We start from the raw sequence: 55,872 nt of genomic DNA on the forward strand, positions 1-55,872 counted from the left end.
GTCGTCGCCGGCTACGGCCTGTGGGTCTACCGCCGCAAGAAGAGCGCGAACACGTCCGCCTCGCACGACTACTTCCTGGCCGAAGGCTCGCTCACCTGGTGGGCCATCGGCGCGTCGCTGATCGCGTCCAACATCTCCGCCGAGCAGTTCATCGGCATGAGCGGTTCGGGCTTCCGCATCGGCATGGCCATCGCCGTGTACGAACTGATGGCCGCCGCCACGCTGGTCATCGTCGCCGTGTTCTTCATGCCGGTCTACCTCAAGAACCGCATCTACACGATGCCCCAGTTCCTCGAACAGCGCTACGGCAAGGCCGTCGCCACGACGATGGCGCTGTTCTGGCTCGGCCTGTACGTCGTCGTCAACCTGACCTCGATCCTGTACCTGGGCGCGCTCGCGATCGGCAGCGTCACCGGCGTCGGCGTGCTGCCCTGCATGCTGTTCCTCGCCGTCTTCGCCGCCATCATCACGCTGGGCGGCATGAAGGTCATCGGCTACACGGACGTGATCCAGGTGACCTGCCTCGTCATCGGCGGCCTCGTGACCACGTGGCTGGCGCTGGACCTCGTCGCCAAGCTGGGCCAGGGCCACGGCGCGCTGCAGGGCTTCTCGACCTTGTACAACACGACCCGCGACCACTTCGAAATGGTGCTGGGCCGCGACAACAAGAACTACATGGACCTGCCGGGCCTGTCGACGCTGATCGGCGGCATGTGGATCGTCAACCTGAACTACTGGGGCTGCAACCAGTACATCACGCAGCGCGCCCTCGGCGCCGACCTGCCGACCGCGCGCAAGGGCCTGCTGTTCGCGGCATTCCTGAAACTGGTGATGCCGATGATCGTCGTCATGCCGGGCATCGCCGCGTTCGCGCTGGACCGTGCCGGCGTGCTGGGCGACGCCATGCGCGTCGGCGGCGAGCTGAATCCGGACCGCGCCTACCCGACCCTGCTGGCGATGCTCCCGTCGGGCATCAAGGGCATCGCGTTCGCCGCGCTGACGGCCGCCGTCGTCGCATCGCTGGCCGGCAAGGCCAACTCGATCGCCACCATCTTCACGCTCGACATCTACCAGAAGCGCCTGCACCCGAACGTCAGCGAACAGAAGATGGTGTGGATCGGCCGCATGACCGTCATCGTGTCGATGCTGCTGGCCATCGTGATCGCGCCGCTGATGGGCATCGACAAGAAGGGTGGCTTCCAGTACATCCAGGAATACACGGGCTTCGTCTCGCCGGGCATCCTGGCCATGTTCCTGCTGGGCTTCTTCTGGAAAAAGACAACGGCGGACGCGGCGATGTTCGCGACCGTCGGCGGCCTGGTGTTCTCGATCATCCTGAAGTTCCTGCCGACGATGATGGACCTGCACTTCCTCGCGCCGATCGGCTTCGCCCACGACAACGGCAGCGGTGTCTACGAGATCCCGTTCCTGGACCGCATGTTCATCGTGTTCTGGCTCGTCGTGGCCGGCATGGTGCTGCTCAGCACCGTATTCGCCCGCGGCAAAGTGAAAGCGCTGATCGTCGACACCAAGCTGTTCAAGGTCGACGGCGCATTCGCCCTCGGCTCGGCCGTCATCTGCGTGGTGCTGGCCACGATCTACGGCATGTGGTGGTAAGGATCCGCCGATCGTCGTAGGGCGGGCTCCCCGAGCCCGCGCGGACGTCCGCGTCATACGGACGTTATGCGTGGGCAGACGGTGACCACCCTGCGCACTGCCAGTAACGCGTCGTCCCCGCGCAGGCGGGGGTCCAATTTTGCAAGCGTTTCGATACGCGGAAATCTTGGGTCCCCGCCTCCGCGGGGACGACGTTTTCCACATATATGAAGTTTGTATATACGCTGTTGAAAAACATAATGGTTGTACTCCTTGCAAGACGACAGAATGCCGGTCAGTCGCCTGATTGGTTCGCTGCGCGCACCAACGACGACATACACCAATAAGTCAAAACGACACAGCAAGGAGATTACATGCAGCCGAAGACCCTGAGCGTACTCGTACGCTCGCTTTTCCCATTGTTCGTCCTCCCCGCCATGCCTGCCGCTTTCGCCCAGCAGGCACCGCAATCCACGTCCTCCGACCCCGCCGCGGGCGCCGACACCGCCGTGCAGCAGGTCGTCGTCTCGGGTATCCGCGCATCCGTGCGCAGCGCCCTGGCGGTGAAGGAGAATTCCAACAGCATAGTCGAAGTCGTCGCCTCCGAAGACATCGGCAAGCTGCCCGACACCACCATCGCCGAATCGCTCGCGCGCCTGCCCGGCCTCGCCGCCGGCCTCGATCGCGGCAATGCGAGCCAGATCGTCGCGCGCGGCATGGGCGAGCGCTTCATCGGCGCCACGCTGAACGGCCGCGAGCTCGCCTCGTCGGAGCCGAACCGCGCGGTGCGCTTCGAGCAGTTCCCGTCGGAGTCGCTGTCCGGCGCCATCGTCTACAAGACGCAGAACGCCGACCTCGTCGAAGGCGGCGTCGCGACGACGATCGACCTGCAGACCGTGCAGCCGCTGAAGTACAACGGCCGCCAGGCCTCGATCAAGGCCGATGCGCTATACTACCCGCTGGCGAAGGACGTCGACGCGCAATCCGTGCGTCCGCGCCTCGGCGGCATCTGGATCGACCAGTTCGCAGACAAGACGATCGGCGCGGCAGTGGCGTTCAGCTACCAGAAGCAGCCGTCGATCGAGGAACGCAAGAACCACTGGGGCTTCAACGAGACGAACTCGGTCGACCTGAACCACGACGGCAAGGTCGACAAGACGCCGTGGGGCTTCGAGGATGAACTCAAGCACGGCACCAATGAACGCAGCAGCGTGCTGGGCAAGCTGGAATGGAAGGCGAACCCGGACGCGCTGATCACGGCCGACCTGTACTTCGCCCGCGACAAGATCCGCGAGCCGAGCGTGCAGCACTGGACCGGCGACATCGGCAACTGGGACGGCTACCAGAGCGCCAACTACGCGAACCTCGACATCCGCGACGGCTACGTCGTCGGCGCCACCGTCAAGGATGTCGGCGTGTCGACGCACAGCACGCGCTGGCTCCAGAACATGGACAACGTGGCCGGTGGCCTGAACGGCAAGTTCAACGTGGGCGACTGGAAGGTCGAGGCGGACGTCGCCACGTCGCGCGCGAGCCGCGCCAGCCAGTGGGCCGACGTGCGCAACACCACCGCGAACAACGGCACGCTGTCGTGGGCATTCACCGGCAACGAGCAGCAGTCGTATTCGTTCAGCGAAGACACCGGCAACCTGGCCAACTTCGGCGCGCCGCAGCTCTACATCGACAACGACGGCCATGTGCACGACCGCCTCGACTCGGCCCAGCTGAGCGGCGCGCTGCCGCTGGATCTCGGCCCGGTCAGCCGCATCAAGATCGGCGCGCGCTTCGCCGACCGCGAAAAATCGTACCACCAGACCACGTGGAACGTAACGCCGTCGACCGCGTCGATTCCGGCGTCGGCGTACGAGACCATCAACGTGCCCGGCTACTTCCCGGCACTGAGCCTGCGCGATTTCGAAGGCACCGTGTCGTCCGTGTTCGGCGCCGGCGCCCTCGACCCGAGCGGCCGCACGCAGACGGCGAACGACCTGCTGGCCGGCTGGAAGGTCAAGGAGCGCACGAGCGCCCTGTACGCCCAGGCCGACCTGGACGGCGAACTGTTCGGCCACAAATACCGCGGCAACGCGGGCGTGCGCCTCGTGCACACGCACCAGACGGGCGAAGGCATGGAGTCCGTCAACGGCGCGGCGCCGACGCCGACCGAAGGCGGCGCGTCGTACACGAAAGCCCTGCCGAGCACGAACCTGATCTTCAGCCTCGATGGCGAGGACAAGCACCAGCTGCGCTTCTCGCTGGCCCGCGCGATGTCGCGCGCGCCGATGGACGAGATGCGCGCATCGCGCCAGCTGTCGGTCGACACGACGCCGGGTTCGCAGCAGCCGCTCACCGGCAGCGCCGGCAACCCGGCCCTGCTGCCGATGATGGCCAACCAGGCCGACCTCGCCTACCAGTGGTACTTCGACAAAGGCTCGCTGTTCTCGGCCGCGCTGTTCTATAAGCAGATCGGCAGCTACATCGGCATCACGTCCGACACGACCACCATCAACGGCCGCCAGGCCGTGATCACGCGCTCGATCAACGGCGAAGGCGGCTACGTGCGCGGCCTGGAACTGGTGTACCAGCACGCGTTCACGCGCCTGCCGGCACCGTTCGACGGTCTCGGCGTCGCCGCCAACTGGTCGTACAACGAGAGCGACATCCACGAGTACACGAATAACTACCCGATGGAAGGCCTGATGCGCAACAACGGCGGCGTCACGCTGTGGTACGAGAAGAACGGCTTCGAGGCGCGCCTCTCGGCCAACTACCACAGCCCGTTCGTGCGCATGCCCAAGTGGACCGCCGGCTACATGGCGGAAAACGGCGAGGAGACGTACGTCACCGCGAACGTCTCGTACTACCTGACGCGGCAGCTGCAGCTGCGCGTGGGCCTGGACAACATCACGAACCAGAAGGTGGTCTACACGCAGAACGCCAATGCGTACATGCAGAACGTGATGGAATACGGCCGCCGCTATAATGTCGGCCTGAGCTACAAGTTCTGACGATGACATTCACGCGTCCCACGCTGTTGCGCACCGCCCTGCTGCTGGCCTTCGCCGGCCCCGGCATGGCGGGCGCGGAACAACTCCTCAACGTCGACGCGAGCGCGCCCGCGCCCGAACCGCGCACCGGCTACATCAAGCTGGGCACGGCCACGAGCAAGGGCGGGCACACGCTCGGCATCAACAACCAATACCTCACGCGCGACGGCAAACCGTGGCTGCCGGTGATGGGCGAATTCCATTATTCGCGCAGCCCGGCCGCCGGCTGGGATGCCGAACTCGCGAAGATGAAATCGGCCGGCATCGACATCGTCGCCAGCTACGTCATCTGGAGCCACCACGAGGCCAGCGAAGGGCATTTCGACTGGTCCGGCAACCGCGACCTGCGCCGCTTCGTCCAGCTGGCCCAAAAGCACGGCCTCGAGGTCGTCGTGCGCGTGGGTCCGTGGTCGCATGCGGAAGTCCGCTACGGCGGCTTCCCGGACTGGGTCGTCGACGCGATGCCGACCCGCGGCAACGACCCCACCTACCTGCATTACGTGGCGCGCTTCTACCGCGAGATCGGACGCCAGCTCGACGGCCTCCTGTACAAGCAGGGCGGCCCCGTGATCGGCGCGCAGATCGAGAACGAGTACAACCTGGCCGGCCCCGGCCGCGGCGCGGAGCACATCCGCACGCTGAAGGGCCTGGCCGTGAAGGCGGGCATCGACGTGCCCTACTACACGGTCACGGGCTGGGACCAGACCCTGTACCCGTCCGGCGAAGTGACGCCGGTGTTCGGCGGCTATCCGGACGAGCCGTGGGCGACCAGCACCAAGGAACTGCCGCCCAAGGAAACGTACGCGTTCCGCTTCGACACCCGCGTGAGCGGCGACCTCGGTGCGCAGACCCGCGCGAGTCACCAGGGCACGGCGGAGACGGACATGGACAAGACCCCGTTCCTCGGCGCGGAATACGGCGCGGGCCTGCCCGCGATGTACCGCCGCCGCACGCTGGTGTCCAGCGACGACATCGCGGCCATGCTGCCCGTGCAGCTGGGCTCCGGCGTCAACCTGATGGGCTACTACATGTTCCACGGCGGGAGAAATCCCGTGGGCGGCACGACGCTGGAAGAAAGTACGAAGAGCGGCGGCTACAACGACGTCCCCGCGATCAACTACGACTTCAACGCGCCGCTCGGACCTGACGGCCAGCAGCGTCCCGTGCTGGCGGCGCTGCGGCCGTTCCACTGGTTCCTGCACGACTTCGGCGCGCGCCTGGCGCCGATGACCGTGCGCCGGCCCGACGTCGTGCCGAAGGATCCGGCCGACCTGGGCCCGCCGCGCTGGTCCGTCCGCAGCCGCGGCGATGCGGCGTTCCTGTTCTACGACGGCCACATCCGCCAGTACCCGACGCCGGCGCGTACACAGGTCCGCTTCGGCATCAAGCTGCCCGGCGGGACGGTAACGCTGCCGCGCCATCCGGTCGACCTGCCGGCCGGCGCGTACTTCGCCTGGCCCGTCAACTTCGACATGGACGGCCAGCGCCTGACCTATGCGACGGCGCAGCCGCTGGCAAAGCTGGACAACGGCACGTGGGTGTTCGCCGCGCAGGACGGCGTGCCCGTCGAATTCGCGTTCGGCGCACGGGCCCGCGGCTGCGTGCGGGCCGGCCATGCCCACGTCGACGAAGCGGACGGCGTGCTCGTCGACGGCATCGAACCGGGTCTGGATGCGGCGTTCACGCTGCGCTGCCCGGGCCAGGCGCCGCTCACGGTGCTCGTGCTGTCGCAGGCGCAGGCACGCCAAGCGGCGTTGGGAACGTTCCAGGGCCGACGCCGCCTCGTGCTCAGCGACGCGCAGGCGTACTTCGACAGTGGGCGCCTGGTACTGCGCAGCGCGGGGCAGCCGCACGTGCGCGCGGCCGTCTATCCGCCGCTGCCGGTGTCGCCCGCGGCCAGCACCGCGCTCAAGACCGATGGGCGCGACGGCCTGTTCCAGGTCCTGGAAGCGACGCTGCCGGCGCGCGACGTGGCGGTGGCTGTCAAACCGCTGCGCCCGGCCGGGACGGCATGGCCGGTGCGCATCGGCGGCAACGCCAGGGCGGCGGTGGCGCCGTATCCGGAAGCGTTCGGCGCGTCGGCCGCATGGCAGCTGGACGTGGCCGCGGCGGGCCGGTCGAAGGACGTGGACAGCCTGCTGCTCGACATCGACTTCACGGGCGACGTGGCCCGCCTGTTCGACGGCACGCGCATGGTCGACGACTGGTATTACAACGGCCAGCGCTGGCAATTCGATCTCGCCAACCTGCCGGCACAGCGCCAGGGTCCGCTCACGCTGACCGTGCTGCCGCTGCGCGCGGACGCGCCCATCTACCTGCCGCGCGAGCACCGGCCCGACTTCGGCGGCAAGCCGCAGCTGGCCGAGGTGCACGCGGTGAAGGTGGTGCCGGTGTACCGGGTCGAGATCGGAAAGTAAGGCGACGCCCCCGCCGGCGGGGCATGACGATCGATGGCGCGCCTGGCGACAGGCGCGCCATCGACACGTCAACGACCTCGATCGTCCATCCCCTCCACATCCTGGAGCGCAAGGCCGCGCACCCCGGCCTGCCGCAGCGACGGCACGCCGGCCGCCCGGCCCAGGCGCACGTGATCGAAACGCGCGCCCGCCACGTCGTCCAGCACGATGGCCGGCCGCGCATCCGGCGCCGCCGTCCGCAGGTCGGCGTGATGCACCTCGACGTTGCGCGCATGGCGGCAATACAGGCCGTACGCGGGCGTCACGCCGAACATGCTGGGCTCGGGATAGTGGTCCGGCTGCTCGGGCGGCACCCGCGTCGCATCGGCGGCCGTACCGCCGCCGCCGTACACGATGGTGATGTTCGACAGGCGCACGTCCTCGACCGGCGCCTCCGGCAGGCCCGCGACGATGGACGCGTACGGCGCGTTCGCCTGCGACACGACGACGTTGCTGATGTTGACGCGGCGGATCGCGCCGACGGGCGTGCCCGCGGGCGCGCGCATGCGGCGGCCCAGGCGGATGAACAGCGGGGCCGTCGTCAGGTCGCGCATGGCGAGGTTGTCGACGGTGACGTCCTCGATGACGGCGCCGTCCACGCTTTCGATGGCCAGGCCGCGGCAATGCTCGAACACGCAATTCGAGATCGCGATGTTGCGGAAGCCCCCGTTCGACTCGGTGCCCAGCTTGATGCGGCCGCACACGCCCTCTTCGTCCGGCGCCTTGGCCTGCGTGGTCTTGAACGTGCCGTCGAGGTAGCTCCCCAGGTCGAAGCCGGATACCTGGCATCCGGTGATCGTCACGTGTTCCGTGAAGCGCGCGCGGCCCAGCGCGTAGGAGCTCTTCAGGCAGATGGCGTCGTCGTTCGGCGTGTTCACGGCGCAGTCGCTGATGCGGACGTTGCGGCAGCAATCGATGTCGAAGCCGTCGCGCTCCGTGTCGACGGCGAGGTTCGCGATCGTCAGGTTGTCGACGCCGGTCGCCAGCACGGCGAAGTGGCCGCACTTGAGCATCGAAAAATCGCGCAGCAGCACGTTGCGGCAGTTCTTCAGCGCGATCGCCTTGTTGCCCTTGCCATCCATCTCGGCGCCGAACACGGTGCCCGCGCGTGCGCGCTCGCCCATCGGGTCCTTGCCGCCGAGCGAGGACGGCATGTCGCCCGCCTTCATCGGCCGGTTGGCGCCCGGCCCGGAGCGGGTCAGGCCGCGGCCCCAGATCCGGCCCGGCCCGAGGATCGCGACATCTTCCAGGCCGTCGCCCCAGATCAGCGAATTGTGCCAGTGGCTGTGGCCGAAGTCCTGGTAGGCGTCGTACGCGTTGGGCTCGGCCGGGTCGTAGCGGCCCGGGGCCCGCGCCGGATCGGCGGCGACGATCACGCTGCCCGCGTCGAGATACAGCGCGACGCGGCTTTGCAGCCGGATCGAAAAACTCAGGTAGCGGCCGGCCGGGAAGCGCACCGTGCCGCCGCCCGCCGCGCTGGCGGCCGCGATGGCGGCGTTGATCGCGTCCGTGTCGAGGGTGGCGCCGTCGCCGCGCGCGCCGAACGCGCGCACGTCGAACCCCGGGGACGACGTGGCGGCAAAGGCGGGACCGAATGTGGAGGCGCAGGCGCCCGCGCCGAGGGCGAGCAGGACGCGGCGCCGGGCGGCGGCCGTGGGTGTCATCGGATATTCATTTTTCATGATACGCACAAACATAACACCGCCGCGCCGCACCGAACGCGCAAGTTGCTGATCTATCGTATGACGTGGAAAGTGAAAGCTGCGCCAAGTCGCCGACAAACTCGTGACACGCTTAATGACAAGCCTGAATGAAAAAAGCCACGGAACCGTGACTTTTTCAAGCGCTCAAAGTGCGAATTTGGCTGCGGGACTATAACGGAAGGCTGTGCTTCTTGCGATAGACATCAGCTTTGAAAGCAACGGCACCGTATGCAGGAGCCTTCGACTTCTTACGCTGTGCACGCACCTGACTTGGCGACGACGGCTTCAACTTTGCCAACGCCTGCAAAAAACATCCGCGTCGCCGCGCAGGCGCGCCTGGACGCGGCCCAGCCAGGCCGGATCGAGATAAAACATCACGTACGACCACGGCACGTCGCCCACCGGATTGCAGCCGTGGACGGCGCCCGGATTGACGACGACGACGGCGCCCTGCTCCACCACTTCGGCGTGCGTCCCGTTGACGTACGTGCTGCGGCCGCCCGTGATGACGCCGATGGAATGCGTTTCGTGCCAGTGCCGCCCGTAGCGCAGGTCGCGCCCGTCCGTCACGCGGCGCGCTTCGATGAACGGCAAGGCGTGGTCGCGCCAGAAGGTCTGCTGCGCGCGCGGTCGGTCGGGTCGGCTCATGGTGGTCCATTCTAACCAAAAAAAAGCGCCCCGCAGGGCGCCAAGGTGCCGAAACCCATAAACCCGGTCAGGCGCGCCAGGCCTGTACGAAAGCAGCGGCACGTGCCGCCAGCGCGTCCAGGCCGACGCCCGGCGCAAACAACTGGCCGCCGATCCCCGCCCCGGTCGCACCGGCCGCCTTCCACGCGGGGATCTGCTCGGGCGCCACGCCGCCCACGGGCCACAGCGGCGTCCCGGCAGGCAGCACGGATGTCATCGCCTTCAGGCCCGCGGGTCCGATGGACTCGGCCGGGAACAGCTTCAATGCATGCGCCCCCGCGTCCAGCGCGGTGAAGGCTTCGGTCGGCGTGGCGACGCCCGGCGCGCACAGCATGCCGGCGGCGCGCGCATGCGCGATCGCGGCCGGGTTGCAGTTCGGGGCGACGAACAGCCGGCCGCCGGCCCGCGCGACCGCGTCGACGTCGGCCACGCTCAGCATCGTGCCGCCGCCGACGATGGCATCCGGCGGCGCCATGTCGACGAGGATGCGGATCGCGTCCAGCGCGCCCGGCCGGTTCAGCGGCACTTCGAGCAGGCGCCAGCCGGCGTCGAACAGCACGCGGCCGACGGCGGCGGCGTCCTTGGGGTCGAGGCCGCGCAGGATGGCGACGAGGGGCAGGTCAGGGAGAGTCATGAAGGTATCCGGTCCAGGAAACGCGCCAGCGCGGCGCAATACGCGCGGTCCGGATCGAGCCCGGCGAGCGCCACGCCGAAGTGGCCGGCCGCGCGTGCGTAACGGGCCTGCAGCGCGGGCGACCCGATGCAGGTCAGCGGGGCGGCGCGCCCGGCCGCGACGAATTCCGCGCCGACGAGCAGGCCGCTCACGAACGACCGCGCCTGCGCGGCCGGCATGGCGCCCGTGACGACGCGGGCGCGCACGCCGAACAGCGCGTTCGACAGCGGCGCGCCAACGCGGGCTTCCTCAAGGCCGGCGATGAAGGCCGCGTCGTCGTCCTCGCCCGCCATCAGCGGCGCCAGCGTGCCGTGCGCGGACAGCGTCGCGAACAACTCGCCCGTCATGAACGTGGCGATGCGGCGCATGATGCCGTCTTCGACGAGCACCCATTTGCTGTGCGTGCCGGGCAGGACGAACCAGCCGTCGCGCCGGCCCAGCGCCACGGCGCCCAGCAACTGGGTCTCCTCGCCGCGCATCACGTCGACGTGGGCGCCGCGCTGGGCGTAGCCGGGCACGATCAGGCAGGGCCGCCCGGCGCGCGGGTCGTCGATGCAAACGAGGTGGTCCGGCAGCGCTTCCAGCGGCGTGCCGATGTCGAGGTAGGGAATCTCGCGCCAGCCCTGGGCGCTGCCCACCATGCCGGAGGCGACGACGGGGACGTCGGCACCGACATCCATGGCGGCCAGCAGCCGGGCGAACGAGCCGGCGAAATCGGGCCGCGCGGCCAGCATGCCCTGGTCGTCGGCGCGGTCGGCCAGGCACGTGCCGGCGCCATCGACGAGATAGGCGCGGCGGTTGCTCGTGCCCCAGTCGATGCCGAGCAGGCGGCGGGTTGGCGATGGCGCGGACTTATCCATGCCGCCATGCTACCCGCTGCGCGCCGTGCCGACCCATCGCGTGTGCGCGCCCTGCTATCCCGATTTGATATACGTGACCCGCGCCGTCGGCTTGGGGCGCGTGGCCGTCTCGCGCAGCGCGCCCAGCATCGCTTCGGCCGCCGGCGACAGCTGGTGGTGGCGCCGGGTGATGATGCCGTAGACGTCCATGCGCAGGTTCAGTTCGTACGGCAGCACGGCCAGCAGGCCGTTGTCCAGGTACGGCTTGACGAGTTCGACGGACATCGGCGCCACCATGTCGCTGGCCAGCAGCAGGGTCGTGACGACCGGGAGTTCGGCCGTCGACACCGTCTCGGCCGGCTGCTCCAGGCCCTGCGTGAGGAACAGCGCCGAGATCCGGTCGCGCACCATGCTGCCGGCCGGCGGCACGATCCACGCCTGGCGCGCCAGGTCGGCCAGGTCGAGGCCGCGCGCGCCCAGCAGCGGGTGGCCGGCGCGCACGATCAGGCAGTGCGGCTCGTCGGTGATGGGCTCGAAATGGAATTCGTCGGCGATGGCGCCGTCGACGATGCGGCCGATGACGATGTCCAGGTCGCCCGCGCGCAGGTGCTCGACCAGCTGCTTGCTGCTGTTGACTTCGATCGATACGTTCAGGCGCGCATGCCGCGTCTTGAGCAGGGTGACGGCCGCCGGCAGCAGCGTCGTCGACGGCGTCAGGATGGCGCCGACCGCGACGCGCCCGCGCAGGCCGGACATCAGTTCCATCACTTCCTGGTAGGCGGCGTCCATCTCGGCCAGCGAGGCGCCGGCGCGGCGAATCAGCACCTTGCCGTACCACGTGGGCTCGACGCCGCGCGGCAGGCGCTCGAACAGGGTGACGCCCAGCGCGTGTTCCAGCTCGCCGAGCAGTTTCGACGCGGCCGGCTGCGTCAGGTTCGCGGCCTGGGCGGCCTGCATGATCGACCCGTGCCGGCCCAGTTCGACGAGCAGGACGAGGTGGCGCGTCTTGAGGTAGGCGCGGACGAAGCGGTCGGAGCGGGGATCGGACATGGCGGTGCGGCGTGGGCCTCGTAAGTTTCCATAATGATAGTTGCCCATCCGTTCAGGGTCAAACCCCGGGTTGGCCTTGCCGCATCCGGAATACTACCTAGTCGTGATAGACCTGGCTCCTGCCGCCGTCGACCAGCAGGTCGGTCGCGTTTACGAACCGCGCCTCGTCGCTGGCGAGGAACAGTGCGGCGTTGGCGACGTCCTCCGGTTCGCCGATCCAGCCGCACGGCAGCAGCGCGGCCTGGCGCCGGCGTTCCGCTTCCGGATCGGGGAAGGCGGCCAGCCACGCCTCGATGCGCTCGGTCAGGATCAGGCCAGGCGAGATCGAATTCACGCGGATGCCGCGCGCCGCGTACTCGATGCCGAGCGAACGGGTGAGCCCGATCAGGCCGTGCTTCGCGACCGGATACGGAAAACAGCCCTTGATGATCTTGTGGCCGTGCACGGACGCGATGTTCACGATACTGCCGCCGCCTTGCGCCAGCATCGCCGGCAGCACGGCGCGGCAGGCATTCCAGGCGCCTTCCAGGTCGAGCCCCAGGCAGCGCCTCCAGCCGTCCGTGTCCAGTTCGAGCGGGTCGGCGAACACGTTCACACCCGCGTTGTTGACGAGGATGTCGATGTGGCCGAAGTGCGCCAGCGCGCGCCCGGCCAGGCGTTCCACCGCGGCGCTGTCGGTGATGTCGGCCTGCACGAACAGGCAGCGCGCGCTGCCCAGTTCCTCCTGCAGCGCCTGCGCGGCGGCATCGACGACGTGGCTGTTGATGACCACGCGCGCGCCTTCGCGCGCAAACCGGCGCGCGACGGCCGCGCCGATGCCCATGGTGGAGCCGGTGACGATCGCCACCTTCCCTTCGAGTCGTCCGTTCATCTCTTCCTGCCGCTTCCCTGGTGATGCATGTTGTTATATACCATGCATCGTACACCACGGGCCGGCAGGTCTACCACTCCGCGACGCTGCCGTCGGCATGGCGCCAGACCGGATTGCGCCAGTCCGGTGCCTGGCGGCTCGCCTCGATGACGCGGTCCTCGTCGATCTCCACGCCGAGGCCGGGCTTCGGCAGCGGCCGGATCCAGCCGCTGCTCAAGCGGAAATCGTCCTTGTTCTTCACATAATCCAGCAGCTCGGCGCCCTGGTTGTAGTGGATACCCATGCTTTGCTCCTGCAGCACGGCGTTGTGGGCGACGAAGTCGACCTGCAGGCAGGACGCCAGCGCCACCGGTCCGAGCGGGCAATGCGGTGCGAACGCGATGTCGTGCGCCTCGGCCATCGCGGCGATCTTGACGCACTCCGTGATGCCGCCCGCGTGCGACAGGTCGGGCTGGACGATGGCCAGGCCGCCCCTGTCGAACACGCGCTTGAAGTCGAAGCGCGAGTACATGCGCTCGCCCGCCGCCAGCGGAATCGCGGTGGCATCGGCCAGCGCGCGGTAGTACTCGTCCTGCTCGGCCAGCACCGGCTCCTCGACGAACAGCGGGCGGAACGGCTCCAGCTCGCGCAGCAGCACCTTCGCCATCGGCGCCGACACGCGTCCGTGGAAGTCGACGCCGAACTCGATCTCGTAGCCGAACTTCGAACGCACCTCGGCCACGCGGGCGACGGCCTGGTCGACCTTGCGCGCGCTGTCGACGATGCCCAGTTCCTCCGTGCCGTTCATCTTGAACGTATCGAAGCCGGCCTCGCGCAGCGCCTGGATGCCGGCGATCAGTTCGGCCGGACGGTCGCCGCCGACCCAGCTGTACGTCTTCATGCGGTCGCGCACGAGGCCGCCCAGCAGCTCGTAGACCGGCTGCCCCAGCACCTTGCCCTTGATGTCCCACAGTGCCTGGTCGATGCCGGCGATGGCGCTCATCAGGATCGGGCCGCCGCGGTAGAAGCCGGCGCGGTACATCGTCTGCCACAAGTCGTTGATCCGTGCCGGGTCCTTGCCGACCAGGTAGTCGGACAGCTCGTGCACGGCCGCTTCGACGGTGCGCGCGCGGCCCTCGATGACGGGTTCGCCCCAACCGGTGACGCCCTCGTCGGTCTCGATCTTGAGCAGCATCCAGCGCGGCGGGACGCGATAGGTGGTGAGTCGGGTGATTTTCATGGCGGCCAGTGTAGCCGCGCCCGTGCCGGCGCATGCATGCGCAATCGCGGGGGAGCTATACGGTTCCGATATAGACGCTTTGCGCTGCAGATACCGGGTGGCCGTCGGCTTGTCAGGAGCGCCGTATTGTCCGCATACAGTTTGGCCTCCGCGGGCTCGTGGCCCATATCTCATCTACGAACGAGCGCATGAATGCGATAGGGCGCTTACAAAATTTTTTCTTGCGTCCAGGCGAAATATTAAATTTTGGCAATAAACAGTTCCATGTGAAAATTGGATACTTTTTCGGTGCCGGGCTTACATTAAGATCGAACACCTAAAAAGGTAGACGGATGGCAATTTTCAAAAACAATGACGGGGATTTCTTCTTTGGAATTCTTTACAGCAGGCATGAAGGGCGTTATTCAGGCAACTTCCTGCGCTTCGATGCTTCCGCTCTCAACAATATAGAGAAAATAAATTATCTCACCTCTCGCTTGTCAAAGATTTTATTAGCCATTCCACTTATCTTGTTTTTTTATGACCGATACTGGCACCAGCACCTAATTACTCAATATCTTTACTGCACCGAACTCGTCATACTTGCCATCTTGGCCGTTGTATATTTTGCCATCTTGCCACGCAGACTGATAAATAACAAGACTTCTCTTCGAAATGAGAATTTAATATGCATGATTCCGACATCAGTTGCCATCTATAGAAATGGGGGCAATATATTCTTATCCATTTTATTGACATCCTTATGTTCCGGGGCAGTAAGTTTCGGCAGACCTACGCTGTTATTCGGAACATTAGTCTCGATCTCGATTATCTTCTATTGGTGTGGTTACCGATATTCTTTGGAGGACGCGAGGACGCGAGGACGTAATGGTAAGGCTTAGATGTCGAGCCCAATTTGATCGTAACCGCGTTTGACGAGTAATTCTGGTCGTTTCTGCTGGTAATCCTTGAGCGCGAAGATAGGTGCTCTGCTGCCGATGGCGCGTTGGGGAATGTGGAGGTTGTACAGCTTCAAATAGTTCAGTAAAGGCACCTCGATATGCACGACAGGCTCGCCGGGTCATTTCGCGGAAATCGTTACCCCCCCCTTCGCGCTGGCCATGCTGCATATGATCGCGGTGCCTGGGCACGATGTGGTGCGCACGCTTTTGCTGCGTTGCGCATCCCCACGTCGTAAACACGGGCGCGCGGGTCAGTATCAGATCTTGAACTCGTCCAGCGACCGCCCGCTGGCCAATGCCTCGGCGATCCAGCGCGGCTGGCGTCCGCGCCCCGTCCAGGTCTGGCCGCTGTCGGCCGGATTGCGGTAGCGCGGCGAGGCCTTCTGCACGAGCGCGTCGAGCGGGATACCCGCGTCCGCGGCGAGCGCATGGATGCGGGCGCGCGCCTGTTCGCGTTCTTCGCGGACGCGGCGCTGGAGCTCCTGTCCAATATCGAAGTACAAACCTTTCAGTTCGGCCAGGTCATAACCGGTGAGATCGATCGGCGCCATGGGTCGGTAGTCCTTTGCCAGGAAAGTTGCGCGGGCCACCATTTTACTATGTTGCGGCGGCGGCGATATGTGAACTGCAACGTAGTCGGCGCGCCACAATTCGGCGATTCAGCGAACTTTCCGTAAGGCATTACGTGTTACGATTCCTCATCGGCGTCCGTCCCAATCCCCGACGGCGCCTTCTTCTGCGGCCCTTGCCCCGCCGCCGTTCATATCTCCGGAACGGCCATGCTGATGACCTCGACGACACCCGAAACTTCACGCCTCGCGGCCCTGGCCGCGCTCGACCTGCTCGACACCGGACCGGAGCCCCGCTTCGACCGCTTCACGCGCCTGGCCGCGCTGACCTTCGGCGTACCGATCGCGCTCGTCACCCTCGTGGACGAGAACCGCCAGTGGTTCAAGTCGCGCTGCGGGCTGGACGTCGAAGAAACGCCCCGCTCCGCCGCGTTTTGCGGCCACGTCGTGGCCCAGCGCGCCATGCTCGTCGTCGAGGATGCGGCGCTCGACCCGCGTGTCGCCGACGATCCGCTCGTCAAGGGTGAGCCGTACATCCGCTTCTACGCCGGCCAGCCGCTGTTCTGCGACGGCCACGCCGTCGGCACGCTATGCATCGTCGACCGCAACCCGCGCCGCTTCGACGAGCGCCGGCGCCAGTGCCTGCGCGACCTCGCCGACCTGGTGGAAGTGGAACTGAACCAGGCGCGGGTCGCGACGGCGCGCGTGATGGCCGACCAGGCGCTCAAGTCGCTCAACGCGGAACTGGAACAGCGGGTCGCGCGGCGCACGGCCGAACTGGAAACCCGCCTCGGGGAGCTGTCCGCGGAAGCCGCCCAGCGCAAGGCCGCCGAGACGTCGCTGCGCGATGCCCAGTCGTGGAACGACACGATCGTCGCGACGTCGTACAGCGCCTTCGTCGGCGCCGACCGCGAAGGACGGATCATGGAATGGAACCCTGCGGCCGAACGCATCTTCGGCTGGAGCCGCGGCGAGGCCGTCGGCCGTCCGCTGGCGGAACTGATCGTGCCGGAAGAACTGCGCGCCGCCCACGCGGCCGGCATGGAGCGCTTCCTGGCGACCGGCGTCAGCACCGTCGTCGACCGCCGCATCGAACTGCCCGCGCTGACGGCGAACGGACGCCGCCTCACCGTCGAGATGCGGGTCGGCGCCTACGAATGGCAGGGCCGGCGCTGCGTCGGCGCGTTCCTCGACGACGTATCGGAACGCAACCGCACGCGCCAGCAGCTCGAGGAGAAGCAGGAATTGCTGGACGCCGTGCTGGAATCGATCGACGTCGCCGTCGTCGCCTGCGACGCGGAGGGCAACCTCACGCTGTTCAACAAGAAGGCCCGCATGCTGCACGGCCTGGGCCAGGAATGCGTCACGTCGTCCGACTGGCCCACGTATTATTCGCTGTTCGAAGCCGACGGGCACACGCCGCTGCCGGCGGACGAGGTGCCGCTGGCGCGCGTGCTGCGCGGCGAGGTGGTGCGCGAACAGGCCATGACGGTCGCGCCGGCCGGGCGCCCCGCCGCCACCTTGCTCGCCAGCGGACGCCCGTTGCGCAGCAAGAGCGGGCGCGCGCTCGGTGCCGTCGTTGCCATGCAGGACATCACGGAGCGCAACGCCGCGCGCGAACAGATGGAAACGAGCGAACGCCGGCTGCGCGCCGTCACGGAAAACCTGCCTGCGCTGATCGGCAAGGTCAACGCGGCCGGCAAATTCGTGTTCCTGAACGGCCGCGCCATCCAGTTCTACGGCAAATCGGCCGAGGCCCTCATCGGCCACGACGTACGCGACGCCTATTCGGAAGCGGAGTACGCCAAGCTGCAACCGCACCTGCAACGCGTCCATGCGGGCGAGCGCAGCACGTTCGAGGACGTCATCGAGGTGAACGGGCGCCAGCTGTATTACCAGTGCGCGTTCGTGCCGCAGCGGACGGCGGACGGCACCCCGGACGGCTATTACGCGATGGCGTTCGACATGACCGCCCGCAAGCTCAGCGAGCTGCGCCAGGCCGAGAGCGAGGAGCGGCTGCGCACCATCACGGACAACGTGCCGGTGCTGATCGCCTACCTCGACGCCGACCGCCGCTATGCCTTCGCCAATGCCGTGCACGCGTCGTGGCTCGGGGTGCGCCCCGAACAGGTCATCGGGCTCACCGTCGACGAAGCGTTCGGCCCCGCCTTCCACGCCCCGCAGGCCAAGGCGCTGGAACAGGCATGGCTCGGCACCGCGTCGCAATGCGAGCACGAGATCGTGCGCAAGAGCCAGACGCGCATCGTCCATTCGACCTTCCTGCCGCAGATGCGCGGCGGCCGCGTGGTGGGCGTGTACATCCTGACGACCGATGCGACGGCCTCGCGCATGCACGAGCGCAGCCTGCACGCGCTGGCGCATACGGACCCGCTGACGCAGCTGCCGAACCGGCGCCGCTTCGAGCAGGCGCTGGCCGGCGCCGCCGGCCGCGCGCGCCAGGGCGACCGCGATTGCGCGCTGCTGTACCTGGACATCGACTTCTTCAAGCAGATCAACGACCGCTACGGCCACGCCACGGGCGACGACGTGCTCGTGGAATTCGCGCGCCGCCTGCGCGCCGGCGTGCGCTCGTCCGACCTCGTGGCGCGCCTCGCCGGCGACGAATTCACGGTGCTGCTGCACGACGTGCGCAGCGAGGCCGACGTCGAGCGCGTCGCGCGCAAGATCCTGGACGCCGTCGCCGAGCCGTTCGTGCTGGGCGCGCATACGCTCAAGGTCGGCACGACGATCGGCGTCGGCCTGGCGTCGGGCGGCGGACTCGACCCGCGCGCGCTGATGGAAACGGCCGACCGCGCGCTGTACGCGGCCAAGGAAGCGGGACGCCACACCTACGCGATCCTGCACATGGGCGAATATGCCTGATTCGGCTACAGCGCGAGGCGGGTGTCGCGCCGCAGCATGTCCTGCAATCCGTCCTGCGCGACGGCGGCGCTGAAATAATAGCCCTGCATCTGGTCGCAGCCGTGGTCGCGCAGGAAGGTCAGCTGCTCGTGCGTCTCGACCCCTTCCGCGATCACCTTCAGCTTGAGGTTGTGGCCGAGCGCGATGATGGCGCGCGTGATGACGGCGTGGCCGTTATGGAGCCCGGTGGAGCTGCCGAGGAAGGAGCGGTCGATCTTGATGCAGTCGACCGGGAATTTCTGCAGGTGGCTGAGGCTCGAATAGCCCGTGCCGAAGTCGTCGATCGACAGGCCCACGCCCAGCAGCTTGAGCTGGGCCAGCGCTTCGAGCGCTTCCTCCGGGTGGTCCATCAGCTGGCTTTCCGTCACTTCCAGTTCCAGCCGGTGCGCGGCCACGCCATGCCGCGCGAGCGTGTCCGCGAGGCGGTGCACGAAGCGGCGCTGGCGCAACTGGCGCGCCGACAGGTTCACCGCGATCGAGAAATCCTCGATCCCCAGCGCGCCGAGCGTGCGCAAGGTGGCGCACGCTTCGTCGAGCACCCAGTCGCCGAGCGGGACGATCAGCCCGGTCTGCTCGGCCACGGGAATGAACACGTCGGGCGGAATGATGCCGTCGACCGGATGCTGCCAGCGCACGAGCGCCTCCGCGCCCACCACCTTGCCGGTGCGCAGGTCGACCTTGGGCTGGTAGCCAAGCACCAGCTCGCGGTTGCGGATCGCACGCGCCAGGCTCGCTTCCAGCAGCAGGTGCTGGTGCACGACCTGGTTCAGCTCGACCGAGTAGAACTGCACGTTGTTACGGCCCAGCGTCTTGGCGTGGTACATCGCGGCGTCGGCGGCGCGCATCACGTGGTCGACCGTGCGGCCGTCCTGGGGAAACAGGCTCACGCCGATACTCGTGCCGGGCAGGATCTCCTTGTCGCCCACGTGGATCGGCGCCGATACGCTCTGGCGGATGCGCTCGACGAGGCCGGCCACCTGCGCCACGTCGGGCTGTTCGGCGATCACGAGCACGAACTCGTCGCCGCCCAGGCGCGCCACCGTGTCGTCCTCGCGCATGCTCTCGCGCAGGCGCGCGGCGATCTCGCGCAGGACGGCGTCGCCGGCTTCGTGGCCGAAGGTGTCGTTGATGTGCTTGAAGTTGTCGAGGTCGAGGAAGGCGAGCGCGCCCTGCTTGTGGTGGGCCGCGGCGGCATCGATCGCGGCCTTCAGGCGCTCCAGCAGCAAGGTCCGGTTGGCCAGGCCGGTGAGTCCGTCGTGGAGGGCCAGGTGCTGCAGCCGGCGCTCGTAGTGCCGGGCCTCGGTGACGTCGCTGATCACGCCGACGAAGTGCGTGACGGCGCCGTCGATGCTGGAGACCGGATCGATGCGCAGGTCGTTCCAGAACACCTCGCCGTTCTTGCGCCGGTTGCGCAGGACCGCGCGCACGCTTTCCTGGCGCGCCAGCGCGTCGTGGATCCGCTGCCGCTCGTCCAGGTCGCAGTCGTCGACGCGCATGAAGCGGGGATTCTTGCCCTTGACCTCGGCCAGCGTGTAACCCGTGATCTGTTCGAACGCCGGATTCACGTACTCGATGATGTTGTCGGCGTCGACGCAGCACGTGATCACGATGGCGTTGACGCTCGCGTACATGGCCCGCTCGCGCACGCGCAGGCCGTGCTCGGCTTCCTTGCGCGCCGAGATGTCCAGCCCCGTGCCGAACACGACCGGCAGGCTGCCCAGGCTGGCCCGGGCGCAGTGGAACAGGTATGGCGTGCGCTTGCCGTGCCGGCCGACGAGCTCGGCTTCGTGGGACGACGAACCGCGGTCGAACGCCTCCAGGATCTTTTGCACGATCCCCGCCCGGGCCTGCTCGTCGAAGAAATTCTTGACGTTGAACGTCGGCAAATCCTCGCTCGACAATTCGAGCGCCGCTTCCAGCTGGTGGTTCCACAGGAGCAGATGACCGCTCTGGTCGACCACATAAAACACGCAGGGCAATTCCTCGATGATGTCGGCGATGGGCAGGTCCTGGATCAGCGCGTAACGGGTCGGCGCCAGGCCGGAGCGCGGCACGATGATCACGCTGAAACTGCCGGGCTGGTCGGGATCGAGCGACTGCGGCGCCACCGTCACCCGCACGGGCACCCGGCGCCCGTCCGCACAGATCAGCTCACCCGTCGAATCGGCGTTGGCCCGGTCCCGCATGGCGGCCACGGCGGACGCATCGTCGAAGGCGATGATCGTGTCGAGGCCGCGGTTGCGGATGGCGGACGCGTCGTAGCCCGCCAGCTTTTCGCAGGCGCGGTTCCAGCTCGTGATGGTCCCTGTCGCGTCGACGACGAATACCGCGAGGGGCAAAGGCGAAAGGTTCACGGGCTCCTCCTGAGAACCTGCCGGGGCTGCTTCGAATGACGTCCGGCGGGCAAATATCATAGCGCAGTCGTGAAGTATGGGGCGCCATATTTACGCAGCATGACGTCGGCGCCCGCCGGGCCTGGATGCGGGGTGTCGGGGTCGGGTGCGGCGCATGTCGGTTAGTTGCATAATTCCGGCAGAGACCGGCCCCTCCGCACAGGTGCCGGCCGGTCACCCCGGCCCCGGTCAGCGCGCTGCCTGCGGCGCCGCCGGCGTCTCCGCGCCTGCGCCCGCGTCCGCCCGCGCGGCCGCCGCCTCGTCCGGCACGGCATCGCGCCGGCGCAGCGCGTAGCGGTTCAGTCCCGCCATGTGGACGCGGCACAGGTAGTCTTCCCAGTCGATCAGGCGCGCATCGACGGGATACAGCCGCCGCGCCTCCTCGCCGCAGCGCGCGGCCAGCGCCAGCAGGCCGGCATTGTGGAAGCGGCAGCGCGGGTGCGCATAGAAGGCGAACGTCAGCGCCAGCAGGCGCGTGGTGCGCAGTTTGTCGAGCGCGCGCGTGGCGCCCTGCGCGCCGGCGAGCCTGCGCAGGCCGTTCCACGCGGTGGCGCCGAGGCCGAACGCGCCCAGCGCGAAGCGGAACGTGCCCTCCCCGACCGTACGGAAATCGTGCTTCGGCTCGGCATGGAACAGGCGGTCGTACTTGCGCCAGTTGCGCTTGGCTTCCGCCTGCAGCAGGCGGATCAGTTCGCCCAGCGCGAGCGGATTCGTCGACCCGCTGCAGCACTGGTAGATGCGGTGGCGCGGCGCGCCGGACAGCGCTTCGGCGCCGGCCAGCACGATCGCGTTGGCGACCAGGTCGACGGGGACGATGTCGATGATGCCCTCGCGCCGCGCGGGAAAGAAGCTCGTCTTGCCGCGCGCGTAGGCCAGGATGACGGCGTCCGCCACCTTGACGCCCTCGATCCAGCCGGGCGCCGGATCGCGCAGCGTGCTTTCGATGATGGACGGGCGCACGATCGTGAGCATGCGCCCGTGCATGACGCGCAGCGCGACCTGCTCGCCCAGCCATTTGGTGAACGTGTAGGTGTCGTTCCACCCGTGGTGCTGGGCCTGGGCGATGCCGAGGTCCGTCAGGCGCCGGCGCAGCCGTTCCGGATCGGGGCAGGCCGCGCGCACCCGCTCGATCTTGCGCTGCAGCGAATCGATCAGGGCGTCGACGTCGTACCAGCCGTCGCGGTGGCGCGGGATGGCGTCGCGCGCCGCGCCGGCCGGCGCCACGACCTCCTCGCGCATCTCGCCGCGGTTGTAGCCGTTCACGTAACAGGTCGAGACGTGCACCAGCGGCGCGCCGGCCACGCGCGCGAAGGCCGTCACGTGGCGCAGGCTGAGCGTGTTGATGGCCAGTGCCTGGTCGAGCGGTTCGCGGAAGTCGACGCTGGCCGCCGCGTTCACGACCACGTCCACCGCGCGCGCCAGCGCCTCGAAGCGCGCGGGCGGCAGGCCGAAGCCGGGTGCCGTGATCTCGCCGGTCACGCACTCCACGCGCTCGGCCAGGAAGCGCTCCAGCCGGGCCGGCCGCGCGGCGCGCAGGTCGTCGAACACGGTCGACGGCGCGATCTCGCGTTCGAAGCGCGCGCGGGCGTCGCCGTGCCCGCCCGCGCGGACGAGCAGCACGATGCGGCCGAGGTCGGGCACCGTGCGGATCAGCTTTTCCATCAGGACCTTCGCGACGAAGCCCGTGGCGCCCGTGAGCAGGATGCACTTGCCGGCGTAGGCGGCGGGCACGTCCGGCGCCGTCTCGTTGATTGATGTCGTCATGGCGTCTCCGGTGAATATTGGCTCAGATGATCCGCGTCAGGCGGAACATGGCCGTCATGGCGAGGGCCGGCAACGCGTGCCGGTGGCAGCAATACGTCTTTTCGACGCGGCCCTGGAAACGCGACTTGGCGAATTCCAGCCCCTTGAAGTTGTACAGGAAGTCCATCCGCTCGCGGATCACCGCCAGGGTCGCGCGCAGCGGGCGCGACTCCTGCGGCTCGATCCCGGCGGCCAGTTGCAGCGGCGTCAGGCCCAGCTCGATGAACGGCACGCCTTCTTCCTGGAAGCGCGCGATCGCATGCGCCATCAGCGCATACCACAGGCCCTGGCGGAAGTTGGCGGACGAGCGCGAGATGTTCGGCACGTAGCCGGCCAGGTGCCCGTCGCGGTACAAGGGATCGAAGAACACGAAGCCCACCGCCTCGCCGCCGCGATAGGCGTAGAAGTAACGCGTGCCTTCGCGGTAGTCGACGATCATCGGCCGGATCAGGAAGCGGATCTCGTTGTTCTTGCAGCGGCGCGTGCGGATCCAGGCCTCCGAAATCCGGCGCACGTCGTGGTCGAAGCCGCCCTCGCGGATCTCGATGCCGTCCAGCCGCGCCGCATTGATCGCCGTGCGGATCACCTGCTTGCGCGCGCCGCGCAGCGACCAGCCGGCGAGGTCGATGCGCGCTTCGCTGCCGAACTGGGTGCCGTGATAGCCGTGGCGCGCGTGCAGGTGGTCGACGACGTCCTTGCCCACCTGGACGAAGACGGCGTCCGGATGGCGCTCGAGGAAGGCGTCCAGCATCGCGTCGCGCAGGTGCGGCGCGCACACCGGCTCGCCCAGCGCGAAGCGCATGCCCCAGTACTTCGCGTACGCGAGATAGCCGACGCCGGGCACGTCGAAATACGACATCCCCGGCTGCATGGTGCAGAACGACAGCGCGTGGCCGCCGAACTGGCGCAGGCAGGCGGCGCGCCTGGCCGTATCGTGATGGGACAGGTCGGCGGCGATGCGCCGCTCCAGCGCAACGGCGTGTTGGCTCATGTGGGCTCCGGTTGGATTCGATGGACGTGCGACACCGTCGTCCCCGCGCAGGCGGGGACCCAAGGACGACGCGTCACCGGTCGATCAAACTTGGGCTCCCGCCCGCGCGGGAGCGACGGTTGTTCTCAGGCCGGCTTGCGGCCCAACACCGACCAGTAGCAGTCGAGCAGCAGCAGCCTGTAGTGCTTCTGCTCGCTGACCTGGAGGCCGAACTTCCGCATCCACTCCGGATAGTTATAGATGCTATGGAAGGCATTCCCGGCGAACAGCCAGAAGAAGCCGACGGCCCCATACCAGTACAGGGTCTTGACGACGCGGGTCGCCACGTTCCCGGTCGGGAACGAGAAATCGCCGACGACGATGTGCGCGCCCGGGCGGCCCTGGCGGATCAGGTGCGCCAGCACGCGCAGCATCATGTCCTGGTCGAACACGTTCAGGAAGAAGTTCGCGACGACCATGTCGTACTGCTCGAATTCCTCGACGAGCATGATGTCGCTGTGCACCTGGCGGATGCGCACGGTGACGCCTTCGCGGTCGAGGTTCGCCTGGAATTTCTTCAGCATCGTGGCCGACAGGTCGACCACCGTGACGTCGGCGCCGAGGCGCGCCGCATGGACGGCGTCGCGGCCGTGGCCGACGCCGGCGAACAGCACCCGGTCGCCCGGACGCAGCTTGTCCAGCATCGCGACCTTGCAATGATGGATCGATTTGCCGCTGTAGAAAGCGCTGAGCCAGTCGTAGATCGGCCCCACGAACTTGTACTTGTCTCTCATGTTTGCCCCTTCCGGTCTTTCCGACCTTTGTTTTTTACCGCGCGTCTCCCGGTGCTAGACCGTTGCATGAACGGCAAGCACCATTAGAGTAATGGAAACCACGCGCCGGCCGAGGTGCGGCGCCCTGTCCTTGCGAGCCAAAACACTGGCTTTGCGGGTCAGCGCCGTCAATACCTCCGCTCAACGCGCTGACTAAATGCCGCGCGCCGCCGCCCGGTCGTTGACACCCGCGCCGCGCCGAATCGATACTCGTCGGGCAACCTCCCGCAGACCCTTCCACCGCCACCGAACGAACGATGAACCTTCCCATGCACCTTCGCCTGTCGCTGTTCGCACTCGCCGCCGTCGCCACCGCGGCCTCCGCCGCCGAGCGCCTGACCATCACCGTCACCCAGGACCTGGCCATCGCGCGCCCGGCCGAGACCATCGCCGTGCCGTGGAAGAGCGTCAACGACGCGCTGCCGCACGCCGGCGTCCAGCACATCGTCGTGAAGGACGCCGCCGGCCGCGTGCTGCCGCACCAGGTGACGAACGTGGCGCCGGAGGCGAAGGACCCGCAGCGCAACGGCGTGGCGTACGGCGAACTGCTGTTCCAGCACGACTTCGCGCCCGGCGAAAAGAGCGCCACGTTCACGGTCGAGAAGAGCGACGCCGTCGTGGCGCCGTTCCCGACCAAGGTCTCGGCCCGCATCGTGCCGGAACGCCTGGACGACTTCGCGTGGGAAAACGACAAGATCGCGCACCGCACCTACGGCCCCGCGCTCGCCGCCCCGGCGCCGGCCGGATCGGGCAAGGAAGTCCTCAAGACGAGCGGCCTCGATATCTGGTTCAAGCGCGTGCCCTACCCGATCGTCGACCGCTGGTACAACATCGGCCACGACCACTACCACCACGACGAGGGCGAAGGCATCGACATGTACAACGTCGGCACGACCCTCGGCGCGGGCGGCACGGGCATCTGGGCCGGCGGCAAGCTCTATTCGGGCATCAACTTCACGCACTGGAACGTCCTCGCCAACGGCCCCGTGCGCGCCATCTTCGAGCTGACCTACGACGGCTGGGACGCGGCCGGCACCAGGGTCGCTGAAGTCAAGCGCTTCACCGTCGACGCGGGCCACTACTTCGACCGCATCGACAGCACCTTCACGTTCGCCGGCGGCCATCCGCTGCAGGTGGCCGTGGGCCTGAACAAGGAGCCGGCCGACAAGGGCGAGGAGGCCAAGTCCACGTTCGTCGAGGACAAGGCATCGAAAGCGCTCGTGCAGTGGGTCGCGCAAAAGCAGAACGGCGATTTCGGCGTGGCCGTGATCCTGCCGTCGGCCGGCGCCAACGCGTACGGCGCCGACGCCCGCAATGCGTTCATGCTGGCCCCGGCCACGTCCGGCCGGCCGCTGCGCTACTACGTCGGCGCCGCCTGGACGCGCGCCGGCGAGATCAAGTCGGCGCAGCAGTGGCAGCGCACCGTGGCCGACGAGGCCGCGCGCGTGGCCGCGCCGGTGCACGTGAGCCTGTCCGCGCACTGACCATGGACAGCGCCACAAAAGGCTACACGCGCCGCGACTTCTTCCGCGCCACCACCTTGGCGGCCGCCCTGCCGCTGGGCCGCAGCGCCCCCGCCGCGCCCACCGCGCCCGCGGCACCCACCCAGTCGCCCGCCGCCGCGCCCGCGGATGGGGCGGCGCTGGCCTGGCTGGAAGGCCGGCCCGACTTCATCGCCGGCACGACGTTCGGCGTGCCCTGGCCGCGCGGCGCGTTCCGCCCGGACCAGCCATTCACCGTGCAAGGCGCGGCGGGCGACCTGCCGGCGCAAAGCTGGCCGCTGGCGTACTGGCCGGACGGCTCGCTGAAATGGACGGCCCATGCCCTCGGCGCTGGCGCCCCGCCGGATGCGGCCTTGCGCGTGCGCCCGGGCACGGCGCGCGCCCGCGCGGACCATGCCGTCGCCGTGCGGCGCGGCGCCGACGGGTATGTGGTCGGCACCGGCGTCATCGAGTGCGTCGTGCCGCTGCGCGGTGCCGCGCTCGTTCGGACGATCCGCCGCGGCGGCCGCGACATCGCGCACAATGTCCGCCTCGTCGCGCTGTGCGACGACCAGCCGGAAGGCAGCACGCGCCGCTCCGCATTCGAGAGCGCGGTCGAGCAGGTGACCCTGGAGCAGGAAGGACCGGTCCGCAGCGTGCTCAGGCTGCAGGGCAGGCACCGCGACGAGGCGCGCGGCTGGCTGCCGTTCACCGTCCGCCTGTACTTCTATGCCGGCGCGGAATCCGTGCGCGTCATGCACACCTTCGTATTCGACGGCGACGAGCACAAGGATTTCGTGCGCGGCATCGGCCTGACGCTCGACGTGCCGATGCGCGACGAGATGCACGACCGCCACGTGCGCTTCGCCGGCGAGAACGGCGGCCTGTGGGCGGAAGGCGTGCGCAACCTCACCGGCCTGCGCCGCGATCCGGGCGCGGACGTGCGCCGCGCGCAGCTCGCGGGCGAGCGCTGCCCGCCCGTCTCCGACCGGGTGCGGCCGCTGCTGCACCTCGTGCCCGCCTGGGGCGACGTCTCGCTGTCGCAGCTGTCGGCCGACGGCTTCCACATCCGCAAGCGCACCAAGGCCGGCTGCGGCTGGATCGAGGCCGCGTGGGGCCGGCGCGCGCCGGGTTGCGGCTACGTCGGCGGCGTCTCGGGCGGCATGGCGTTCGGCCTGCGCGACTTCTGGCAGCGCCACCCGACGCAGCTGGACATCCGCGACGCGCACACGGACATGGCCCGCGCCACCGTCTGGATGTGGTCCCCGGACGCGCCGGCGATGGACCTGCGCTTCTACCACGACGGCATGGGGATGGAAACCCACGCGCAGGAACTGCAGGGCCTCGACATCACGTACGAGGATTACGAAAAGGGGTTCGGCACGCCGGCGGGCGTCGCGCGCAGCAGCGAGATCACACTGTGGGCGTTCGAGGCGACGCCGCCGCGCGAGCGCCTCGTGCAAATCGCGCGGGCCGTGCAGACGCCGCCCCAGCTGGCGCCCGCGTCCACGCACATCCTCGCCACCGAAGTCTTCGGAACGCTCTGGTCGCTGCCCGACAGGAGCACGCCGGCCCGCGCCGCCATCGAGGACCAGCTGGACGCCCGCTTCGATTTCTACCGCCGCGAGGTCGAGCAGCGCCACTGGTACGGCTTCTGGGACTACGGCGACATCCGCCACACCTACGACGCCGACCGCCACGAATGGCGCTACGACGTCGGCGGCTTCGCCTGGGACAATTCGGAACTGTCGCCCGACCTGTGGCTCTGGTATTCCTTCCTGCGCACCGGCCGCGCCGACATCTTCCGCATGGGCGAGGCGATGATCCGCCACACGAGCGAGGTCGACACCTATCACCTGGGCCGGTTCGCCGGCCTCGGGTCGCGCCACAACGTCCAGCACTGGGGCTGCAGCGCCAAGCAGGTGCGCATCAGCACCGCCGTGTACCGGCGCTTCTATTACTACCTGACGGGCGACGAGCGCATCGGCGACATCATGCGCGAGGTGCTGGACGCCGACCGCAAGCTGGACGCGGTGGATCCGGTCCGCAAGCTGGCGAACCAGCCGCCCAAGGGGCCGTATCCGGCGCGGATCAGCTTCGGCACGGACTGGGCGTCGCTCGTCGCCAACTGGCTCGCGGAATGGGAGCGCAGCGGCAGCGCGCACTATCGCGACAAGATCCTGACGGGCATGCGCGACATCGCCGCCATGCCGCACGGCTTCTTCAACGGCGACCGCATGGGCTACGAGCCCGACACCGGCCACCTGCACAACATGATCGGCACGAACGTGAAGGCGCTGCACCTGAACGCGGTGTTCGGCGCGGTCGAGATCTTCGATGAGCTGATCCGCCTGACGGGCGACAAGGCGTTCGAGGCGGCGTGGCTGGACTACTGCGAATTGTTCAACGCCCCGGTCGACGAACAGCGGCGCCGCCTCGGCATGCCGCACGGCGCCACGCACGCGCTGTACGTCGGCCACTCGCGCCTGACGGCGTATGCGGCCCGGAAGCGCAACGATCCGGCACTGGCGCGGCGCGCGTGGCACGAATTCGCGGGCGAAGGCAAGCCGCGGCCGTTCCGCACCGTCCACGTGGCCGGACCGGACGCGCTGAATCCGGTCGACGAAGTCCCGTGGGCCAGCACCAACGAAACCGCACAATGGGGCCTGGCCGCCATCCAGAACCTGGCGCTGATCGGCGCCGCGCTGCCCCGCACCTAGGAGAACACCTTGTACCTTTCACGTTGTATCGCCGCGGCCGTGGCCTGCGCCGCCGCGCCGGCATGTGCCGCGACCTATTATGTGGCCCCCGCCGGCAGCGACACGGCCGCCGGCACCGAGGCCGCGCCCTGGCAATCGTTCGCGCACGCGCAGGCCGTCGCGCAACCGGGCGACACCGTCTGGTTCCGCGGCGGCCGCTACGCCTACACGCGGGCGACGACGAGCTGCGCATCGCGCCGCGCGGCCGTCGCGGGCATCGTCCTCGACAAGAGCGGCACGGCGACGCAACCGATCCGCTACTGGGCCTATCCGGGCGAGACGCCGGTGTTCGACTTCGCGGGCATGAAGGACGATTGCCGAGTCAAGGGCATCGAGGTCGTCGCCGACTGGATCCACCTGAAAGGCCTGGAAATCACGGGGGCGCCGCAACAGCCGGACAACCGCCTGAACCACGAGTCGTGGGGCGTGTGGGTCAACGGCAACCACGACGTCTTCGAGCGGCTCGACCTGCACCACAACATGGGGCCGGGCCTGTTCATCAAGGACGGCGGCTGGAACCTCGTGCTGAACACCGACTCGCACCACAACTACGACCCGTACACGTCGAACGGCGCCGGCCAGAGCGCGGACGGCTTCGGCGCCCACATCAGCGCGGGCCATCCCGGCAACGTGTTCCGCGGCTGCCGCGCGTGGGACAACTCGGACGACGGCTTCGACCTGATCAACGCCTACTCGCCGGTCACCATCGAGCAGTCGTGGGCCTGGCAACAGGGCTACCTGCCGGGCACGCATACGTCGCTCCCGGCGGGCAACGGCAACGGCATCAAGGCCGGCGGCTACAGCGGGCGGTATGTGCCGAACGGCGTGAAACACGTGGTGCGTTTCTCGGTCGCCTTCGACAACAAGGTGTCCGGCTTCTATGCCAATCACCACCCGCTGGCGCTGGACTTCTTCCACAACACGGCGTTCCGCAACGCCGTCGACTTCAACATGCTCGGCATCGCACCCGACGGCGGCCCGGTCTACCTGGGTACCCTGCGCAACAACCTCGCGTATCCGGACGGCGCGCGCCTGAAGGTGGCGGGCGCGGACAGCGCCGCCAATTCCTGGGACCTGCACCTCGCCCTGTCGGCGGCCGATTTCGACAGCGTGGCGGCCACCGGCTGGGACGCGCCGCGCAAGCCGGACGGCAGCCTGCCCGACGTGCCGATGTTCCATCCGACGGCCGCCAGCGCCGTCGTCGACAAGGGCGTCGACGTCGGGCTGCCCTACCACGGCAAGGCGCCGGACCTGGGCGCCTTCGAACGCTGAACCGGGACCAACAACGGAGACCCCATGAACCGATCCATCCGCGGCGCCGCCGGCGCCCTTTTCCTCGCCGCCTGCGCGGCCCACGTCCATGCGGCCGACACGTGGAAATTCGCCTTCGGTCCCGGCGCGGCGCCGGCCGGCTATGCCAGTGTCGGCGCGGACACCGTCTACACGGCCGCCCGCGGCTACGGCCTCGAACCGGGCAGCCGGCCGGACGGCGTCCATCCGTATTACTTCTCGGTCGATCTCCCGGAAGGCAATTACGCGGTGACGGTCACCTTGGGCGACGATAACGCGGCCGCCGTGACGACCGTGAAGTCCGAGCTGCGCCGCCTGATGCTGGAAAACGTCCGCACCGCGCCCGGCGCGACCGTCACCAGGACGTTCGACGTCAACGTGCGCACGCCGCGGATCGCCGCCGTGGCGGGCGTGGCGGCCGGCGAAGTGAAGCTGAAGGCGCCGCGCGAAACGGTCGAGGAAGCGTGGAACTGGGACCCGCGCCTGACCTTGGAAATCAACGGCGCGCACCCGGCCGTGCGCACCATCACCATCGCGCCCGCCGCCGTGCCGACCCTGTTCCTGCTGGGCGATTCGACCGTGTGCGACCAGCCGGCGGAACCCTACAACAGCTGGGGCCAGATGCTGCCGCGCTTCTTCAAGCCGGGCATCGCCGTCGCCAACCACGGCGAATCGGGCGAGACCTACCGCGATTCGCTCGCGCGCCGGCGCCTCGACAAGATCGTCAGCCTGATGAAGCCGGGCGACATGCTCGTCATGCAGTTCGGCCACAACGACCAGAAGCAGATCAAGTCCGGCAAGGGCGGGCCGTTCACGACGTACAAGGCCGAGATCAAGGCCCACGTCGACGCCGTGCGCGCCCACGGCGGCCTGCCCGTGATCGTGTCGTCGATGGAGCGGCGCGGCTTCGACGCCGACGGCCACGTGATCCCGTCGCTGAAGGATTATGCCGAGGCGGCGCGCCAGTCCGCGCACGAACTGGACGTGCCGTTCATCGACCTGAACGCGATGAGCAAGACGTTCTACGAGGCGCTCGGGCCGGAAGGCTCGAAGGCCGCGTTCGCGGAGCCGGCGCCGGGACGCCTGGACAACACGCACCACGACAGCTACGGCAGCTACGAGCTGGCCAAGGCCGTCGTGCTGGGCCTGCGCCAGGCGCACGTGCCGGCGGCCGCGTTCATCGTCGACGATTTCGCGTTCGATCCGGCCCACCCGGACCCGGTCGCGACGTTCGCCGTGCCTCCGAGCCCGCGCCGCACCGACCAGCGCCCGCTCGGCGACGAGGGCCACAAATGAAACGCCGCGCGGCATTGTCCGTCCTCGCCGCGGGCATGCTGGCCGGCTGCGCCGGCGTCGCGCCGGCACCAGCCGGCGACGCCTACGTCTTCGCCTACTTCATCGGCAACGGCGAGGACGGCCTGCACCTGGCCGGCAGCGGCGACGGCTACCGCTGGGACGCGCTGAACGGCGGCCGCAGCTTCCTGGCGCCCACGGTCGGCAAGGCGAAGCTGATGCGCGACCCGTGCATCCTGCGCGGCCCGGACGGCATCTACCGCATGGTGTGGACGAGCGGGTGGAACGAGACGGGCATCGGCTATGCCTCGTCGCCCGACCTCGTGCACTGGTCGGCGCAGCGCGAACTGCCCGTGATGGCGCACGAACCGACGGCGCTGAACGCGTGGGCGCCGGAAATCGCGTGGGACGAGCGGCGCGGCGAATACCTGATCTTCTGGTCGTCGACGATCCCCGGCCGCTTCGCGCGGACCGAAGCGGCCGGCGACAACGCCGGCGCGAACAAGTACGACCACCGCATCTACGCGACGACGACGCGCGACTTCACGACGTTCACGCCCACGCGCCTGTTCTACGATCCGGGCTTCTCCGTCATCGACGCGACCTTCGTGCGCACGCGCCGGGGCGACTGGCTGCTCGTCAAGGACGAGACGCGCCATCCGCCGCGCAAATACCTGCAGCTGGCCCGCGCCGCCAGCCTGCAAGGGCCGTTCGCGCCGCTCGCGGCACCGATCACGCCCGCCGGGCTATGGACGGAAGGCCCGACCGCGCTGCAGGTGGGCGAGGACGTCATCGTCTACTACGACGCGTACACGGCAAAGCACTACGGCGCGCTGCGCTCGCGCGACCTCGTGCATTGGGAAGACGTGACGGCGCAGATGCGCTTCCCGGACGAAGGCACGCCCAGGCGCATGCGCCACGGGACGGCGCTGCGGGTACCGGCCAACGTGCTCGAGAGCCTGCGCGCGCGCTGAGCGCCGGGGCGCGCCGCCCCTTGTTGACGGGCAACGGTGCGCGGACAGTCTGCCGCTTGGAGTACGCTGGGCCCTCCAGTGTCGTGATCCCGGAGGCGGACCGTGTCGATGAACCCAGCAGAACCCGAACAGGAAAAACAGGAGCTCGTCCGGGTTCCCGTTGTCCGCGAGGAAGCTTGGGTCGAGAAACGGATCGTCGACACGGGACGCGGCGTACGCATCCATACCACCGTCGCCGAACATCCCTGCCGGATCGACGAGAGCCTGTTTCGCGACGACGTGCGGGTCGACCATGTGCCGGTCGACCGCATCGTCCCGCTCGAGCAGGCCCCCGCCACCCGCTACGAAGGGGATACGCTCGTGGTGCCGATCCTCGAGGAAGTGCTGGTCGTCGAACGGCGCCTGCGCATCAAGGAAGAGCTCCACATCACCCGCACCCGCCGCGAGGAACGCCACGTCGACACCGTCGTGCTCAAGTCCGAGCAGGTCAGCGTGGAACGCTTCGACGAGCACGGCGACACTTCACCCACGTGACAATCAACGGAGGACGCATCATGCAACATACCCTAGTCGCGGTTTTCGACAACCGCAGCGATGCCCAGAACGCGCTGGACGAACTGCTCGCAGCGGGCTTCACGCGCGATAACGTCAACCTGTCCAGCGCCGACCTGGCCGGCACCACGACCACCACCGGCACCACGCTCGGCACGACCCACGAGGAAGGCGTCGGCGCCTCCATCAGGCACTTCTTCGAGAACCTGTTCGGCACCGACCACGACGACCACGCCACGCGCTATTCGAACGCCGTGACGGGCGGCCAGCACGTGCTGACGCTGACCACGGCCTCCGAGCCGGACGTGGAACGGGCGGCCGACGTGATCGAACGCTTCGGCCCCGTCGACATCGACGAGCGCCACGACCTGGCGGGCAATGCCGCCGAACTGGGCGCCAGCGCCTACCAGCCGGCCACGTCGCCGTCCGTGCAGGCCGGCTCGATGCAGTCGGGCACCCAGGCCGGCAACCTGTCGGGCAACCTGCCCGACACCCGCACCGACATCCGCGGCGACATCCGCGCCGACCAGCGCACCGATTCGCTGCAGCGCGACATGGGCACGGCCCGCTCGGACAAGGCCGCGATCCCGGTCGTGCGGGAAGAGGTCCACGTCGGCAAGCGCATGGTCGAACGGGGCGGCGTACGCGTGTTCTCGCGCGTCGTCGAGACGCCGGTGAACGAGACCGTGGCGCTGCGCGAAGAACACGTCAGCGTGGAACGCCGCCCGGTCGACCAGCCGATCAACCCGCGCGACACCACCGCGTTCAAGGACAAGACGATCGAACTGCGCGAAACGGCCGAGGAAGCCGTCGTGCAGAAATCCGCGCGCGTCGTCGAGGAAGTCGTCGTCGGCAAGGAAGTCAGCCAGCGCAAGCAGCAGATCAAGGACACGGTGCGCCATACCGAAGTCGACGTCCAGCCGCTGCAGGGCGCGGGCACCGACGACGACACGTATTACCGCAGCGACTGGCAGACGAATTACGCGCGCCTCGGCGGCACCTACGACGACTATGCCCCGGCCTACCGCTACGGCAACGAGATGCGGCGCGACGTCCGCTACAAGAACCGCAACTGGGACGACGTCGAAACCGACCTGCGCAGCGACTGGGACACGCGCTACGGCAGCAGCGGCTCATCGACGTGGGAGCGGATGAAGGCGGCCGTGCGCTCGGGCTGGGACCGCATGACGTCCTGACGGCCGGGCCGGCTCAAGCTACAGGGATGCCTGGCGCCGCGTGGTGGCGCCAGGCGCGCCGCACCGTCGCCAGCACGAACGCCATGAACGCGCACTGGGCGATGACAGCGGCCGCATCGATCCCGTAGGTCGACAGGGCCGCCGCGCCCGGTCGACACGGCGGGCCGCAGTACAATATCGCGATGCGGCCCCCACCCTCCCCACCCTCCTCCTTCGACGCCATCGTGGCCGGCACCGGCCCCGGCGGCGCCAGCGTCGCGCGCGAACTCGCGCGGGCCGGCGCGCGCGTGCTGATGCTGGAAGCGGGCGGCGACGCCCCGCTCGCCGGCACGCTGGCGCAGATGGCCGGCATGGCGGCCGTTCCCGGCAAGGGCGCGTTCCTGCACCGCGACCTGTCGCTGCTCGTGCGGGCGCTGACGACGGGCGGCACGTCGACGATCAACTTCGCCACTGCCGCGCCGCCGCCGGCCGCCATGTTCGCCGCGCACGGCATCGACCTGGCGCCCGCCCTCGCCGCGTGGCGCGCGGAATTGCCGATGGCGCCGCTGCCGGACGGTCTCGTCGGCCCCATGGCCGCACGCATCATGGCGGCCGCGCACGCCAGCGGTCTTCCGTGGCACAAGCTGGACAAGATGATCCGCCCGGCCGCCTGCCGCACCGGATGCTGGCGCTGCGTCTACGGCTGCCCGTTCGGCGCCAAGTGGTCGGCGCGCGAACTGGTCGACGACGCCCGCGCGCACGGCGCGACCCTGCTGACGGACGCGCGCGTGACCCGCGTGCTGCTGGACGGCGGCCGCGCGGCCGGCGTCGAAGCCGTCGTCGACGGCCGCACGCAGACATTCCGCGCCGGCCTGGTGGTGCTGGCGGCCGGGGGCATCGGCAGTCCGCGCATCCTCCAGGCGTCGAGGCTGCTGGCCGGCCCCGTCCCGTTCTTCAGCGATCCCGTCGTGGCCGTGATGGGCACGGCCGACGGCATCGAGGGCGGCGGCGCCGAGGTGCCGATGGCGGCCGGCATGGCCGATCCGGACGCCGGCGTCACGCTGGCCGACCTGACGCTGCCGCGTCCCATGTACCAGGCGTTCGCGGCGCAGGCGGGCCGCGTCGACCGCCTGTTCGCGCACGGCCGCACGCTCACGATCATGGTCAAGATCCGCGACGAGATCCGCGGCAACGTCGGCCCCCGCTGGGTCGACAAGACCCTCGATGCGGCCGACCGGCGCCGGCTCGACCACGGCATCGGCATGGCGCGCGGCGTCCTGGCGGAGGCCGGCGCGCGCCACGTCTTCGCCAGCCACCACTTCGCCGCGCATCCCGGCGGCACGGTGCGCATCGGCCGGACGCTGGACGGAGACCTGCGCACGACCGCGCCCGGCCTGTATGTGTGCGACGCGTCCGTGATCCCCGATCCGTGGGGCCTGCCGCCGACCCTTACCCTGCTGTGCCTGGGCTGGCGCCTCGGCCGCCACCTGGCCGAGGCATCCGGCCACGCGCTCAGCGTGGACGCACCGGCAGCGTCGCCGTCAGCCTGATGTCGGCCGACGACTCGCCGACCATCAGCTTGACGGGCACGGCCTCGACCTCGAACCGGCCCGCCTGCGTGTTCCAGTAGGCGAGACGCTGCGCCGCGAGGGGGATGTGCACGGTGCGCGTCTCGCCCGGCTCGAGGTGCACGCGCCGGAAGCCGACGAGGGCCTGGCGCGGCCGCTCGACCTTCGACTGCGGCCACGCCGCGTACAGTTCGACGACGCTGTCGCCCGCGACCTTGCCCGTGTTGCCGACGTCGACGTCGACCTCCACGCTGCCGTCGGGCGCCAGCGCCGGCGCGCTCGTGCGCAGCTTCGCATACTTGAACGTCGTGTAGGACAGGCCGTGCCCGAACGGGAACAGCGGCGTGCCCTTGAAATACATATACGTGCGGCCGTGGCGGATGTCGTAGTCCAGCATCGGCGGCAGCTGAGATTCGGCCGCCGGCCACGTCGCCACGAGCTTCCCGCCCGGGTTGTAGGCGCCGAACAGCACCTGCGCGAGCGCCGTGCCCTGGTCCTGCGACGCATGCGCCATCTGCACGATCGCGGGCACGTGCGCCTTCGACCAGTTGATCGTGTACGGGAAGCTCGACACGAGCACCATCACCGTGCGCGGATTCGCCGCCAGAACCTGTTTGACCAGCCCTTCCTGCGCGAGCGCCAGCGTTGCGCGGTCGCGGCCCTCGCGGCCGTCGCCCGGATCGGCGCAGGGCTTCGTGCCGGCGTCGGTCCACTCGTGCGCCATGTCCGGGCCGCAGGTCGGGTCGTTGCCGACGACTACGACGGCCACGTCCGCCTCGCGCGCCGCCTTCACGGCCGCGTCGTCGGCGTTGTCGAACGCATAGGTCACCTTCACGTCCGGGGCCACGGCGGCCTTGATGCCCGCCAGCGCCGTCACCTTGTATGGCGGCAGGCCGCCGTACCAGTCCCAGTGCACGCTGTCCGCGTGCGGGCCGATCACGGCAATGCGCTTGATGCGCTCCTTGTCCAGCGGCAGCGCGTGGTGGTCGTTCTTCATCAGCACGATGGATTCCAGCGCCATGCGCAGCGACACCGCCTTGTGCGCCGCGCCGTCCCACGGGGCCGGACCGTCCCCGATCGCGGCGTACGGATTGCCGGCCGGCGGATCGATGAGACCCAGCCTGATCGTCGTGCGGAACTTGCGCGCGAGCGCGTCGTCGAGGTCGGCCACGGTGATCGTGCCGTCTTTCAGCGCGGCGCGCAGCTCGTCCTGGTATTTGTCGAGGTACTGGTTGATGCCGGCCTTCAGCGCCGCGACGGCCGCCGCCTTCTGGTCCGGATACCGTTTATACAGTTTCACCAGGTTGCCGATCGCGCCGCCGTCGCTGGAGACCACGTCCGCGCCCCATGCGCCGATGACGAGCTTGCGCAGTACGGGATGCACGCCCATCGGCGTGCCGTTCCAGGCGTTGTACGACGCCATCAGCGCGCGCGCGCCGCCCTCCTGGAACGCCATGCGGAACGGCGCCGCATAGTATTCGTGGAACAGGCGCTCATCGAAATCGGACGACGAGTTGCCGCGCCCGTTCTCGTTGCTGTTGGCGAGGAAGTGCTTGAGCAGCGCGGCGCCGCGCCAGTACTTCGGATCGTCGCCCTGGATGCCGCGCGTGAACGCCGTCGCCATCGTCCCGACGAGGAACGGGTCTTCGCCGTACACCTCCTCGCTGCGGCCCCAGCGCGGGTCGCGCGCGAGATCGGACTGCGGGCCCCATTGCATCAGCATCGGATGCCTGTACCGCGCGCTCTGCGTGATGTAGCGCGCTTCGGTCGACTGCACCGCGCCGGCCTCGCGCACGAGGTCGGGGTCCCAGCTGGCGCCCATGCCGGGCGGCTGCGGGAATTGCGTCGTCGTGATCGGCTCGCGCTGGCGCTTGCTCTCGCCGCGCTGCACGACGCCGTGGATGCCCTCGGTGCTGCCGAAGCTGGGGATGCCGAGGCGCGCCACGCCGGAATCCGTCGACAGCGCGGCGATCTTTTCGTCGGGCGTCATCAAGGACAGGATGTTGGCGATGCGCTGCTGCGGCGCCAGGTTCGGGTCCTGGAACGGGTAGCCGGCCGCGCGCGCCGGCAGCGCCGCGCAAGCGCACAGGGCGGCGGCCAGCGCCGTGGCGCGGATCATGTTCGTCTGCATGCGTGTCTCCTTTTGTAAACGTTTTTTGTTAGCGCGAACATCAACATGATACCCCAGCGATGAAACCGTTTTCACAACACTCGCCCAAAACTTGGCGTCCTACGCTAAAAGTTTCTTGCATGCCGTAAACACATCAGTACAATCACCATGCATATCATCAGGAGACAGCATGACTTACGAACGCATCGTGGTCCTCGGCGGCGGCACGTCCGGGTGGATGACCGCGGCAGCCCTCGCCACGGGCCTGAAGGGCACGACGGTGGAACTGGTGGAATCGGAGGACATCGGCATCGTCGGCGTCGGCGAAGCCACCTTCCCGTCGATCCGCGCCTACCACCAGATCCTCGGCATCCCGGAAGCCGACTTCCTGCGCGCCACCAACGGCACCTATAAACTGGGGATCAAGTTCCGCGACTGGCGCGTGCGCGGCGAAGACTATTACCACACGTTCGGCGACTTCGGCCAGCTGGCCGGCCCCGACGCGCTGTGGGGCCAGTATCGCCGCCACGTGGACGCCGGCCTGCCCGCGTTCGGCGAACAATGCCTGCCGACGGTGATGGCGCTGAACGACCGCTTCTGCGCGCCCGGCAAGGACGCCGCGCATTTCAACTACGCCTACCACTTCGACGCCAACCTGTATGCGCGGTTCCTGCGCGACATCGCGATCGCGCGCGGCGTGCGCCGCACCGAGGGCAAGGTCGTGGACGTGGCGCGCCGCCAGGACGGCGGCGTGGCCTCGCTCACGCTGGACGACGGCCGCGTCGTCGGGGCCGACCTGTTCATCGATTGTTCCGGCTTCACGTCGCTGCTGCTGGGCCGCACACTGGACGAGCCGTTCGTCGACTTCAGCCGCTGGCTGCCCGTCGACCGCGCCTGGGCGTGCCCGTCCGCGCGCGTCGGCGCCGGCCTCACGCCCTATACCCGCGCGACGGCGCTGGACGCGGGCTGGGCGTGGCGCATCCCGCTGCAGGACCGCACCGGCAACGGCCACGTGTTCTCCAGCCGCTTCATCGACGAGGACAAGGCGCGCGAGCAGCTGCTGCAGCAGCTCGACGGCGAACCGCTGGCGGAACCGCGCCTGCTGCGCTTCACGACCGGCCACCGGGCCCGCTTCTGGTCCCACAACGTGGTCGGCATCGGCCTCTCGACGGGCTTTCTGGAACCGCTCGAATCGACCAGCATCTACCTCGTGCAGGTCGGGATCGGCCGCCTGATGACGCTGTTGCAGCGGGGCGGCACCGTCGCGCCGGCGGCCATCGATGCGTACAACACGGGCCTCGTGCACCAGTTCGAACGCATCCGCGACTTCATCCTCATGCACTACTGCCTGACGGGCCGCCGCGACACGCCGTTCTGGACCGCGATGGCGGCCACGGAACTGCCGGAGACGCTGGCGTACAAGCTGCACGCGTGGCGCCAGACCGGCACGCTGCACCAGTACGACGAGGAAGGCTTCGATGGCCACAGCTGGCTCGCGATCCACGCCGGCATGCACAACTGGCCCGAGCGCAGCGATCCCACGTTCAACCAGATACCCGCCGAGAAGTCGCTCGAATGGGTGCGCGAGCGCGCGCGCCAATTGGCCGACGCGGTCGGGTCGGTGTCCACGCACGAGGACTATCTGGCGCGCGTGCTGAGGCGCTGACGCCCGCGTGGGCACGTTTCGTTTGAGGCCCCCGGCCTCGAACGCCCACCCTACCGCTGGCTGACGAAAGGCCGGCGGCATCAATTTATACGTCGTTCCTGCGGAGGCGGGAATCCGAGTCCGGGAGGCCGCCCGCGCAGGATCGGGTCCCCGCCAAGAGGGCGCCCGGCCCGGGGACGCGACGTGCAAATGATCTCGGACATTGCGCTTTTTCGTCGTATCAGTCGGATGGACCCGACCGCGCCGCCAGCCGCTCCAGCCACGCGCACAGCATGTCCGCCAGCGCGTCGGCATAGGCCGCGATCTCGTCCGGGGTGCGCGACCGCTCCGAGAACTGCTTGCCGACCGCGGTGAACGTGTCCATCAACAGGTCGGCCGCCAGCGCGCGCGTCGCCGGCGATGCGCGCGGCAGCGTCTCGCGCATGAACGCCGCGATGGCCGCCTCGCCGGCCGCACGCGCTGCGCTGGCCTCCGGCGCATCCCGGTACAGCGGTGCCGCATCGTTCAGCGCCACGCGCATCGCCGCTTCCTCGCATTCCGACCGCACGAACGCGTGCACCATCGACCGCAGCCGTTCCAGCGGCGGCGTGCCCGCGTCGTCGATGATCGCGCACAGCATCGCCGTCGTGCGGTTCCACTCGTCGCTCTGCAGGCGGAACAGGATCGCGGCCTTGTTCGGGAAGTACTGGTACAGCGAGCCGACGCTCACCCCCGCCTTTTCCGCCACGCGCGTCGTCGTGAAGCGGTGCGCGCCTTCGGTCGCCAAAACCTGAAGGGCCGCTTCCAGCACGGCCGCGACGAGGTCGTTGGAACGGGCCTGCCTGGGCTGCTTGCGCGAGGCGATCTGGGGGCGGCGGCGTGCGGTCATGGGTGTGTTCCGAAATGCGAATAGAAAACCTGAAGGATTATTCGCATAATAACCGGGTCACTCACCCACCACAAGGAACCACGATGCACAGCACGAACACCCTCACCACCCCGCCCGTCGCGCCGCTGCTGGCACGCCTGTTCGCCGACGCGGACGCCCAGTCGCCGCAGGCGCTCTTCGGCGACGTGCCGCAGGCGGAAGTCGCGCGTCTCATGCGCAGCAAGACGGATTACCGCGACCTGTACGCCCGCCTCAAGGATGCCGCGCTGCCGGTCGCGCGCGACACGGGGACCCTGCTCTACATGCTGGCGCGCACCGGCCGCGCCCGGGCGATCGTCGAATTCGGCACGTCGTTCGGCATCTCGACCATCCACCTCGCCGCCGCGCTGCGCGACAATGGCGGCGGCCGGCTCGTCACGAGCGAGTTCGAGCCGGCGAAGGTCGAGCGGGCGCGCGCCAACCTGGCCGAAGCGGGCCTTGCCGACCTCGTCGAGATCCGCACCGGCGACGCGCTGCACACGCTGGCCGCCGACCTGCCCGCCGCGATCGACCTCGTGCTGCTGGACGGCGCCAAGGCCCTCTATCCGGAGATCCTGGGCCTGCTCGAAGCGCACCTGCGGCCCGGCGCCGCCATCGTGGCCGACAATGCCGACCACAGTCCGGACTACCTCGCACGCGTGCGCGATCCGGCGTCCGGCTATCTGTCGATGCCGTTCGGGACCGACGTCGAGCTGTCCGTGCGCCTCGCCTGATGCCGGAAAGACATGCAAAAAAGTCCATTGCGGCCCAAAGGCAATACTGATTTCCGTATAGTCCCTATGCACCCGCCGCATGTCCTTCCGCTTGACTTCGGGCCTAAGCTTCTAGACTCATAACGACGAGACACCCGACGACGCGTCCACGCGGCGCGCGACGGGCCATAACACAGGAGCAGCCGCATGTCCCAGCCTCAACTCCAGCGCATCGAGCGCGAAGATGCTTTCACCTCCCCGCCTGCCACTGCCGGCAAGATCGACCAGTATTTCCAGATCACCGCGCGCGGCAGCACGCAACGGCGGGAGGTCGTGGCCGGCATCACCACCTTCCTCGCCATGGTGTATTCCGTGTTCGTCGTGCCGGGCATGCTGGGCCAGGCGGGGTTCGACGTCAGCGCCGTCTTCGTCGCCGTGTGCCTGACCGCGGCATTCGGTTCGCTGCTCATGGGCCTGTGGGCGCGGCTGCCGATCGCGGTCGGCTGCGCCATTTCGCTGACCGCGTTCACCGCCTTCGGCCTCGTGTTGGGCAAAGGCCTCACGCCCGCCGTCGCGCTGGGCGCCGTGTTCCTGATGGGCCTGATTTTCACGGCGATTTCCGTGACCGGCGTGCGCTCGTGGATCCTGCAGAACCTGCCGGCCGGCGTGGCGCACGGCACCGGCGTGGGTATCGGCCTGTTCCTGCTGATGATCGCGTCCAGCGACGTCGGCCTGATCGTCAAGAACGCGGGCGCCGGCCTGCCGGTGGCGCTGGGCCATGTGACCGCCTTCCCGGTGGTGATGAGCATCATCGGCCTGGCGGCCATCTTCGGCCTGGAACAGCGCAAGGTGCCGGGCGGGATCCTGCTGGTGGTGATCGCCATTTCGGTCCTCGGCCTGGCGTTCGACCCCAAGGTGCACTTCACCGGCATCTTCTCCTGGCCGCAACTGAGCGCGCCGGGCCACGCATCGCTGATCGGCGCCATGGACATCAAGGGCGCGCTGACCGCGGCCGTGCTGCCCAGCGTGCTGGCGCTCGTGATGACCGCCGTGTTCGACGCCACCGGCACCATCCGCGCCGTCGCCGGCCAGGCGGGCCAGGTCGATGCGCGCGGCTACATCCACAACGGCGGCAAGGCGCTCACGGCCGATTCGCTGAGCTCGATCTTTTCGAGCCTGGTCGGCGGCGCCCCCGCCGCGGCCTACATCGAATCGGGTGTCGGCACCGCGGCCGGCGCCCGCACCGGCCTGACGGCGACCGTCGTCGGCCTGCTGTTCCTCGTGCTGATCTTCTTCTCGCCGCTGGCCGGCCTGGTGCCGTCGTATGCCACCGCGCCGGCGCTGATGTACGTCGGCCTGCTGATGCTGAGCAGCGTCGCGCACATGAACATGGACGACAAGCTGGATGCGCTGTCCGGCCTGGTGTGCGCCGTGTTCATTCTGCTGAGCTGCAATATCGTGACCGGCATCATGCTGGGCTTCTGCACGCTCGTGATCGGCCGCGTGCTGGCCGGCGAATGGCGCAAGCTGAACTTCGGCACCGTCAGCATCGCCGTCGCGCTGGCCGTGTTCTACGCGGGCGGCTGGGCGATCTGAGTCGCGTCAGAACATCCCGTCCCGGTTCGCCATCGGGACGGGCGCCGCCTGGGCGATGTCCCACATCTCGGCGATGCGTCCCTCCTCGAAGCGCAGGATGTGGACGGTCGCCAGCTCCATTCCCCCCTCTTCCATCACGGCACGCGCGTGCACGGCCACCAGCGGGCCCTCGGCGATCGCGCGTTGCACCTCGTACACCATGTGCGGAAAACGCACCGCGTTCTCCTTCATCGCCGCCCGCAAGGTCGCGACGTCCGCCGCGAAATACGGATTGTGGTGCCGGAATCCCGGCGCCGCGTAGCGCGCGAACGCGTCGTCGACTTGCCCGCTGGCCGTCAACCGCAGGAAGGCGGTCGCCGTTTCTTTCAATGTGGTCGTGTCGTTCACGGTGTTCTCCTCGTCGTCATCCGGAAGGGGGCATCGTGCCACCGGCGCGGCGCCCTGACAAGCGGCGGGCCGGCGCGGCCGTATCGTACGCCGCATCTTTCCGGGATTGTGTAATCTAAGTGACAACTTCCTACAGGAGAACTTCATGAAAGCCACCACCATTTCGAGCATCATGCTGGCCGTCGCCGTGCTGGTCACGGGTTGCCACAAGGCCGAGGACAAGAACGGCATGGGTCCGGCCCAGGAAGCGGGCAAGGCCCTCGACGACGCCGGCGCCAAGGCCGCCGCGGAATCGAAGGAGGCCGCCGCCAACGCCAACGCCGCCGCCGTGCAGGCCGGCCAGAACGCGAAGGAAGCGGCCGAGCAGGCCAACGCGAACGTGAAGGCCGCGGCCGACCGCGCCGGCGACCAGATGCAGCAGGCCGGCGCCGAGGTGCGCCAGGACTCGCACGAAGCCGCCCAGAACGTGAAGGAAGGCGCGAAGGATGCGACGGCCGCCACCGGCCGCGGCCTGGAGCGCGCGGGCGAGAAGATGCAGAACGCGGCCGGCAAGTAAGCCGCCGTACCCGGATGCGCGCGGCGGGGCCATGCCGGAAGACGGTATACTCCGGCGATGCGCATCCAGCTCTTCTCCGACCTCCACCTCGAACGCGATCCCGGGTTCCAGCCGACCATCCTTGCCGACACGGACGTCGTCGTCCTCGCCGGTGACATCGGCTCGTACCAGGCCCGTTCGCGCCTCGTCACCGACGACTTCGGCCTCGCCCGGTTCGCACCCGCCCACACGGGCGCCGGCGCGCGCGTGCTGTACGTGCCCGGCAACCACGAATTCGACGGCCTCGATTTCGACGCCACGCAGGCCCGCCTGCGCGCGACGTGCGCCGCGCTCGACATCACGTGGCTCGACCGCGCCACCGTCACGATCGGCGCCGTACGCTTCATCGGCACCACGCTGTGGGCCGACTTCGACGCGCTGGCGTCCGGCGAGACCGACATCACGCGCCAGCTCAAGCAGCGCGAAAAAGCCTTCCGCGCCGCGAATTACTACCTGAGCGGGAACACGACGCTGGTGGACGGCGAGCCGCTGCTGGCCGAGGGCCAGCGCGAACTGGCGTTCGAGTGCCAGGCCTGGCTGCGCGCCGCGCTGGCGACCCCGTTCGACGGCACCACCATCGCCGTCACCCATTACGCCCCGACGCTGCGCAGCGCCGATCCGCGCTACGGCATCTCGCCCGGCACCGCAGGCTTCTGCAACGCGCTGGACGACCTGCTGCCGTTCGCCGACGTGTGGATGCACGGGCACCTGCATTGCGCGAACGATTACGTCGTCGAAGGCACCGGCTGGCGCTGCCGCGTCGTCGCGAATCCGCTCGGCTATGCGAGCAAGGGCGAGCAGGCCGCGTTCCGCCCCGACCTCGTGATCGAGGTCTGACGGTCAGTCGCGCACGCCCTGGTACATCAGGGCGCTGTCGTTCATCCCGAACTTGAACTTGCGGTTCAGCGCGATGATCTCGGCGCCCGCCAGCAGCGTGGGACCGTAGCCGTGCGCCGCCTTCACGCTGGTCGGCCGGTAGGCGTAGAACGCGGGATCGAACGCCATGCCCGTGCCCACGCAGGTGCCGTCGATCTGCCCGTTCGGCCGCACCCGGCTCGCGACGGCGTCCCACGCCAGGTTCGCCATCGGCCCGTAGGCCTGCGCGTCGACATAGCCCCGGTTGACGGCGCGCGCGATGGCGTAGGCGTAGATCGCCGTGGCCGACGTCTCCTCGTAGGTGTCGTCGCGGTCGATCAGCTGGTGCCAGAAGCCGTCCTTGGACTGGTAGCTGGCGAGGCCCTTGATGTGGGCGCGCAGTTGCCCGAGCACGGCCTTGTAGTCCTTGTGGTCCTTCGGCAGCACCTCGAGCACCTCGACCATGGCCATCACGGCCCAGCCGTTCGCGCGCGCCCAGTGCATTTCCGGATGGTCGCGCATGCCCTCGACGTAGCCGTGCATGTAGATGCCGAGGCGCGGATTGAACATGCGCTTCGAGAACTGCAGTACCTGGCGCGCCGCGTCGTCGTAGTAGCGCCGGTCGCCCGTCGCCTTGCCCAGGTAGGCGATGGTCGGCACGCCCATGAACATATCGTCCAGCCAGAGCGTGTCCGGCAGCGGGCGCATCCTGGTTCCGCCGTGGCCGTCCGGGCCGCCCCGCGCCAGGGTGCCGTCCTTCAGCCGGTATTCCTTCTTCGTGACGAAATCGCCGCAGACGCCGATCATCTGCGTGTAATCGACCGGCGACTTTACGCCGCCCTCGCCCAGCTTCGCCTTCAGGAAGCTCTCGCACAAGGCGCCGGCGTCGTCCAGCGCGTGCGGGTTCAGGAAGCTCTTGATCGGGGCCGCCGTGTGCTCGCGGTCCGCCATGACGCCCGGCAGATAGGTTTTCGTCAGCGTGGCCAGCAGCTGGTGCCGCTTGATCGCGTAGTCGGTGTAGCGGCGGTCGCCCGTGGCCGCGCCGGCGGCCAGCATGCCGGAGTACGTCACGCCCCATTCATAGCTCGTCAGGCGGAAGTCGCCCGGCTTCAGCACGGCGTTCGGGTCGGGCCGGCCCAGGTCCGTGATCGGCGCGCCCGTCGTCTTGTCGATGACGTCCGCCGGGGTGACCTTGTCCAGGTAGTCGAACACGCGGTCCAGCACGGCCTTGACCTCGGCCGCGTCCATCGCGCGGTACGGGGTCGGGTAATGCACTTCGAGCGCGTGCAGCATGGCGTCGGCCGCGACCGGGCCTTTTTCCTGCGGGGCCGGGGCCTGCTGGGCGGATGCGTCCAGCGCGACGGCGGCGGCCAGCGCGAGCGCCAGCCTGTGGCGCGGCTTCGATCGGTTCATCAAGCGTCTCCTGCTTATTCGAGTCGTTGTATGGTCAGGTCGTCCACCGTCTGGCGCGACCACGTCGTGCGGAACCCCAGGTAGCCGGCCGTGAGCGGATGCGGGTCGCGGTACGTGAACCAGTCCGCGCCGTCCACGCGCACGCGCGTGCAGCCGTCGTACACCGCGATCTCGATGCGGTAGTCGCGGTTCGGCACGAGCAGGTGCGGGGCATCGACGTATTCGCCGACGAGCTTGCGCGCGCCGTCGCCGTAGCGGCGCAGGCGCGTCGTCTTGTTGCGGTTGCCGCCGATGCCCACGTAGTACATGGCGAGATCGTCGTAGTCCTCGAACTTGCCGCTGCGCGTGAACAGGCCGGCGCGCGCGGGATCGCGCGCCATCCAGAACACGTTCAGGTCGGACAGCCGGTCGTTCTTGCCGCCGGCGACGACGACGCGGCGCGTAAAACCGATCAGCAGGTTGCCGGACAGCGGCCTGTCCAGCCACACGGTGGCGCCGCCGTCGACGTCCATCAGCAGCCGGCCGTCGCGGTTCGCGACGACGTTGCCGGGCTTGCGCGCATACTCGGCCACATAGCCCGCGAGCGGTCCGCTGAAATTGTCACGGACGAGTATCGCGCCCGGCTTGCCCCAGTTCGTGCACGCCGCGGGTGCGGCCGCATCGGCCTGTCCGGTCAGCGCAGCCAATGCCGCCAGCGCGGCGAGCGTGCGCCTCATTGCACCGCCGCCGCGCTGGCGGCAAAATACGGCCCGAGCGGATTGCCCGGCAGCGCCTTCAGCCCGGCCACGACACGCTCCGCGTTGAACGCGGCGCCGGCCGCATTCGTGTGCGTGCGCGCATCGGCGAACAAGGCGTTCACGCGCTCCGCCCCGAGCCGCTTGTAGCCGTCCGCCACGAGCAGCGTGAGGTCGATGAATTGCGCGCCGCCGGCCGCGGCCACCTGGCGGTCCCAGTCGGCGAACGTCGCGAAGTCGCGGCCTTCCTGCCAGCGGTCGCGGTGCGGCACGGGCGCCAGCAGGACCACGGTCGCGCCCTTCGCCTTCGCGTCCGCCACATAGCGCGCCATGTACCAGCCGAAGCTGTGCACCTGTTCCTTGCTGCCGTCCGGCCGCGTGTCTTCCACGGTGTCCGGACCGATGCCCGGCGCCGACGCGCGGTTCTTCATCGCGGGGTCGCCGATGCGGCCGCCGTCGTTGTGGCCGAACTGGATCAGCACGACGTCGCCGCGCTTGAGCTGGTCGCGCACCTTGTCCCAGCGGCCTTCCGTGAAATACGTGCGGCTGCTGCGGCCGCCGATGGCGGCGTTCACCACATTGATCTTGCTGGCGTCGAAGTAGGGCGCGATGCGCTCGCCCCAGCCGATCATGCCGCGCATGCCGCCGCTCTTCACCGTCGAATCGCCGACGAGGTACAAGGTCGGCAGGCTCGCGTCGCGCGGCGCCTCGTCATGCACGGTGCGGGCATCCACGACGGGGCGCTCGTCCTCGCGCACCGGCGGCTGCGGGTTCGCCGGCGGCTGCGGCTTCAGCCACGCGGCGATGCGCGGATCGCCCAGCGCCTCGAGTCCCTGTACGACGACGCCCGCGTTCAACACGGCGCCGGCCCAGTTGGTGTGCGTGTGCTCGTCCGGCACCGTCTGCGGGAACAGCTGCCTGACCGCGTCCATGCCCAGCGCGTCGTAGCGGCGCGCGATGCCCTCGTTCAGGTCGATGAAGCCGACGCCTTCGGCCCTGGCGACGGCCGCGGCCCAGCCGCCGTACGTGTCCTTGTCGCGCTTCGCATGGCCGGCCGCGTCCCACTGCTTGTGCGGGATCGGCGAGCAGATGACGGGCGTGGCGCCCTTCGCGCGGATGTCGGCCACGAATTTGCGCAGATACCAGCCGTAGCTGTGCACCACCTCGTGCTTGTGCGTGAGCAGGTTGTCGATCTCCTGCGCCTCGTCGCCGGTGCCGCGGATCGTGCCGCGCGCGCGACTCGTGTCGTTGACGGGGCCGGCGTCGTTGTGACCGAACTGCATGACGACGATGTCGCCGCGCTTGACGAAGGCCAGCGTGCGCTCCCAGTGGCCGCTCGTGATGTACGTGCGGCTCGACAGCCCGCCGACCGCGCGGTTGACGACGTTGACTTTCGTCGGATCGAACCAGGCGGCGATCGGATTGCCCCAGCCCCACTGGCCGGCCGCGCCCTTGCCCTGGCCGTCGTCGCGGCCGTTGCGGACCGTGGAATCGCCGATCAGGATCAGCGACGGCAGGTGCGGGTTCGCGGGCTCCGGCAGCGTGACCTGGGCCCGCGCCGGATCCGTATTGACGGCGGGCGGCAGGGCCTGGGCGTGGGCGCAGCCGATGGACAGGAGGATGAGCGCGGCGGTGCGCATCAACCGCGAAAACAGCGGGGAAAACATCGGGGAAAGCAGCGGCATGGCGGGGGTCCGGTCTCGTTGTTCTGCGATGCATTCTATGCGAGCGGCGTCGCCCGTCAAAACCGGTCCAGCCAAAGAATCAGGAAAATGATCGGTTGGCGATCACGGCCGCTGCAACAATGGGCGGATCCGAACAAAGGGAGACCACCCATGCGCCCACCCGCGGCGAGCGCCGGCGCCGGCGCGTTACAGGCGCTCGACGCGCAGGTTGCGCAGCTCGTACGGCGTGCCTTCGAGCTGGAAGCCGATGCGGCCCGTCGCCGGCTGCGCGATCGTGACGCTGTTCTGGCGCACGCCGTTGATCGTCACGTCGACGCAGCCGCCGCGCACCAGCACGTCCATGCTGTTCCACTCGCCCGGTGCGCGCTCGCTGTCGGGCGCGGTGTGCGCCTTGATCGCGGGGTAGGCGCCCGGGGCGCTCGTCAGCGGCTCGCTGAACGTGGCGCCGGCCATCGGCAGCAGGTCGCCCGCGGCGCCGTGTTTCGTCTGCACCTGGATGCTGTAGGGCCAGACGCCGTCCTTCGGTCCGGACGCCACGTGCAGCAGCACCCCGCCGTTGCCCGGCTTGCCGGGCCAGCGCCATTCCACGTGCAGGCGATAATCCGTGTACGTGGCGCGCGTGGCGATGAAGCCGGAAGGCTTGCCCGCCACGGCGATGACGCCGCCGTCGCGCGCCTGCCAGACGCCGTCCAGCCGCGCCGCCGGCGTCGTCACGATATCCAGTGCGCCGAGCGCGCCGGCCACCGGCGCCGTCGTCGTCGCACACCCCACCAGGCCCGCGCACAACAGCGCGCCGCCGAACCACCCAAGCTTTACCATGTCAGGACCTCACGATGAATCGTTCGAATGAAAACAGGAGACTTTGCATGAAACTCGTCGCCGGCGCCCTCCTCGCCGGCCCCGTCGACGCGGCCCGCGCCGCGCCGCAAATCCCGGCCACCGCCGTGATCCCGCTGTGGCCCGAGGGCGTACCGGACGCGAAGCCGGGACTCGGCCCCGAACACGTCGAGAACGGCCACATCGCCAACGTCAGCGAACCGACGCTGACCGTGTACGGCCCCGCCGTCGACCGCCCGAACGGCACGGCCGTCATCATCTGCCCGGGCGGCGGCTACGTGCGGCTGTCCACGCAGCGCGAGGGCGAGCAGTACGCGGCGTGGCTCGGCACGCTCGGCATCACGAGCTTCGTGCTCAAATACCGGATGCAGGAATTCGGCCATCCGGCCCCGCTGCGCGACGTGCTGCGCGCGGTACGCATCGTGCGCGCCGAAGCGGCACGGTACCACATCCGCCCCGACCGCATCGGCGTGATGGGCAGCTCCGCCGGCGGCCACCTGGCGGCCAGCGCCGGCACGCTGTTCGACCATCCGCTCGGCCGCACCGGCGCGGAACTCGACAAGGTCAGCGCCCGCCCCGACTTCCTGATGCTGCTATACCCCGTCATCACGATGGATGGCCCGGCCGTCCACGCGGGCTCGCGCAAGGCGCTGCTGGGTGCGCACCCGTCCGCGGCGGACGTCCAGCTGATGTCGGTCGAGAAGCAGGTGACGGCCGCCACGCCGCCCACGCTGCTGATCCACACGCAGGAAGACCGCACGGTCCCCGTCGAGAACAGCATCCTGTTCTACCAGGCGCTCACGCGCGCGAAGGTGCCGGCCGAGATGTATCTGTTCGAGCATGGCGGTCACGGCATGGGGATGCGGGCCGGACTCGGGACCGCGTCGGACTGGCCGATACGGGCGGAGGCCTGGCTGAAGGCGCGGGGGTTGCTCGATCCCGCGAAATAAAACCCCGTCGTTCCCGCGATAACAGCCGTCGTTCCCGCGAAGGCGGGAACCCAGGTTCGTACTGGCGCGCGGCATGAAATTGGGCCCCCGCCTCCGCGGGGGCGACGTTTCAATGCGGCGGGCCAACGCGCCGGCCGGCTCACTCCAGATGAAACACCTGCTTCAACGCCCACTCGCGGGGCCGATTCCCCGGCTCCACTTCCATCAGGGGCGCCATGTGATCCCACCAGCGCCGCATCACCGGATGGTCCGGCAACGCGGCGGCCGTGTGGCCGGGCCGCAGCTTGAGCACGGCGAACAGCTGCAGCGTGTCCTCGTCGAGGAAGATCGAATAGTCGTGGATGCCGGCGGCACGCAGCAGGTCGGCCAGCTCCGGCCAGATATCGTCGTGGCGGCGCTTGTACTCGTCGACGCTGCCGGCCTTGAGCCGCATGACGAACGCACGGGTGTCGACCGGCCCGCTCATCGCGCGCCTCCCGCCGCCATGCGCTTGAGTTCCGCGGCCGCGAGCATGACGCCGCCGACACCGTAGTCATAGCTGGACGTGGGCCGGTAGAACGCCGGCTCGGCGCCGGTCTGCTGGATATTGCCGACGCGGCCGTCCGCATACACGTTCTTGAGGATGCCCGCCCACGCCTTCGCGATCACGGGCCGGAACTTCGCGCCGTCGAGCAGGCCGTGGTTCACGCCGTACGCCATGCCGTACACGAACAGCGCCGAGCCCGAAAGCTCCGGCAGCGGATAGGTCTTCGGATCGAGCAGGCCCGCGTGCCACAGGCCGTTCGCGTCCTGCAGCGAGGCGATCTTGTCCGCCATCTCACGCAGCTGCTGCACATAGAAGCCGCGCTGCGGATCGTCCGCCGGCACATAGTCCAGCACGCGCGCGAGGCCGCCCAGCACCCAGCCTTCGCCGCGCGACCAGAATATCTTCTTGCCGTTCGGCTCGCGCTTGTCCTTGTAGCTGGCGTCGCGCGCATACAGGTGTTCGCCCTTGTCGTACAGCAGGTCGTACGTGCGCTTCCAGTTCACGTGCATGTAGTCGAGGTATTTGCGTTCGCCCGTCGCCTTGTACATCTTGGCCCATACCGGCGGGGCCATGAACAGCGCGTCGCACCACCACCAGGGGATGCGCGCATCGTTCGGCTTGAGCGTCGCCAGCGGCAGCAGGTCGTCCATCTCGGCCTTCGTCAAGGTCAGCATGCCCGGGTTCTTTTCCTGGAAATACAGGTCGAGATAGGTCTGGGCGACCGAGAGATCGTCCGCGTTCGGCAGGCGCGAGCGCTCCTGGAAATCGAAGTGGCGCGCCATCGCGAGCATCGCGTCGCGGTATTTCGGGTCGCCGGTCGCCTCGGACGCCGCCATGAAGCCCGTGTACATCACGCTCTCGGTCCAGATGCGCGAGAACCAAGGTTGGGCGCGCGCCAGCTGCCAGTCCGCCACGCGGCGCAGGACCTTGTCGATGGCGGCCGGCGTCAGCTCGGGCGACAGGTCCGTCGCGAGCGGGCCGGCGTCCAGGGGCGCGTCGCCGAAATGGCGCGCGATGTCCTTGTCGATGATGGCCTGCATGGCCGGCGTCGGCAGCGGATAGGTGGCCGCGGTCTGCGCGCACGCCGGCAGTGCCAGCGTGACGCTCGCGGCCAGCAGGGAAAATCGTCGGATCGTCTTCATGTCGTTCTCGTCCTGTTCTGCGTAGTGATCATTGCCCGCCCTCGCCCAGCAGCCTGACGGGACCCAGCAGGCCCGCCGGCTGCGGCGCGATCAGCGCCGTGTCCTGCGGGACGAAGCGCTGGCCGTAGCGCGCCCACAGCAGCCGGTAGTCCGGCAGTGCATGGCCCGCCAGGGCGTTCAGCGCAAGATTGCCCACCTGGACCTCGATGCGGTTGCGGCCCGGCCGCAGGAATGCGGTGACGTCGACGGCATAGGGCGGATGCCAGACGGCGCCCGCGCGGCGTCCGTTCACGACCACCTGGGCCGCTTCGCGCACCGGGCTCTCGTACATCGCGCGCATCCCGGCGGGGACCTTCGGCGTCGACGCGAGCGGCGTGCCCGGGCCGAAATCGAGCACGATGCGGCGCGACTTCAATTGCGCGGCCGTGAGCTCGACGTCCTTGTCGTAGGTGGCAACGCCCGAGAAGTAGCGGGTCGCATCAATGTCGGTCCACGAGCGCAGCGTGTCCAGGCGCACGGCCTGCGCCCTGCCCGGGAAGCGCAGGGTCCAGCCGCGGCCAAGGTCCGCGATGTCCGTCGTGGCCGCGACGGGCGCGGGCGCCGGCGCGGCCGCAAGCGCATCGGCCAGCACGAGCACGCGCGATTCGTACGGCGCCAGGTCGAGCCGCGCCGGCAGCGTGGCCGCCGTCATGCGGCCGCTGTCCGGATCGATCCACGCGGCCGCCTTGCGCGCCGCCGCGAAGCTCGCCTCCGCATGCACGGGGCGGTTGCTCGTGTTGGCGATGAAGTAGATATCCGCGTCGCGCAGCCGGCGGCGCACGAAGCCGACGTCGGCCGCCTGCGCCGACAGCTTCAGGTCCGGCGCCAGCACGGCCTGCAGCGCGGCGCCGACGGCGTTGTCGTCGGCCACCACGCGCACGTTCGGGCTCGCGAACAGCGCCTTCGCCTTCGCCGCCACGCTTGCCGACACGCGCGCCGCATCCAGATACCCGGGCGCCAGCGCCGGCGCGCCGCCCACGGCCACGATCTTCCCGCCGCCGCGCACGTAGTCGGCCAGCCGGTCGATCACCTCGGGCGCGAGCCGCGTCACATGCGGCATCACGAGCACGGGATGCCTGACGCCCAGCGCGAGGATCGCCTGCGCGTCGATATAGTCGAGGTTCTGGCCCGCGTCGAGGATCTGGGCCGTGAGCGCCGGCGTCACGTATTTGTGCATCTCCGCCGACAGCGACACCTTGCCCGGCACGAGGGCCGCGTACACGTCGTCGTTCGGCAGCAGCACGGCGACCTGGTTCGCGGGCTCGCCCTGGCGCATCAGCCAGCTCATGCGCGTCAGATAGGCCGTCACGTCCGGCATCACGTTCCACCACGGGTTGTGGTCGTTGAACACGGCGGCGGCATAGAACGCGTAGCCCGGTTCGAGCGTGCCGGGCGGCGTGTAAGGCCAGCCGTGGCCCACGAACTGGTTCACGCCCTGGAGCAGCATGCGGTCGGCTTCCGCCTTCATGTCCAGCGGCGTCGCGGCGAACGCGGGCGAGTGCAGCCACGTCCACGTCTCGGCCGAGATCACGGGGCGGCCGTACAAGTGGCCGGCCGACGTCGCGAGGCGCGTGAACGAGAATTCGCGGAACTGCGGCCCCTCGCCTTCCGGCAGCGCGACGAGGCGGTTGCTGGACAGCGAGACGGCCGGCTCGCCGTACGTCTGCGAGCGGAAGCGCGTGCCGTGCCGTTTCGCCCAGGCGTCGATCGGCATCAGATAGCGCTCTTCCACGAGCTCCGTCTGCGTCAGGGCCCAGTCGTGGCGCACGGCCGCCGCGTCCGGCCCCTGGCCCGTGAACACGGCCGGCAGGTGCGGCACGATATCGTAGCCGCGCCGCTTCCTGAATTCGGCCACGAAGTCGTCCGTCCAGTCGGTGCTGTAGACCTCCAGGCTGTCCGAGAACACGGCATACGGCGGCGCGTCGCCGAACGCCTTCATCAGCGGTTCGGCGACGGTGGCGAGATGGTGGTCGATGGCCTTGCGGCTCAAGTGGTCGAGCACGAAGCCCTCCGCGCCCAGCGCCGCGCGCTTGACCTGCTGGCCCGTGCGGCTGGCGATGTAGGCGACGACCTTGCGCGCACCGTTCGCCGGCGCGATCGGCGCCCGGCCGTCGGCGCCGGCCGCGGCGGAAAGCGGCCGCAACGCCGCGGGGTCGACGTCCGCGCCGACGAACGTCGCGACGAGCTTTTCGCCGCTCATCACGGCCGGCAGCGCGAAGCTGGAGGCGCCCGCCGGCACGTCGACGACGGCCTGGCGCAGCCGCGCCGCCGCCTCGTCGACGGTGACGTGCGGCCCGCCGTACGGCCAGCCGCTGGCCAGGGTCATATCGACACGCATGCCGTTGGCGCGGCCCGTGCGGTTGGCGTAACCGACGGCGTCGAGGAATTCGGGGGACAGGTACGGGACGTTATGGATGCCGCGCGCGGCGTCGTCCAGTTCCATCGGATACACGGGCTGGATCTCGAAGCCGCCGATGCCGCCGGCCTTCATCGCGAGGATCTCGCGTTCCAGCTCGGGTTTCGCGACGGCGGGGCCGAACCACCACCAGCGCATCATGGGACGGGCGTCGGGCGGCGGTGCCTGGAGGTGCGCGGCGACGTCGGCGAAGGTGGCGGCCGGGCCGGCGGCGTGCGCGGCGAAGGCGCACGACAGCGCGGCCGCCAGTAAAGCGATGCGCGGGGAGCGCTGGCTCATGCGGGAACTCCTGGGGCGAGTGGGCGAAACGCGCCGGTACGAACGGCGCGTGCAACTGTTCGACTGCTTTGAACGACCGTCGTTCCCGCGCAGGCGGGAACCCAAGTTACCATGCGTGCGCGCAGCACTCGGCCCCCCGCCTGCGCGGGGGCGACGTTTCATCGCGGGGGCGACGTTTCATTCGTAATCGCTGCGCCTCACACGATCCCGCTGCTGCTCGCCCCCGCCTTCGCCGGACGTGCGCCCGCCGCGCGGTCGCGATACCCGCTCGCGCGGTAGCATGCCACCGGGTCGGCCGCGCCGCCCGCGCGCACGCGCGCCATCGCGAGGATGGCCGACACGTCGGTGCGGTACGCCGTCTTGAGCGCCTGCGCCGCCAGCAGCACGTCGTTGGATTCCTGCAGCGCGGCCAGCTCGGTGCGGTCGACGAGCGCGGCCTGCACGTACGCGCGCTGCACTTCCACCGCGCTGTTCATCAGGCTCTCGATGGGGTCGGTCACGTTATGCGACTGGTCCAGCATGTACGCCGGCGCGAACGTCGGGCCTTCGCGCAGGGCGGCGTCGGCCAGCTCGTTGAAGACCAGGAACAGCTGGAACGGGTTGATCGAGCCCGAATCCAGGTCGTCGTCGCCGTACTTGCTGTCGTTGAAGTGGAAGCCGCCCAGCTTGCCGAACTGCGCGAGACGCGCGACGATCATCTCGATGTTCGTGTTCGGCGCGTGGTGGCCCAGGTCGACGAGGCATTTCGCCTTCGGGCCGAGCGTGGTCGCGCACGCGAAGCTCGTGCCCCAGTCGGCGATCGTGGTCGCGTAGAACGCCGGCTCGAACAGCTTGTGTTCGATGAAGACGTTCCAGTCGTCCGGCAGCGCGGCGTAGATGCCGCGCATGCTGTCCAGGTAGCGCTCCAGCGCGCCGCGCAGGTTGCTCTGGCCGGGGAAGTTGGCGCCGTCGCCGACCCACACGGTCAGCGCCCTCGAACCGAGTTCGCGTCCCAGTTCGATGCAGTCGATGTTGTGCTGGACGGCCTGCGCGCGCGTCGCGGCGTTCAGCGACGTGAGGCTGCCGTATTTATACGTGTGTTCCTGGCCCTGCTGGTCCTGGAAGGTGTTCGAGTTGACGGCGTCGAAGGCCAGGCCCAGCGCATCCGCGTGCTGGCGCAGCTCTTTCGCGTCCGTCGGCCTGTCCCACGGGAAGTGCGGCGACACGCTTGGGGTGGCGCGCGTGAGCTGGTTGATCACGCCGCAGTCGTCCAGCTTTTCGAACACGTTGCGCGGCTCGCCGCGGCCCGGGAAGCGCGCGAAGCGGGTGCCGCCCGTGCCCACGCCCCAGCTGGGCACGGCCACGGCGAAGCGCTGCGCGAGCGCCGTCAGTTCTTCGATATC

Annotated in this window: 41 protein-coding genes; 18 read left to right on the forward strand and 23 right to left on the reverse strand. The window is 68.9% G+C overall.

Going from position 1 to position 55,872, the window contains the following annotated elements:
* From U9J41_RS26205 to U9J41_RS26215, 3 genes are all read left to right on the forward strand, one after another.
* Nucleotides 1–1,617: sodium:solute symporter family transporter (locus U9J41_RS26205; protein WP_322403980.1), on the forward strand; the 1,617-nt coding region annotated here is incomplete at its 5' end.
* Between the two features lie 353 nt (nt 1,618–1,970).
* Nucleotides 1,971–4,601 (forward strand): TonB-dependent receptor, encoded by a 2,631-nt coding sequence (locus U9J41_RS26210; RefSeq protein ID WP_322405114.1) that lies wholly within the window; start codon nt 1,971–1,973, stop codon nt 4,599–4,601.
* Between the two features lie 2 nt (nt 4,602–4,603).
* Nucleotides 4,604–7,057, forward strand: coding sequence for a beta-galactosidase (locus U9J41_RS26215; RefSeq protein WP_322405116.1), 2,454 nt, complete (start codon nt 4,604–4,606; stop codon nt 7,055–7,057).
* Between the two features lie 68 nt (nt 7,058–7,125).
* Here U9J41_RS26215 and U9J41_RS26220 read toward each other — a convergent pair whose 3' ends face one another.
* The 8 genes from U9J41_RS26220 to U9J41_RS26255 all read right to left on the reverse strand — a co-directional run bounded on the left by U9J41_RS26220 (nt 7,126) and on the right by U9J41_RS26255 (nt 15,630).
* Nucleotides 7,126–8,760, reverse strand: a complete 1,635-nt coding sequence (locus U9J41_RS26220) for a rhamnogalacturonidase (protein WP_322405118.1) — start codon at nt 8,758–8,760, stop codon at nt 7,126–7,128.
* 324 nt (nt 8,761–9,084) lie between these two features.
* Nucleotides 9,085–9,447 carry an AraC family ligand binding domain-containing protein gene (locus tag U9J41_RS26225; protein ID WP_322405120.1) on the reverse strand — a complete coding sequence of 121 codons (363 nt, stop codon included), beginning with the start codon at nt 9,445–9,447 and terminating at the stop codon, nt 9,085–9,087.
* A gap of 67 nt (nt 9,448–9,514) precedes the next feature.
* Complete coding sequence (locus U9J41_RS26230; RefSeq protein WP_322405121.1) at nt 9,515–10,120, reverse strand: 2-dehydro-3-deoxy-6-phosphogalactonate aldolase; 606 nt, start codon at nt 10,118–10,120, stop codon at nt 9,515–9,517.
* Entirely contained in the window at nt 10,117–11,019 is a 903-nt protein-coding gene (locus U9J41_RS26235) for a 2-dehydro-3-deoxygalactonokinase (protein ID WP_322405122.1), read from the reverse strand. The genes U9J41_RS26230 and U9J41_RS26235 overlap by 4 nt, the downstream gene beginning before the upstream one ends.
* Before the next feature lie 54 nt (nt 11,020–11,073).
* Complete coding sequence (locus tag U9J41_RS26240) at nt 11,074–12,048, reverse strand: LysR substrate-binding domain-containing protein (protein WP_322405123.1); 975 nt, start codon at nt 12,046–12,048, stop codon at nt 11,074–11,076.
* A gap of 97 nt (nt 12,049–12,145) precedes the next feature.
* Entirely contained in the window at nt 12,146–12,919 is a 774-nt protein-coding gene (locus U9J41_RS26245) for an SDR family oxidoreductase (protein ID WP_322405124.1), read from the reverse strand.
* A 70-nt stretch (nt 12,920–12,989) separates the two neighbouring features.
* Nucleotides 12,990–14,138, reverse strand: coding sequence for a galactonate dehydratase (gene dgoD, locus U9J41_RS26250; protein ID WP_322405125.1), 1,149 nt, complete (start codon nt 14,136–14,138; stop codon nt 12,990–12,992).
* A 1,198-nt stretch (nt 14,139–15,336) separates the two neighbouring features.
* Nucleotides 15,337–15,630: an H-NS histone family protein gene (locus U9J41_RS26255; RefSeq protein WP_322405126.1), complete on the reverse strand. Its 294-nt coding sequence runs from the start codon at nt 15,628–15,630 to the stop codon at nt 15,337–15,339.
* A gap of 228 nt (nt 15,631–15,858) precedes the next feature.
* On the opposite strand from U9J41_RS26255, the gene U9J41_RS26260 reads away from it, so the two are divergent.
* Nucleotides 15,859–18,531, forward strand: a complete 2,673-nt coding sequence (locus U9J41_RS26260) for a PAS domain S-box protein (RefSeq protein ID WP_322405127.1) — start codon at nt 15,859–15,861, stop codon at nt 18,529–18,531.
* Between the two features lie 5 nt (nt 18,532–18,536).
* Here the strand turns inward: U9J41_RS26260 and U9J41_RS26265 are convergent, their stop codons facing one another.
* The 4 genes from U9J41_RS26265 to U9J41_RS26280 all read right to left on the reverse strand — a co-directional run bounded on the left by U9J41_RS26265 (nt 18,537) and on the right by U9J41_RS26280 (nt 24,530).
* Complete coding sequence (locus tag U9J41_RS26265) at nt 18,537–20,924, reverse strand: sensor domain-containing protein (protein WP_322405128.1); 2,388 nt, start codon at nt 20,922–20,924, stop codon at nt 18,537–18,539.
* Between the two features lie 228 nt (nt 20,925–21,152).
* Nucleotides 21,153–22,727 carry a fatty acyl-CoA reductase gene (locus U9J41_RS26270; RefSeq protein ID WP_322405129.1) on the reverse strand — a complete coding sequence of 525 codons (1,575 nt, stop codon included), beginning with the start codon at nt 22,725–22,727 and terminating at the stop codon, nt 21,153–21,155.
* A gap of 22 nt (nt 22,728–22,749) precedes the next feature.
* Complete coding sequence (locus U9J41_RS26275) at nt 22,750–23,757, reverse strand: DUF2156 domain-containing protein (RefSeq protein WP_322405130.1); 1,008 nt, start codon at nt 23,755–23,757, stop codon at nt 22,750–22,752.
* Between the two features lie 125 nt (nt 23,758–23,882).
* On the reverse strand, nt 23,883–24,530 hold the full coding sequence (locus tag U9J41_RS26280; protein WP_322405131.1) for a class I SAM-dependent methyltransferase: 648 nt from the start codon (nt 24,528–24,530) through the stop codon (nt 23,883–23,885).
* A gap of 308 nt (nt 24,531–24,838) precedes the next feature.
* Here U9J41_RS26280 and U9J41_RS26285 point away from each other — a divergent pair, with 308 nt between their 5' ends.
* The 8 genes from U9J41_RS26285 to U9J41_RS26320 all read left to right on the forward strand — a co-directional run bounded on the left by U9J41_RS26285 (nt 24,839) and on the right by U9J41_RS26320 (nt 35,643).
* A complete protein-coding gene (locus U9J41_RS26285) occupies nt 24,839–26,053 on the forward strand; it encodes a DUF4861 family protein (RefSeq protein WP_322405132.1) in 1,215 nt (404 codons plus the stop codon).
* Nucleotides 26,054–26,055: 2 nt separating this feature from the next.
* Nucleotides 26,056–28,770, forward strand: a complete 2,715-nt coding sequence (locus U9J41_RS26290) for an exo-rhamnogalacturonan lyase family protein (protein ID WP_322405133.1) — start codon at nt 26,056–26,058, stop codon at nt 28,768–28,770.
* A 9-nt stretch (nt 28,771–28,779) separates the two neighbouring features.
* The gene (locus tag U9J41_RS26295; protein WP_322405134.1) at nt 28,780–30,081 is read left to right on the forward strand and encodes a right-handed parallel beta-helix repeat-containing protein; all 1,302 of its coding nucleotides are present in this window, start codon (nt 28,780–28,782) and stop codon (nt 30,079–30,081) included.
* Nucleotides 30,082–30,105: 24 nt separating this feature from the next.
* Nucleotides 30,106–31,395 (forward strand): rhamnogalacturonan acetylesterase, encoded by a 1,290-nt coding sequence (locus U9J41_RS26300; RefSeq protein WP_322405135.1) that lies wholly within the window; start codon nt 30,106–30,108, stop codon nt 31,393–31,395.
* Nucleotides 31,392–32,366 carry a glycoside hydrolase family 43 protein gene (locus tag U9J41_RS26305; protein WP_322405136.1) on the forward strand — a complete coding sequence of 325 codons (975 nt, stop codon included), beginning with the start codon at nt 31,392–31,394 and terminating at the stop codon, nt 32,364–32,366. The genes U9J41_RS26300 and U9J41_RS26305 overlap by 4 nt, the downstream gene beginning before the upstream one ends.
* Nucleotides 32,367–32,474: 108 nt before the next feature.
* Entirely contained in the window at nt 32,475–32,900 is a 426-nt protein-coding gene (locus tag U9J41_RS26310) for a DUF2382 domain-containing protein (protein ID WP_322405137.1), read from the forward strand.
* Between the two features lie 20 nt (nt 32,901–32,920).
* Nucleotides 32,921–34,114, forward strand: coding sequence for a YsnF/AvaK domain-containing protein (locus tag U9J41_RS26315; protein ID WP_322405138.1), 1,194 nt, complete (start codon nt 32,921–32,923; stop codon nt 34,112–34,114).
* Between the two features lie 182 nt (nt 34,115–34,296).
* Entirely contained in the window at nt 34,297–35,643 is a 1,347-nt protein-coding gene (locus U9J41_RS26320; RefSeq protein WP_322405139.1) for a GMC family oxidoreductase N-terminal domain-containing protein, read from the forward strand.
* Here the strand turns inward: U9J41_RS26320 and U9J41_RS26325 are convergent.
* On the reverse strand, nt 35,606–37,792 hold the full coding sequence (locus tag U9J41_RS26325) for a glycoside hydrolase family 3 C-terminal domain-containing protein (protein ID WP_322405140.1): 2,187 nt from the start codon (nt 37,790–37,792) through the stop codon (nt 35,606–35,608). The genes U9J41_RS26320 and U9J41_RS26325 overlap by 38 nt on opposite strands.
* A gap of 169 nt (nt 37,793–37,961) precedes the next feature.
* Between U9J41_RS26325 and U9J41_RS26330 the strand changes: the two genes are divergently transcribed.
* On the forward strand, nt 37,962–39,437 hold the full coding sequence (locus U9J41_RS26330; RefSeq protein ID WP_322405141.1) for a tryptophan halogenase family protein: 1,476 nt from the start codon (nt 37,962–37,964) through the stop codon (nt 39,435–39,437).
* Between the two features lie 220 nt (nt 39,438–39,657).
* On the opposite strand, the gene U9J41_RS26335 is transcribed toward U9J41_RS26330, so the two are convergent.
* The gene (locus U9J41_RS26335; protein WP_322405142.1) at nt 39,658–40,305 is read right to left on the reverse strand and encodes a TetR/AcrR family transcriptional regulator; all 648 of its coding nucleotides are present in this window, start codon (nt 40,303–40,305) and stop codon (nt 39,658–39,660) included.
* Nucleotides 40,306–40,388: 83 nt separating this feature from the next.
* On the opposite strand from U9J41_RS26335, the gene U9J41_RS26340 reads away from it, so the two are divergent.
* Nucleotides 40,389–41,057, forward strand: coding sequence for an O-methyltransferase (locus U9J41_RS26340; protein ID WP_322405143.1), 669 nt, complete (start codon nt 40,389–40,391; stop codon nt 41,055–41,057).
* A 186-nt stretch (nt 41,058–41,243) separates the two neighbouring features.
* Nucleotides 41,244–42,632 carry an NCS2 family permease gene (locus U9J41_RS26345; RefSeq protein ID WP_322405144.1) on the forward strand — a complete coding sequence of 463 codons (1,389 nt, stop codon included), beginning with the start codon at nt 41,244–41,246 and terminating at the stop codon, nt 42,630–42,632.
* 6 nt (nt 42,633–42,638) lie between these two features.
* On the opposite strand, the gene U9J41_RS26350 is transcribed toward U9J41_RS26345, so the two are convergent.
* The gene (locus U9J41_RS26350; RefSeq protein WP_322405145.1) at nt 42,639–43,019 is read right to left on the reverse strand and encodes a nuclear transport factor 2 family protein; all 381 of its coding nucleotides are present in this window, start codon (nt 43,017–43,019) and stop codon (nt 42,639–42,641) included.
* 145 nt (nt 43,020–43,164) lie between these two features.
* Here U9J41_RS26350 and U9J41_RS26355 point away from each other — a divergent pair, with 145 nt between their 5' ends.
* Nucleotides 43,165–43,575 (forward strand): hypothetical protein, encoded by a 411-nt coding sequence (locus U9J41_RS26355; RefSeq protein WP_322405146.1) that lies wholly within the window; start codon nt 43,165–43,167, stop codon nt 43,573–43,575.
* A 57-nt stretch (nt 43,576–43,632) separates the two neighbouring features.
* The gene (locus U9J41_RS26360; protein WP_322405147.1) at nt 43,633–44,451 is read left to right on the forward strand and encodes a metallophosphoesterase; all 819 of its coding nucleotides are present in this window, start codon (nt 43,633–43,635) and stop codon (nt 44,449–44,451) included.
* A 3-nt stretch (nt 44,452–44,454) separates the two neighbouring features.
* On the opposite strand, the gene U9J41_RS26365 is transcribed toward U9J41_RS26360, so the two are convergent.
* The 4 genes from U9J41_RS26365 to U9J41_RS26380 all read right to left on the reverse strand — a co-directional run bounded on the left by U9J41_RS26365 (nt 44,455) and on the right by U9J41_RS26380 (nt 49,120).
* Entirely contained in the window at nt 44,455–45,882 is a 1,428-nt protein-coding gene (locus U9J41_RS26365; protein ID WP_322405148.1) for a glycoside hydrolase family 88/105 protein, read from the reverse strand.
* 14 nt (nt 45,883–45,896) lie between these two features.
* On the reverse strand, nt 45,897–46,598 hold the full coding sequence (locus tag U9J41_RS26370) for a DUF6250 domain-containing protein (RefSeq protein ID WP_322405149.1): 702 nt from the start codon (nt 46,596–46,598) through the stop codon (nt 45,897–45,899).
* Nucleotides 46,595–48,301: a rhamnogalacturonan acetylesterase gene (locus tag U9J41_RS26375; protein ID WP_322405150.1), complete on the reverse strand. Its 1,707-nt coding sequence runs from the start codon at nt 48,299–48,301 to the stop codon at nt 46,595–46,597. Before U9J41_RS26375 ends, U9J41_RS26370 begins: the two co-directional genes overlap by 4 nt.
* Before the next feature lie 186 nt (nt 48,302–48,487).
* The gene (locus tag U9J41_RS26380) at nt 48,488–49,120 is read right to left on the reverse strand and encodes a 3-keto-disaccharide hydrolase (RefSeq protein WP_322405151.1); all 633 of its coding nucleotides are present in this window, start codon (nt 49,118–49,120) and stop codon (nt 48,488–48,490) included.
* A gap of 47 nt (nt 49,121–49,167) precedes the next feature.
* Here U9J41_RS26380 and U9J41_RS26385 point away from each other — a divergent pair, with 47 nt between their 5' ends.
* Nucleotides 49,168–50,088 (forward strand): alpha/beta hydrolase, encoded by a 921-nt coding sequence (locus U9J41_RS26385; RefSeq protein ID WP_322405152.1) that lies wholly within the window; start codon nt 49,168–49,170, stop codon nt 50,086–50,088.
* Nucleotides 50,089–50,227: 139 nt separating this feature from the next.
* Here U9J41_RS26385 and rhaM read toward each other — a convergent pair whose 3' ends face one another.
* The 4 genes from rhaM to rhaI all read right to left on the reverse strand — a co-directional run.
* On the reverse strand, nt 50,228–50,554 hold the full coding sequence (gene rhaM / locus U9J41_RS26390; RefSeq protein WP_322405153.1) for an L-rhamnose mutarotase: 327 nt from the start codon (nt 50,552–50,554) through the stop codon (nt 50,228–50,230).
* Nucleotides 50,551–51,756, reverse strand: coding sequence for a glycoside hydrolase family 88/105 protein (locus U9J41_RS26395; protein WP_322405154.1), 1,206 nt, complete (start codon nt 51,754–51,756; stop codon nt 50,551–50,553). Before U9J41_RS26395 ends, rhaM begins: the two co-directional genes overlap by 4 nt.
* Before the next feature lie 28 nt (nt 51,757–51,784).
* Complete coding sequence (locus U9J41_RS26400; protein WP_322405155.1) at nt 51,785–54,490, reverse strand: glycosyl hydrolase; 2,706 nt, start codon at nt 54,488–54,490, stop codon at nt 51,785–51,787.
* A gap of 197 nt (nt 54,491–54,687) precedes the next feature.
* A partial coding sequence (gene rhaI / locus U9J41_RS26405; RefSeq protein WP_322405156.1) for an L-rhamnose catabolism isomerase occupies nt 54,688–55,872 on the reverse strand: 1,185 nt, incomplete at its 5' end.

This window comes from Massilia luteola, from assembly GCF_034420155.1.
In the GTDB taxonomy this organism is placed as follows: Bacteria; Pseudomonadota; Gammaproteobacteria; order Burkholderiales; family Burkholderiaceae_D; genus Telluria; species Telluria luteola.

Excerpts from the sequence above, each read along its gene's own strand:
- U9J41_RS26320 (WP_322405139.1), top strand. The coding sequence starts at position 34,297 with ATGCGGCCCCCACCCTCCCCACCCTCCTCCTTCGACGCCATCGTGGCC.
- U9J41_RS26280 (WP_322405131.1), bottom strand. The coding sequence starts at position 24,530 with ATGAGAGACAAGTACAAGTTCGTGGGGCCGATCTACGACTGGCTCAGC.
- U9J41_RS26220 (WP_322405118.1), bottom strand. The coding sequence starts at position 8,760 with ATGACACCCACGGCCGCCGCCCGGCGCCGCGTCCTGCTCGCCCTCGGC.
- U9J41_RS26395 (WP_322405154.1), bottom strand. The coding sequence starts at position 51,756 with ATGAAGACGATCCGACGATTTTCCCTGCTGGCCGCGAGCGTCACGCTG.
- U9J41_RS26355 (WP_322405146.1), top strand. The coding sequence starts at position 43,165 with ATGAAAGCCACCACCATTTCGAGCATCATGCTGGCCGTCGCCGTGCTG.
- U9J41_RS26255 (WP_322405126.1), bottom strand. The coding sequence starts at position 15,630 with ATGGCGCCGATCGATCTCACCGGTTATGACCTGGCCGAACTGAAAGGT.
- U9J41_RS26370 (WP_322405149.1), bottom strand. The coding sequence starts at position 46,598 with ATGAGGCGCACGCTCGCCGCGCTGGCGGCATTGGCTGCGCTGACCGGA.
- U9J41_RS26400 (WP_322405155.1), bottom strand. The coding sequence starts at position 54,490 with ATGAGCCAGCGCTCCCCGCGCATCGCTTTACTGGCGGCCGCGCTGTCG.
- U9J41_RS26215 (WP_322405116.1), top strand. The coding sequence starts at position 4,604 with ATGACATTCACGCGTCCCACGCTGTTGCGCACCGCCCTGCTGCTGGCC.
- U9J41_RS26260 (WP_322405127.1), top strand. The coding sequence starts at position 15,859 with ATGCTGATGACCTCGACGACACCCGAAACTTCACGCCTCGCGGCCCTG.
- U9J41_RS26275 (WP_322405130.1), bottom strand. The coding sequence starts at position 23,757 with ATGAGCCAACACGCCGTTGCGCTGGAGCGGCGCATCGCCGCCGACCTG.
- U9J41_RS26330 (WP_322405141.1), top strand. The coding sequence starts at position 37,962 with ATGACTTACGAACGCATCGTGGTCCTCGGCGGCGGCACGTCCGGGTGG.
- U9J41_RS26300 (WP_322405135.1), top strand. The coding sequence starts at position 30,106 with ATGAACCGATCCATCCGCGGCGCCGCCGGCGCCCTTTTCCTCGCCGCC.
- U9J41_RS26340 (WP_322405143.1), top strand. The coding sequence starts at position 40,389 with ATGCACAGCACGAACACCCTCACCACCCCGCCCGTCGCGCCGCTGCTG.
- U9J41_RS26305 (WP_322405136.1), top strand. The coding sequence starts at position 31,392 with ATGAAACGCCGCGCGGCATTGTCCGTCCTCGCCGCGGGCATGCTGGCC.
- dgoD (WP_322405125.1), bottom strand. The coding sequence starts at position 14,138 with ATGAAAATCACCCGACTCACCACCTATCGCGTCCCGCCGCGCTGGATG.
- U9J41_RS26240 (WP_322405123.1), bottom strand. The coding sequence starts at position 12,048 with ATGTCCGATCCCCGCTCCGACCGCTTCGTCCGCGCCTACCTCAAGACG.
- U9J41_RS26365 (WP_322405148.1), bottom strand. The coding sequence starts at position 45,882 with ATGAACCGATCGAAGCCGCGCCACAGGCTGGCGCTCGCGCTGGCCGCC.
- U9J41_RS26230 (WP_322405121.1), bottom strand. The coding sequence starts at position 10,120 with ATGACTCTCCCTGACCTGCCCCTCGTCGCCATCCTGCGCGGCCTCGAC.
- U9J41_RS26310 (WP_322405137.1), top strand. The coding sequence starts at position 32,475 with ATGAACCCAGCAGAACCCGAACAGGAAAAACAGGAGCTCGTCCGGGTT.
- U9J41_RS26235 (WP_322405122.1), bottom strand. The coding sequence starts at position 11,019 with ATGGATAAGTCCGCGCCATCGCCAACCCGCCGCCTGCTCGGCATCGAC.
- U9J41_RS26380 (WP_322405151.1), bottom strand. The coding sequence starts at position 49,120 with ATGGTAAAGCTTGGGTGGTTCGGCGGCGCGCTGTTGTGCGCGGGCCTG.
- U9J41_RS26270 (WP_322405129.1), bottom strand. The coding sequence starts at position 22,727 with ATGACGACATCAATCAACGAGACGGCGCCGGACGTGCCCGCCGCCTAC.
- U9J41_RS26335 (WP_322405142.1), bottom strand. The coding sequence starts at position 40,305 with ATGACCGCACGCCGCCGCCCCCAGATCGCCTCGCGCAAGCAGCCCAGG.
- U9J41_RS26290 (WP_322405133.1), top strand. The coding sequence starts at position 26,056 with ATGGACAGCGCCACAAAAGGCTACACGCGCCGCGACTTCTTCCGCGCC.
- rhaM (WP_322405153.1), bottom strand. The coding sequence starts at position 50,554 with ATGAGCGGGCCGGTCGACACCCGTGCGTTCGTCATGCGGCTCAAGGCC.
- U9J41_RS26345 (WP_322405144.1), top strand. The coding sequence starts at position 41,244 with ATGTCCCAGCCTCAACTCCAGCGCATCGAGCGCGAAGATGCTTTCACC.
- U9J41_RS26245 (WP_322405124.1), bottom strand. The coding sequence starts at position 12,919 with ATGAACGGACGACTCGAAGGGAAGGTGGCGATCGTCACCGGCTCCACC.
- U9J41_RS26285 (WP_322405132.1), top strand. The coding sequence starts at position 24,839 with ATGCACCTTCGCCTGTCGCTGTTCGCACTCGCCGCCGTCGCCACCGCG.
- U9J41_RS26315 (WP_322405138.1), top strand. The coding sequence starts at position 32,921 with ATGCAACATACCCTAGTCGCGGTTTTCGACAACCGCAGCGATGCCCAG.
- U9J41_RS26385 (WP_322405152.1), top strand. The coding sequence starts at position 49,168 with ATGAAACTCGTCGCCGGCGCCCTCCTCGCCGGCCCCGTCGACGCGGCC.
- U9J41_RS26225 (WP_322405120.1), bottom strand. The coding sequence starts at position 9,447 with ATGAGCCGACCCGACCGACCGCGCGCGCAGCAGACCTTCTGGCGCGAC.
- U9J41_RS26375 (WP_322405150.1), bottom strand. The coding sequence starts at position 48,301 with ATGCCGCTGCTTTCCCCGATGTTTTCCCCGCTGTTTTCGCGGTTGATG.
- U9J41_RS26325 (WP_322405140.1), bottom strand. The coding sequence starts at position 37,792 with ATGCAGACGAACATGATCCGCGCCACGGCGCTGGCCGCCGCCCTGTGC.
- U9J41_RS26210 (WP_322405114.1), top strand. The coding sequence starts at position 1,971 with ATGCAGCCGAAGACCCTGAGCGTACTCGTACGCTCGCTTTTCCCATTG.
- U9J41_RS26360 (WP_322405147.1), top strand. The coding sequence starts at position 43,633 with ATGCGCATCCAGCTCTTCTCCGACCTCCACCTCGAACGCGATCCCGGG.